A 57,671-nucleotide genomic window follows, 5' to 3' on the forward strand; every position below is an offset into this window, starting at 1 on the left:
GCATTCGACCGCTTCCTGGTCGCGCTCGGCTATCCGTTCTGGGAAGAGAGCGGCAATCCGGCGTACCACCTGTTCCTGTCGTAACCTCGATCACACGGACCCATTCATGAATCCCGAACACTCCCCGCTCGGCAAGACGACCGTCTACTCGAACCAGTATGACGCATCGCTGCTGTTCCCGATCCCTCGCGCCGGCTCGCGCGAGCAGATCGGCATAGGCGCGTCGCTGCCGTTCTTCGGCACCGATATTTGGAACGCCTACGAGCTTTCGTGGCTCAATGCGCGCGGCAAGCCGCAAGTCGCGATCGCGACGTTCTACGTGCCCGCTGAATCGCCGAATATCGTCGAATCGAAGTCGTTCAAGCTGTATCTCGGCTCGTTCGCGCAGACGGCGTTCGAATCGATCGAAGCGGTACGCGACACGATCAAGCGCGACGTATCGGCCGTGTGCGGCGCGAACGTCGGCGTGCAGCTCGCGGCACCCGCCGATTTTCGCAAGCTCAGCCTCGACGAACTCGACGGGCTGTCGCTCGATCGGCTCGACCTCGAGGCGGACGTCTACCATCCCGATGCGTCGCTGCTCGCCGCGTCGCACGACGAAGCGCCTGTCGAGGAAACGCTGGTCTCCGATTTGCTGAAATCGAACTGCCCGGTCACCGGCCAGCCCGACTGGGGCAGCGTGCAGATTCGCTACGTCGGCGCGCCGATCGATCACGCCGGGCTGTTGCGCTACATCATCTCGTATCGCGATCACACCGGCTTTCACGAGCAATGCGTCGAGCGGATCTTCATCGACATCCTGAACGCGTGCAAGCCGGTCAAGCTTGCGGTCTACGCGCGCTACACGCGGCGCGGCGGGCTCGACATCAATCCGTTCCGCACCAACTACAATCAGCCGATGCCCGACAACGCGCGCACCGCGCGGCAGTGAAGCGCGCGGCGGACAACGCCGGGTGCCTCGGGCCAGCGCCGCCGGATATCCGGCCCGACCCTGTTTCGCGCCGCGCGGCATCAGGGAGCGCGGAGGACGATTCGACGGCGGCTTGACGGCGGCTCGACAGCAGTTTGATGGCAATTTGACCGCAATAACTCGGGCCGCCGAAGCCCTTTCGCCGGCAAACGCGCGCCTTCGGCGCACATGAAAACGGGGCCGCAAGGGCCCCGTTCGACTATCGCGGCACGCGCCGCAGCGGCAACAATTACTTTGCCGGCGCCTTGTACGCGATGCAATCGACCTCGACCTTGCAGTCGATCACCATGCTCGACTGCACACATGCGCGCGCGGGCGGATGCGCGCCAAAATACGACACGAACACCTTGTTGAACGACGCGAAGTCCCGCGCGTCGTCGAGCCATACGCCGCAGCGCACGACGTGCTCGAGCCCGTAGCCGGCCTCGTCCAGGATCGCGATCACGTTCTCGATCGCCTGCTTCGACTGCGTGACGATCCCGCCCTCGACGACCTCGCCGTTCACCATCGGCGTCTGGCCGGACACGTACAGCCACCCGTCGTCGGTCTGCACCGCGCGCGCGAACGGCATCACCTGACCGCCCGTGCCCTTGGCCTCACCCACGCCATATCGCTTCATCGTTTCACTCCTTTACTTCGTTTGCTCGTTTGCCGAATCCACGCCGCCGGCGCGATGCCGGCGGCACCCAATCGTCGCTCGCGAAACCGGCGCGCGGACGCCCGCCGCGCCAGCCGGTCTCGCATGCGCGCGTTGCGCGCCTGCTCAGAACGCGTCGGCCGGCGTCGCCGCGCGGCGCTCGCCGCGCGCGACGAAGCGCCCCGCGCGCTCGCCCGTGGGCGCGCCGTCGCGATACGACAGCACGCCGTTCACCCATACCGCGTCGATGCCCTGCGCCGGCTGTTGCGGACGCTCGAACGTCGCCGCATCGCGCACCCGCGCTGGATCGAACAGAACGAGATCCGCGTGATAGCCGACGCGCACCTCGCCGCGCCCGTCGAGCCCGAAACGCCGCGCCGACAGCGACGTCATCTTGCGCACCGCCTCTTCGAGCGGTAGCAGCCCCTCGTCGCGCGCATAGTGGCCGAGCACGCGCGCAAACGCGCCCCAAAGCCGCGGATGCGGCAGCGGGTCGTTCGGCAGGCCGTCCGAGCCGATCATCGTCGCCGGATGCGACAGGATTCGGCGCACGTCGTCCTCCGCCATGTTGTGATAGACCGCGCCGGCCGGCATCAGCCGGCGCGCCGCGTCCTGTTCGCTCACGCCCCAATCGGCGGCGATCGTCTTCAGCAGCTTGCCCGCCATTTCCGGGTGCGGCTCGGACCACGTGACCGTGATGTCGATATCGCCCGTCACCTGCTTGAGCGCGAGCGTCGTCGAGCTGCGGCTGTACGGATAGCAGTCGCAGCCGACGGGTTGCAGCCGCCGCGCGCGCTCGAGCGACGCGAGCACTTCGCCGCTGCGTCCCCAGTTCGACGGCCCCGCGCACTTCAGGTGCGAGATCACGACGGGCACGCGCGCGTGGCGGCCGATCCGGTACGCCTCGTCCATCGCATCGAGAATCGCGTCGAACTCGGTGCGCATGTGCGTCGTATAAACCGCGCCGGCCTGCGCGAGCGGCTCGGCGAGCGCCATCACCTCCTCCGTCGGCGCGGCGAACGCGGACCCATACGCGAGCCCCGAACTCAAGCCGAGCGCGCCATGCGCGAGCGCTTCCTCAAGCTGCGCGCGCATCGCGGCGATCTCGGCATCGTTCGCCGCGCGATCGAGCCGGTCCATCTGGTTGTTGCGCAGCGCGGTATGGCCGACCAGCGCCGCGACGTTGACGGCCGGCCGCGCGGCATTCACCGCGTCGACATACGCGGCGAACGTCGGATAGCGAAACGCCGCGCGCGCGCCGAGCAGGTTCATCGGATCGGGCGGCTCGCCTTTGAGCGCCACCGGCGACGCACTGATCCCGCAGTTGCCGACGATCACCGTCGTCACGCCCTGCGAGATCTTCGGCAGCATCTGCGGCGCGTCGATCACGTTCGTATCGTCGTGCGTGTGCACGTCGATGAAGCCGGGCGCGAGCGCGCGGCCGCCGGCTTCGATCACGTCTTGCGCGAGCCAGTTCGTCAGATTGCCGATCGCGACGATCTTGGCATCGCGGATCGCGACGTCGCGCGCCACCGGCGGCGCGCCGCTGCCGTCGTAGAGCATCGCGCCGACGATCAGCGTGTCGGCGGCTTCGGGGTGCGAGTGCATGTCGCTGTCTCCTTCACGTCAGGTCCTTCAATCTCCGAGCGGCTGGCGCTCGCCGCCGCCGCGATGCACGTCGAGCGCATGCTTGACCCGCCGCAGCATCTCGCGGCTGCCGTCGCCGAGCTGGAGCGCGACCTCGGTGACGAGCACGTCGAGCGCCATCATCATCGCGTAGCGCGAAGCCGACGGTTTGAAAATGAAATCGGTTTCGAATGCAACGACCGGGATCAGATGATCGGCAAGCTGCGCGAGCGGCGACGCGGGCGCGGTGAGCGCGACGAGCACGGCGCCGTATTGCTTGGCAAGCGCGCAGCTGTCGTTGAGCTCGGGCACGCGCCCGGTGACCGACAGCGCGACGACGACGCAATCAGGCGCGACGGTGCTCGCAACCATGCGTTGCAGCAACGCATCCTGATAGCTGGCAACCGGCAAGCCAAAGCGCACGAGCCGAAAGCGCAGTTCGTCGGCGAGCGCGGTCGAGCCGCCGCCCTGCACGTACACGTAGATCATCCGCGCTCCGGCGAGCGCCGCGGCCGGTGCGTCGAACGACATCTGCGACAGCAGCTGGTGGTTCTGCTCGAGCGTGGCCTGCACGTCGTCGAACACGCGCTCGGCAGGCGTCGGATGGTGCCCATCGGCGCCCGCGGACGGCGCCAGAAAGCGCTGGCCGACGGCCGCTGCCTGCGCGAGCCGCAGCTTCAGCTCGCGCACGTCGCGACAGCCGACCGCCTTCGCAAAGCGCGTGACGGTCGCCACACTCACACCCGCCTGCGCGGCAAGCGCGCCGATGCTCGCGTGCGCGGCGCGGGCTAGATCGTCGAGTATCCACGCGGCGACCTTACGCTCGGCGTCACGCAGCTCAGGCGCGCGCTCGGCGATCCTGGCGACGACATCGAAAGCGGAGGGTTCGGGGGACGAATGCATGGGGCGTGCTCGACCGGCGGCGGCCGGCTGATGGGATCGCTAGCGGCTGATCCAGGGTGGATCAGCACATGTTAATAAATAACATTTTCGAACGGATGCTACTTTCTGTACTATCGTCAAGTCAACTTTACGCCGATATATAAGCATGATGGAGTGAGATAAAATGAAAGTTACAAACTATCAACAAGCGGCAATCGATCCGACCGGCAAGGGTCTGGGCAACGTGCCGGGCACGAGCGTGCCGCTCGCCGATGCTGGCCGCCTCGAATGGAATCTGCTCGACGAGGACGTCAGTTTGCCCGCCGCGGTGCTGTACGCAGAGCGCATCGAGCACAACCTGAAGTGGATGCAGGCGTTCGTCGCAGAATATGGCGTGAAGCTCGCACCGCACGGCAAGACGACGATGGCGCCGCAACTATTTCGCCGCCAGCTCGAAACGGGCGCGTGGGGCATCACGCTTGCGACCGCGCATCAAGTGCGTGCGGCGTACCGCGGCGGCGTGCGGCGCGTGCTGCTCGCCAACCAGCTTGTCGGCAAACGCAACATGGCGATGATCGCCGAACTGCTGAGCGATCCCGATTTCGAATTCTTCTGCCTCGTCGATTCGGCCGATGGCGCCGAGCAGCTCGGCCGCTTCTTCGACGCCGCGAACAAGCCGCTCAACGTGCTGCTCGAATTGGGCGTGCCGGGCGGGCGTACCGGCGTGCGTGACGATGCGCAGCGCGACGCGGTGCTCGCGGCGCTCGAGCGTTATCCGCGCGTGCTGAAGCTCGCCGGAATCGAGTTATACGAAGGCGTGCTGAAGCAAGAGCGCGACGTGCGCGCGTTCCTCCAGCGCGCGCTCGCGCTTACCCGCGAACTGGCGGCGGCCGGCCGTATCCGGCGCACGCCGGCGATTCTGTCCGGCGCGGGCTCGGCGTGGTACGACGTCGTAGCCGACGAGTTCGCGCACGCGCGCGAGACCATCGATATCGTGTTGCGCCCCGGCTGTTATCTGACGCACGACGTCGGCATCTACAAGAAAGCGCAAGCGGACATTCTCGCGCGCAACCCCATCGCGCGGGAAATGGGGGCGGGGTTGCTGCCCGCGCTGCATTTGTGGGCATACGTGCAATCGATTCCGGAGCCCGAATGCGCGATCGTCGCACTCGGCAAGCGCGATGCCGCGTTCGACGCCGGGCTGCCCGAGCCCGCGCGCCATTTCCGGCCCGGCTCGGTGGCAGGCTCGCAGGCCGGCGCGATGCCGCACGAGATTGCCGCCAGCGAAGGCTGGGCGGTCACGGCGATGATGGATCAGCATGCCTACCTGAAAATTCCCGCAGGCGCAGACCTGAAGGTCGGCGACATGATCGCGTTCGACATCTCGCATCCGTGCCTCACGTTCGACAAATGGCGGCAACTGCTCGTGGCCGATGAAAAGTACCGGGTGACCGAAGTGATCGAGACGTATTTCTGAGCGTGCGCCAATGGCTGGCGGCGGGCGAAACGGCTGACGCCGCGTTCACGGGCGATGTACGGGCGATGGCCTGTCACGGCTGCTTCGCCCACGCGTCATTCGCGCCGCGAAGCGGCGGAGTAAACTGCTTTTTGCCCCGCATCCGCGCGTGCCGGCCGGGCGGGCGCCCACGCTTGACGGCGGTTTCGGCCTGCGTGCTTTGCATGCGGCGGAAAGCCGGCGCCAGCGCCCACGGCCCAGACAATCACGTCATGACCCCGGAGTAAGCGTTGAAGCACGCGCTCCCATCGACACTGGAGATCATCATGGCAGCCAAGAAAATTCTGTTCCTGACGGGCGATTTCGCCGAAGACTACGAAACGATGGTGCCGTTCCAGGCACTCCTGGCGGTCGGCCATCAGGTCGACGCCGTATGCCCCGGCAAACGGGCAGGCGACAAAGTGAAGACGGCGATCCACGATTTCGAGGGCGATCAGACCTATACCGAAAAGCCCGGCCACCAGTTCACGCTGAACGCGGCGTTCGACGACGTCGATCCGGCACGCTATGACGCGCTCGCGATCGCAGGCGGGCGCGCCCCCGAATATCTGCGTCTCGATCCGAAAGTGATCTCGCTCGTGCGCGCATTCGCCGATGAACACAAACCGATCGCGGCCATCTGCCATGCCGCGCAATTGCTGGCCGCGGCCGACGTGATTCGCGGCAAGCGGATCGCCGCGTATCCGGCATGCGCACCCGAAGTGCGTCTCGCCGGAGGCGAATATGCGGACATTCCCGTCGACGCCGCCGTCACCGACGCACCGTTCGTCACCGCGCCCGCGTGGCCCGCGCATCCGGCATGGCTCGCGCAGTTCCTTGCGCTGCTTGGCACGCGGATCGAGCTTTGACGAAGCCGCGCGGGCACAGGCACGGCGGCGCGCCATGCCGCTGCGCCGCCGCACGCATGGCCGCCGGGCAAAGCCGACGCGGCTGCCATCGAGCCGAATCGGCCGTCGGCCACGGCCAACCGGGCCCGCCGGCCAGACCTGCGCCGCCACGCCGGCAATGCAACCCGCTCGGCGCCGCTTGGCCGGCGTGCCCGCTCAGCCCTCCCCGGCGGCCCCGTCAGCTTTCGCCGGCGCAACCCGCGCGACATCGGCGACGCGCGCCTCGAGCAATGCGAGTGCGCTGGACAGCGCGCCCAGCACATCGTCCGGCAGCGCGGCCATCGTGTCGTGCAGGAATGCATTGCGGCGCGGCAGGCATTCGTCGAAGGCCTGCCGCCCGGCCGCCGTCAGCTTCACGTTCGTCACGCGGTTGTCGCGCGGATCGGCATCGCGCTCGATCCAGCCGAGCGTCTCGAGTGTCTTCAACTGACGCGTGAGCGCGCCCGGATCGACGCGCAGCAATTCGACGAGCCGCTTCTGCGACGACACGCCGTCGTTCGCGTCCAACGCGACCATGATGCGCCAACGCGGCAGCGGCTGCCCCACATGAGTCTCGAATGCGGCCATGAACGTCCGATAAGTCCGTCCGAATTGCTGCAAAATCGCGATGCGGTCCTGTTCTTCCATGCGCTAGCTTCGACTCCGGCGGCAAACAACGAAAAGATCAAACGATCGACCCAGCGCGCGCTCACTCGGCGGCAACCGCGGGCTCGAGCGTGCGGCGCAGCTCAAGAGGCGGAACGCGGCGGCTTTGCCACACCGCGAACAGCGCGACGGCCGCGCCCACGCCGATGCCCAGATGAATCGCGCCGACGAGCGCGTCGCGTGCCGCGTCGATCATGAATTCGCCATGATGCCCGGCGCGCGCTAACTCGTCCACGACTCGCGCCTGCGCCGCGCGATCAATCAGCACATGCGGATCGGCGAGCCGGGCCTGCCACGGCAGCGCGCCGTCGGCGGTGAGCGCGGCGCGCACGCCGCGCCCGTAGAACGCGTTGACGAGCGCGCCCGTCAACGCGGCGCCGCCCATGCCGCCCACCATCCGCAGCGATTGAAGCAGCGCCGTCGCGATGCCCACGTGCGCCCGCCCCGCCGCCTGCTGCGCGAACACGGTCAGGTTGGGCAGCACGAAGCCCAGCCCCACGCCGCCTACAACCATCCATGCCATCAGCATCCACGCTGGGGTACGGTGCGTCGACGCGACGATGCCCGCGCACGCGAGCGCGAACAGCAGAAAACCGGCATGCAGCATCGCGTTCGGACGGCGGATCCGCGTAACGACCCGGCCGTTCATGATGCTGCCGATGGTGATGAACACGACAAGCGGCGTGATCACGATGCCCGCCTGCTGCGGCGACATCCCGAAGCCGCCCTGGAAAAGCAGCGGCGCGTAGAAGATCAACGAGAACATCGCGAAACCGCCGAGCAGCGACAGAATAAAGAGCGTCGACAGCGCGCGGTTCGCGAACATCTCGAGCGGCAGGATCGGCTGCGCGGCGCGCTTTTCCCAGCGCCAGAGCGCCACGCCGCCTGCGAGCGCGACGACGAGCATCGGCCAGCCGCCGGCCCCGTATTTCGGCAGCCATTCGACGAATAGCTGCACCGCGCCGAGCGTCACGGCGATCAGAAGCGCACCGGGCCAATCGAGCCGTATCTTGCCATGCTCGGCGTGCCGCAGATGCGGCAGATATCGCCAAACGAAAAAAAACGACAGCAGGCCGACGGGCAGATTCACGTAGAACACCGAGCGCCAGCCGTAATGCTGGGTCAGCACGCCGCCCAGCGACGGGCCGACCGCGTTTGCGATACCGAACGCCGCGCTCATCATCACCTGCCAGCGCAGCCGCACGACCGAATCGGGAAAGAGATCGGGAATGCACGCGAACACCGTGCCGACCAGCATCCCGCCACCAATGCCTTGCAGCGCGCGCGCGAGCACGAGCGCGATCATCGTCTGCGCGGTCCCGCATAGCACCGACGCACCGGTAAACACCACGATCGACGCGATCACGAACGGCTTACGCCCGAAATAATCGCCGAGCCGCCCGAAGATCGGCACGGTGATCACCGATGCGAGCAGATACGACGTCGCAACCCACGCGTACAGATCGAAGCCGTGCAGTTCCCCGACGATCGTCGGCAGCGCGGTGCCGACCACGGTTTGGTCGAGCGCGACGAGCATCGTGACGAACGAGATGCCGAGCATCGCGAGCAGCGATTCGCGAAACGGCAGAACTTGCCCGCTCGAATGGCGGGCTGCGATATCGACGGCCATTTTTTGCTCACGCAATATTTGATACATCAATTATTTGAACAGTCTATCACGCATCGAGTAATCTAGCCGGCACTCTCCTCCCAGGCTGCGCGCATCGCAAAGGATTCAGATGGAACCGCTCAACCCCGTTGCCGAGCCGACGTTGTCGGCCGAAGATCTCGATACGCTGCGGCGCGCGAAGATCGCGCTCGAAAGCCCGCCGCTGACGGTCAAGTTGACGAGCATTGTCGGCGCGCCGGTCGAGAAGATGATCGCGAAGCTGCCCGGTTTCGCGTCCGACAAAATCAACGACGCCACCCAGCTCGCACTGCGCAAGTGTCTGCACATCGCGCTGCGCACGCTCGGCAAATCGGGCGGCGTTGCCGGCGCGCACGAAATGCCGAACAAGCCCAGCAACCTGCTGCACAAGCTCGCCGTCGCGACCACGGGCGCGGCGGGCGGCGCGTTCGGCCTGTTCGCGCTGCCCGTCGAGCTGCCGGTTACGGCGACGCTGATGTTCCGCTCGATCTGCGATATCGCGCGCAGCGAAGGCGAGGATCTGTCGAGCGCCGAAGCGCAACTGCAATGTCTCGCCGTGCTTGGGATGGGCGGCGGGTTCGGCCGTGCGCGCGGCAGCGCGGACGGCAGCTTGCCGCCCCAGCCGGGCGGCGCTGCCGACGAGGACGCCGATATCGGCTACTTCATGCTGCGCGGCGCACTCGCGCAGGCGGTGTCGAAAGCATCGTCGGAGATCGCGTCGAAGGGCTTCACGATACATGGCTCGACGGCGCTCTTCCGGCTGGTGCAAGCGATCGCCTCTCGTTTTTCGGTGCAGGTGACCGAGCAGATTGCGGCGAAATCGATCCCGGCGATCGGCGCGGTGCTCGGCGCCACCGTCAACACGCTATTCATCGACCATTTCCAGCAGGCCGCGCACGGCCACTTCGCGGTGCGCCGGCTCGAACGCAAGTACGGGCAAGCGGCCGTCAAGGCCGCTTATCAGGCCATCGATATGTCGGCCGCGCGCTGAGCCGCCGGGCGCTCGAGCGCGATGCGCCGCACGAATACGGCCGCGCGCTTGAGCGCGCGCGCCGCCTCGGGCACGAACGGCACGTAGATCTGCCAGACGTGCGGCATCTGCGGCCATATTTCGAATTCGACTGGCACGCCCGCCGCGCGCGCACGGTCGGCCACGCGACGCGCATCGTCGAGCAGCACCTCGGTGCTGCCCACCTGGATGAAAAGCGGCGGCAGTCCGCGCAGATCCGCGTATACCGGCGACGCGTAAGGATGATCGCCGGGCGTGCTGCCGAGATAAAGGCGCGCCGCGCGGCCGAGCGCGATGCCGGCGAATACCGGATCGATGCCGTCGTGCGTGCGCAGCGTATCGCCCGTCGCGGCGAGATCCGTCCACGGCGAGAACAGTACCGCGCCCGCCGGCAAAGGCTCGCCGGCGTCGCGCAGTGCCACGAGCGTGGCAAGCGCGAGTCCGCCGCCCGCCGAATCGCCGCCGAATACGATCGACTCGGGCGGCGTGCCCGTCGCGACGAGATGCCGATAGGCGGCGAGCGCGTCGTCGAGCGCGGCCGGAAACGGATGTTCGGGCGCGAGCCGGTAATCGAGCGAGAACGAACGCACGTCCGCGTATTTGGTCAACGCGAAGACAAGCGGACGGTGCGTTTGCGGCGAGCAAAAGTAATAGCCGCCGCCGTGAAAATACAGCAGCGTCAGGCTTTGAGGTGCGCGGCCGGCGGACGAATCGGCACGCTCGAGCCATTCGCCGCGCAGCGGCGCGTCAGCCGGGCCGTAGCGCTCGCGCAGCCGCCAGCCGGCGGGCAGGCGGTGCGGCACGCGCGTGCGCAGCCCAGATAAGCGCCTCGCACGCGCGGGATCGATCACCGGACGCAGCGTCTCGGGACGGAAATGCCGGCGCAGCAGCCAGCACGCCACCATGTTTTGCCAACTCATCGGACGCACTCCGAACCGGAAAAGCACGACGATACTACGTATGACCCGGCGCGCGCTCACCGCCCGCCCATGCAGCCCTTCGCTCCGAGCGTCGCCGAGCGGCAGGCGCGGGCGCCGGCTCCCCGCACTCGCCGCCGGACTCAGTTCACCGGCCGGACCTGGCCGCGAATCTCTCCGGCTGGATGGGCCTGCGTATGAATGTTGAAGTACCACTTGCCCGCCATCAGGTCACCCACCTGCGCGTCGGTCAACGCCTTTTCGCCATTGATGGGGCTCGCGAGCGCGTCCTTCGGAATCGGCACCTGAATGGCCGCATTTTGTCCCACGGGCGCGGGACCGTGGAAATGCGCGGCTGTCGCGGGCCCGGTCAGATTGCGGTATTCGACCGTCCAACGCAGCGTATGCGTGGCCGTGTCATAGGCCGCATCCAGCCGGCCGGAACCCTTGCTCGTCGTCGGCGGCACTTCGCTCGACGGCTGTAGATCCGCGACGAGCGTCACCGTTTCGGCGCGTGCGACGCCGGCCGCGAGCACGCATGCGAGCACACCGACCCCAATCCTGCGCGATGTCAGCATGAAACCTCCTTGCGGTTGTCGGCCACGCCGTGACGCCACGCGCGGCGCGCGGCGCGGATTCAAACCCCGATCATAGTCGATCCCGCGCGCGGCCACGCCGCCGCCATGCTGTTGCGCAAGCGGCGATGAGAAGCGAAAGATAAAAAGATAATTGCAAGAACCCAGCAGAATACGCATCGGCGCTTTCGCTATACTGCGTACTTGTAGAACGAGTTGCTTGCTTGGTAGTTTGCGTTCTTCCGTTCGGCTGGCATCTTCCGCCATTGATCAGCGCGACCCGTAACCCTCGGGCCGCGCTTTTTTTTTATGAACCGGCTTCGTGGCTGCTTGGCGCGGGGTTCCGGCACGTCACGACCGCGCTTGGCACGACGCGCTTTCGCGATTGCTTCCGCGATCGACAACGTTCGAGGCTGCACCGCTTGCCCGCCCAATAACGCGCCGTCCGGTCTGCTCCGCGTCGGCGCGCCGGCGCCGCAATGCCGGCCGGCCCGTTATCGTCCGAATTGGCGCAGCACGTTGACCAACTGCGTCGCCGCAATGTCCCAACGGAATTGGGCCGAGTGCTTCCGCCCCTTTTCACGCAACTCGCCGCGCAGTGCTGCGTCCCCCATCAACTGCGCGATCTTCGCGGCGATGTCGGCTGCATCGTGTGCGTCGCAATACAGCGCCGCATCGCCGCACGCTTCGGGCAGCGACGCCTCGCGCGACGCAATCACCGGGCACCCACAGTACATCGCCTCGACAGGCGGCAGCCCCCACCCTTCGTATAGCGAAGGAAACACGAAGCAGCCGGCATGTTCGTAGAGCGCCTTCAGTTCGCCGTCGCTCACATAGCCTGCCCAAATGATATTGCGAGCGTTTTGCCCGCCACCCAGCGCCGATGCACCGAAAATCTTGACGTTCGAGCCGCCCGCGATCACGAACCTCAGCTCGGGATGGCTGCGCTCGAGCTGCGAAATCGCCTCGAGCGTGCGAGCAAGGTTCTTGCCCGGCGCCAGCGAGCCGACGATCAGCACGTAACCGTCGTAAGCAAGCCCCAGCCGCTCGAGCACCGATGCATCGCTGGCGATCCGGTCGAAGTGATCGATGCCGGATACGACCGTCGATACCTTATACGGAGAAACGCCAAGACGGGCCACGATGCGCTCTTTCGAGAAATGCGACACCGTCACGATATGCCGGACGTTTTGCTTGAGCACCCAGAACGCAAAGCGATACCAAAGCTGGAATGCACGCGAATAACCCTGCGGAAAATCGAACACCGCGACGTCGTGAATCATCAGCACCTGGTTACGCTTGAACAGCGGGCCAATGTTGCAGAGGCTCAACAGCGTCTGCCCGCGCGTCGCGAACGGCAGCGCGAGCTGCTCCCAGAGCACGCCGCGCAGACGAGGCACGACGCGGCGCGCGATGGCGGGCGGCAGCGCATCGCTCGCATGATCGCGCGGCACGACGAGCGTCGGATTGCGCTCGCCGCGAAACAGACGGGCAATCGCCGATGTGTACTCATGTGCGACGCGCTGCACGCCAGTCAGCCGCTGCGAAGTGAACTTACCGTTGATCGCCACGGGCGACGGCAGCGCGGGCCCTGCCGCGCGCTCGCCGCCGGCTGCCGCACGGCGGGCGGCATCGGGCACCGCCCTCGCGGCAAACGACATGCCTGGCGCGGTTATATTGGATTCCTTATCATTACGCGGCGTGCGCAGCGACGGCTTATATGTGGGAGACGAATTCATGGCGGCAGGATGTCACGACACCTGGTTGACGGGCGCGCATGCTGCGCGTCGAGCGCGCGCAACTGCGCGCTATATGCGTTCCAGTGTCGCCGTTCCGATGCGCACGGTCGGTGCGCTGCTTCGCACAAACCGCGGCGCGCCAACCTTCGTGCGCGCCGCGTATCGGTGCCTCAACGGTTGCGGGCAATCGACCAGAGCATGAACATCGATTGAGCCGTCGGCATGATTTCCGTCAGCACGCGGTTGAAGCGGGAGACGGGCGCCGTGCCGACGTAGACGACGTCGAGCGGCTTCATGTCGAACTGCGTGGCAAGCATCATCGAATCCACTTGCGTCATGTCCAGGCGCAGCACTTCAGGCTTGTTGAATGCGGGCGCATAGCTGACCTTCTTCAAGCCCTCCTGCACCGTACCTTGCGTGCCGTCCAACTGCGCAAGCGGCGGATTCGGATGACGGATCACCAGCACTTGCCGCGGGTTCGCGTTCATCGTGTCGATGCTGCCAGCGGCCGCGAGCGCGTCGGCCAGCGACAGACGCCCTTGATTCATGAACACGGTCTGCGGCTTCGGCACTTCGCCGAACACGAACACGCGATTCTGCGTGTGGTCCGGCACATGGACGATGTCGCCCGGCTGCAGCGCGATGTTCTGCCGCAAATCGCCGCGATTCAAGATATTGTTCACGTCGATCGTCATCACGCGATTGCCGCGCGTGACGAGCACGCGCTGCAGATCGGCGTCGGGGTTGCCGCCGCCCGCGCGATTGATCGCGTCAACGACGCGCAACGCCGAACCCGTCAACGACAGTTGTCCCGGATTCTTCACGTCGCCCGTCACCTGGATGCGCTGGCTGCGGAACTGCATCACGCGCACGTCGACCTGAGGATTCTTGATCTGCGAGCCGAGCCGGCGCGTGAGCAGCGCGGCGATCTGCTGGGTGCTCATTCCGTCAACGCGCACACGGCCGAGCGTCGGGAAGAAGATGGTGCCGTTCGCGGCAACACGCTGGCCGGACGTATCGACTTCGCCCTGGCCGTTGGTGCCCAACGCGCTGATCTGCTGCGGCAGCACGCCGCCCAATCCGCCCGATGCCTGCAACGTGCCCATATCGACGAGCGGCGACATGTCGTTGCCCGAAGTGCCGCTCGCGCCGCGCGTCAGCTCGGGGTGATCGTAGACGTAAATGCCGAGTACGTCGTCGGGCCCGACGCGGTAGTCGGCCGATTCGGCCGGCAGCGCTCGCGTGGACAAGCTTGCTTGCTTGGTGACCGCATCGGCTTCGTCGGCCTGTTTGAGCGCGTAGATCAGCTGGGGGGTGATCAGCTTGACGTCGTAGACCGTCGTATCGGTCGGTGCGCCGAGATCGTCATGCATGCGCTTCGAATCGAGCGACGGTCCCGGCGCAAATGCGCAGCCCGACAAGGCTGCCGCTGCGATGGCGGCCGCCCACGTTAGGCGTTTCTTCAACATCTTGTAGTACTCCTTGTAGCGTGTGAAACGGGATCGCGGCGGCGCTCAGAATGCGTTACGTCCGACGAATCCCTTGACCAGCGTAATCATGATGATCTTGATATCGAACCAGAACGTCCAGTTTTGCACGTAGAACAGATCGAACTTCACGCGCGCGGCCATCTTCTCGACCTTGCGCGTCTCGCCGCGGTAGCCGTTTACCTGCGCCCAGCCGGTGATGCCGGGACGCACGCGGTAGCGCAGCATGTAGCCGTCGACAAGCTCCTTGTAAATATCGTCGTGTTCGAGCGCGTGCGGGCGCGGCCCGACGATCGACATCTGGCCGAACAGCACGTTGAAGAACTGCGGCAGCTCGTCGAGCGACGTGCGGCGCAGGAACGCGCCAACCTTCGTGATCCGCGTGTCGTTGCGCGAGGCCTGACGCACGACGCCCGTTTCCTCAGTATGCACACGCATCGAGCGGAACTTCAAGATTTCGAATTCGCGGCCGTCGACGCCCTTGCGTTTCTGGCGGAACAGCACCGGCCCGGGCGACGACAGCTTCACGGCAAGCGCGAGCACGCCGAGCACCGGCAGCAGCGGAATCAGCACGGCGGCAGCGAACAGGCGGTCGAACACGAGCTTCGGCCACAATTGCGGGACCGACAGCGGGCTCGTCGCCAGATTGATCGCCGGCAAACCGGCCACCTGAGTGACAGAACGGTTGAATGCCGTGAGCCCGCGAACATCGGGCAGGAAGCGCAGATTCACGAAATCGTGACGGAATTCGCGAACGATCCGCTGAATCTGCCGCTCATGCGACAGCGGCAACGCAAGCCAGATCTCGTCGATCGCGCCCGCGCGCACGCGGCGTTTAAGCTCGCGCAGATCCGAGACAACGGGCAAGCCGCCCACCTGCGGCTGCGCGGCGGCAGCGCGCTCGCTGCTTTCGTCGAACAAACACACGGGCTCGTAGCTGTGCGACGGCGACGCACGCAATTGTTCGAGCACGGCGCGGCCGTAGATCTCCGAGCCGACGATCGCGACCGCGCGCCGCTTGCTGCCCGAGCGGCGCATCCGCGCGGCGATGCCGTGAATCGCGGCGCGGCCGATCAACAGCACCGCGCCGGACGCGACGATCGTGCGGCCGAGCCACGCAAACGACACGTCGGCGTCGCGGTGCAGCAACAGCGTAAATATCGCTCCGATCACGCTGACGCCCAACCAGCCAAGCAGCGCGCGGGAATGCGAGGTCCGCTCGCGCATGCTGTCGTAGACGCCCAGCGCCGAGAAAATGATCAGCGTCAGCGCGCACAGAAGTGCGACAACCGCGCGCTGCATGTCGGAAACGTCGAGAATCCCGTGTCCATACAGCATTTGTGCCAGCAGTGCGCCTGCCGCCACCAGCACAACGTCCAGCAATCTGTTCAAAAATCCCCACATCGCCGTATCTCCGCTTTCCTTCGTCAATCGCTTGCCTTTGTATGGGTTGTGCGCATCAGGCGGCCGAGCGGGCCATCTCCGGGTAGCCGGCGACGCGTAGCGGACGGCCTTCGGCCGGAATCGCGCGATCCGCGTCCTGCTTGGCGTCGGCCACCAGCCGATTGAATTCGGCGCGGATCATGCCGTAGCACTCGCACGCATGCGCTTCGAGACCTTGCCGGTCGAGCACGGTAATGTGGCCGCGGCGCTGACGAATCAGACCCGCTTCCTGCAGCTTGCCGGCTGCCTCCGTGATGCCTTCGCGGCGCACGCCGAGCATGTTCGCGATCGTTTGCTGCGTGACTGCAAGCTCATCGCCTTCGACACGGTCGTGCGCGAGCAGCAGCCAGCGGCTCAGTTGCTCGCTCACCGAGTGATGGCGGTTGCAAAGCGCGCTGCGTGCGATTTGCGCCATCGCCACGCGCCAGTAGCGCAACATCAGTTGGAAGGTGTCGACCGAACGGTCGAATTCACGCCGGAACACCTGGGTCGGCACACGGTACGCATAGCCGCCGCTGCGCACCTCAATGCGGCCCACCGTCGCGCCGCAACCGTAATCGGCCAGCGACGACACGCCCACCGCCCCTTCACTGCCCACGGCGGCCACCTCGACCATCGCGCCATCCTCCATCAGGTACAGCACCGACATCATCGAAGTGGTCGGGAAGTACAAATGACGCATCGGCTCGTCGGTTTCGCAGAGCAATTGGGCACTCTTGATCTTCACGAGTTCGAGATGCGGCGCGAGCGCACGCAGGCTGTCGTCGGTTAGCGAGCCCAGCAGGGCGTTGGCGTAGAAACCATTTGTCTGATGAAGCATGTTCTGTGTCCTGGTTCGTCGGCGCCGATCGCGTATCACGGCGCGGGATTCCGCTCTGTCAAGACACGTTCACCGCGAGAATCAAACATCCTCGTAATCGTGTCGGCGGCCTTTGGTCGTCCTCATGCACAAAGCATTTGCCCTCTGTGCGGGGCGCACCGACTCTCTAGCGATTACCGTGCCAGTTGCCGCAAACCTTTAATGCATAAAGAGTCTGCTCGCACGCCGCCACGCCAGGCATTTCCCAAATACCAAAACCGTCTCATTCCCGGACACTTTGATACAGCTTGCGCGACACCCTACGTCACATCTAACACTTTCGGAATATCTTAGGGTCATTCCGCACCGAGCCTTTTTCTCGTCAAACCCAATACCATATAGACATTAACAGTTGTCGATGAAATTGTATGATCATAGTGAAATCGAGAAACGGCAGAGTGTATTCACATTCTTAAAACTGTCTCATGAATGAGTCATCCGGCACATTTGACGCTTTGTGACATATCGCACATTTCTACTATAAGTCATTGATTTTTAATCATTTAACATAGATTCAAAAACCTCACCAGACCATTCTATTACCAATCGGTAAAATTTGACGAACACTTAAATCGAGCAAACCATTACTTCTCAAGCGGAACCAATTTCACCGCTTTCATTAAAATTATTTAACGTTTTACATCACCCTTAATTTAATTTTGAATATATTTATTAATACGCTTCGAACGTCAAAGTTTGTGAGATGGGCGACAAAGACGATTCATCAAAATAGTTACGTGATAACCTTAAATCCAGGTTTTCAATGTAAAGCCGAATTGACAAATTAATAACCGGACTTGCTTAATCGTGCCAGTTCGGTTGCGCGTGGCGCTCGGCGACAGCGCGCGCCGTTGCTCCGGATCGTGAATCCGGTAAGGAAGCTTCCCGTGACACACCGCGAATTCAAAGAGCCGCTCGCCCGATCCGGCGGCGTCATGATCGAACTGCCGCACCGCACCGACGCGAACCGTTTCATCTCGTCGCTCGATGCGGCCGAGCGCGCCGCGCTCGCAAGCCACATGCAGCTCGTGCACGTCAAGTCCGGCCAGGTGCTGTGCGAGCCGGGCAAGCCGCTCGAGCACGTCTACCTGCCGGTCACGACCGTCATCTCGATTCAGTATGCGTCGTCCGATGGGATGACGCTTGAAATCGCAGAGATCGGTAACGAAGGCATCGTGAGTCCGCAACTCGTCGGCAGCGACAGTGCGATTCCGTGCCGCGTGCTCACCTGCCGCGACGGCTTCGCCTATCGCCTGAGCCCGCGTGTGTTGTCGAACCTACTGGAGGAATCGGCACAGGTTCGTCAAACGGTGTTTCGCTATACATATTTGCTGATGACGCAAGCCAAGCAGATTTCGTTCTGCAGCCGGCACCACGTATTGAAGAATCAGCTTTGCCGCTGGTTCCTGCTCGCATACGATCGTTCGCGCAGCGTCGAGATCCAGGTCACTCACAGCATGCTCGCGCAGATGCTCGGCGTGCGCCGCGAGACGGTGACCGATGCGGCGGGCGAAATCCAGAAGATGGGGCTCATCCGCCAATACCGCAGCTCGATCATTCTCGCCGATCTGCCGGGCCTCGAAGCACAGTCGTGCGGATGCCACGCGATCATTCGCGATGAAATGAAAAAGATCTTGTCGGCTCCAGCCGGCACGGCAACCGAACTGCGCAGCTGAAACTGAACGCGCGCCGGACTTTTATCTCGGCGCGCGTGTTTCGGGTATCGGCATCATGCATTTGATGCAACGGTTTGTCCCGCAATTGAGACACAACCTTTCTGTTCTATTTAGTCGGTTAGGTTCCGAACAGAACCTGCGCACCTCCAATGGTCTACTTTAACTAGTCATACGCCGAGCGGGACGCCATTCGCGTCACCGTCGGGACGGGGATTTTCATGCAAGCCGGAGCCAATAGATGAAAAACGAAGAATTAAGAACAATCATCAAGGACGTCGCACACCTTGAGACGTCGATCGATCACATCGCCGATAGCGATGATCTGTATGAAGCAGGCCTGTCGTCGCTGAACACGATTCAGTTGATGCTCGCGATCGAAAAGCATTTCAACATCGAAATTGCCGACGAGATGCTGAACCGCCAGTTGTTTCAAAGCATCGACTCGCTTGCGAGCGCGATCACGCAATTGAAGCGTGCTGCGCATTCAGCATGAAGCGCTTCGATGCCGAAACCGGCAACGTGCGCGCTACCGTAGTCGGCTCCTTGCTCGTGGATAATCAAGCGTTGAACGAGGCTGCGCGCCGCGTTGCGCAAGTCGCCGCACGTTTCGCCGATGCAGTGGATCGCGATGCGCGCTTTCCCACCGAAGCCATCGATGCGATGCGCGAAGAACATCTGCTCGGCGCGCTCGTCCCAGTCGAGCTCGGTGGCCGCGGTGCGTCGCTCGCCGCTGTCGCCGGCGCCTGCCAAATCATCGGGCAGGCATGCTCGTCGGCCGGGATGATCTATGCGATGCATCAAACCCAAGTGGCCAGCATCATCGATCATGCGCTGTCCAGCGATTGGCATCGCAACTTCGCAGCGCAGCTCGCACAGCGCGAATGGCTGCTCGCGTCGGCCACGTCCGAAGAGGAAGTGGGCGGCAATCTGCGCAACAGCCGTTGCGCGGTCGAGGCCAACGACAATACGTTCACGCTGTCAAAGCTTGCGCCGACGATCTCGTATGGTGCGCACGCCGATGCGATCCTGGTGACCGCGCGGCGCGATAAGGACGCACCGGCCGCCGAGCAGGTGCTGGTCACGCTGCCCAAGGAAAACGTGACGCTCACGCGGCGCAGCGGCTGGGATACGTTCGGCATGCGCGGCACCTGCAGCGAAGGTTTCGCGCTCGACGCGCGCGGCCGGTGCGAACAGATTCTGCCCGTGCCGTTCGCGCAGATCGCCGAGCGCAGCATGGTGCCGACGTCGCACATCCTCTGGTCGGCCGTGTGGACCGGCATCGCGACCGACGCCTTTCTGCGCGCGCACCAGTTCTTCCGCGCGCAGATGCAAAAGCAGGGCGGCGCACTGCCGCCGTCCGGCCGCCGGATCGCCGAAGCGCTCGCGCTGCTGCAATCGATGCAAGCTCGCATCGAAGCCGCGTTGCGCACGTATGGCCAGGGTGCGGCGCGCACATGGTCCGCATCGATGGCTCAGGCAGCGGAGATCAACACGCTGAAGACCTACGTGTCAACCACCGCGCTCGAAGTCGTCAAGCACGCGATGATGATTTGCGGCATGGCTTCGTACAAAAACGGCACGCCTTATACGCTCGGTCGGCACATCCGCGATTTGCACTCCGCGCCGCTGATGATCAGCAACGACCGCATCGAAGCGAATACGGCCAACCTGCTGCTTGCGTTGCGCTCCGCAACGCTGGAGAGAGAGATTTGAACAATCTGACCATTCCGTCGGGGCGCACGGTTGACTCAGCGCAAGCACCCCTCGATCGCAGCGGCGAAAACGCGCTTCGCGACGCGCTCGTCGAAGCGGGGCTCTTGATACCAACCGGCATTCAGGGGCTTTTCGGCCGCAGCGAGCGCTTCGAGCGCGTCGTCGAAGCACTCGATGCCTACATCACGCGCGAAGGCGCGGATCAGCAAGCGGAAGTGCTGCGCTTTCCGCCCGCGATGAGCCGCCCCGAATTCGAGCGCAGCGAGTATCTGAAGAGCTTCCCGCAACTCGCCGGCACCGTGCATAGCTTCTGCGGCGGCGAGCGTGAACATCAGCGCGTGCTGCAATGCCTCGATCGCGGCGAAGACTGGACCGAAGACCAAAAACCGACCTACGTCGTGATGACGCCGGCCGCCTGCTATCCAGTCTACCCTGTGATCGCACAACGTGGCGCACTGCCTGACGACGGCCGGATCGTCGACGCATTCTCGTATTGCTTCCGTCACGAGCCGTCGCTCGACCCCACGCGCATGCAGTTGTTCCGGATGCGCGAATATATCCGCATCGGCACGCCCGAGCAGATTCTCGCGTTCCGCCAAAATTGGATCGAACGCGGCACGCGGATGATCGACGCGCTGCAATTGCCCAACAGTATCGATCTCGCGAACGATCCGTTCTTCGGCCGCGGCGGCAAGATCGTCGCGAGCAGCCAGCGTGAACAGAACCTGAAGTTCGAATTGCTGGTTCCGATCGAATACGACGAACGCCTGACCGCATGCCTGAGCTTCAACTACCACATGGACCACTTCGGTCTGCTGTGGGGAATCAAGACGGCCGATGCCGCTGTCGCGCACACGGGTTGCGTCGGCTTCGGCCTCGAGCGTTTGACGCTCGGACTGTTCCGGCATCATGGTTTTGATCTCGACGCGTGGCCGCAAGCGGTGCGCGACGTGCTGTGGAGGCAATGATGAGCGCGATTCTGATCGATTCGCCCACTGTCAGCAACGCTCCGCTCGAGCGGATCTTCGCCGATCTGCGTCATCGCGCGCACCACTACCGGCCGCACGCGCTGCACGGGCCGCAAATGGTCTGGAAGCAGACCAACTGCTATGTCGACATGTGGATCGAGGTACTCAGCTGGTGGGGCTTCAATCCGTATGCAGCCCTGCCGTTTACGATCGCGCTCGACTTCGAAGGCGACCAATTCACGTTCTTCAAGTTTCCGCACGATGATCTCGAGAAGCTGTACGGGATCGTCGTGCAGGAGCACGCGATTTTCGAATCCGTCGACGTGCACACCGAGAACCAGGTCGCGCGCGGCCACCTCATGATGGTCGAGGTCGACGCGTGGTATCTGCCGGACACGCGCGGCACCAGCTATCACGCGCAGCACACGAAGACGACGATCGGCATCGACGCGATCGACCGCGAGCAACGCCGCGTCGGCTATTTCCACAATAGCGGCTACTACATCGCCGAAGGCGACGATTACGACGGCCTGTTCGGCACGCATTCGCCGATGCAACTGATGCCGTATGCCGAATGCGCGAAGCGTCAGTTCCAGGCACTCGACGAGCGCGACCTGTGCGACGCATCGCTCGCGCTGCTCTCGCGTCACCTGAAGCGGCGGCCCAAGGCAAATCCGATCACGGCGTTCCGTCATCAGCTCGCGCGCGACTCGAAAGCGCTCGCATCGCGTTCGTTCTCGTACTTCCATGCGTACTCGTTCAACACGTTGCGACAGCTCGGCGCCAATTTCGAGCTGTTCGGCCGCTATCTGCGCTGGCTCGAGGCAAGCGGCTGCCACGGCGAGTTCGACAAGCTCGTCGCGTCGTGCGATGCGATTGCCTCCGAAGCGATGGTGCTGGAGTTCCGCCTTGCCCGCGCCAGCGCCAAAGGCGTGGAAGAGCGCGGCGAAAGCAGCCTTGACGTAATCGAGTACGCATATACGTCGCTGCTCGACGGCGTCGAGCAAATCACGCCGGCCGGTCAAACCGAGTCCAACGCGCGGTTCGGCAAGCTGTACACGCCGGCGAGATCTACGTCGATCAGCAGATGAAACACGAGGCGGACCGCGGCACGCCTGGCGTTGCCTGGATGCTGGCGGCCACGCCAGCAGGAGCGCTCGCCCAGCCGGGCGAGCTCCCCGAAACCGGCTGGTGCGACGCGCCCGTGCCTGGCACCGTCGCACAAGCGCTCGCCGCCGCGCACCGCTTCGACCCCGCACACCCGTATCCGCTGGGTGACAACGACTACTGGTACCGGACGACGCTCGCAGGCACTGGCCGGCGCATCGTGCGTTTTCACGGGCTCGCGACAATCGCCGAGGTCTGGCTCGACGACACGCTGCTGTTCTGCTCAGACAATATGTACGTGTCGCACGACGTCGAGCTGACACTTGCCGGCGAACACCGGCTGTCGATCTGCTTTCGCTCGCTCGACCGGCATCTTGCCGCCCATCCGTTGCGGGGCCGCGCGCGCTGGCGCACGCGCCTCGTCGATACGCCCGCGCTGCGCGGCGTGCGCACGACCTTCCTCGGCCGGATGCCGGGCTGGTTTCCGTCGATCGAGCCGATCGGCCCGTGGCGCGACATCGAGATCCTCGAGCCGGACGGCGCGCCGGTGATCACGCATCATGCGCTGCGTGCCACGCTCGACGGCCGCGACGGCGTGCTCGACGCGACGATCGGGCTCGCCGCGCCGCTGGCTGGCGGCCCCAACCTACGGCTTGTCTGCGGCGCGCACTCGGCGCCGTTCACGCCGACGGACGCCGGCACACTGCGCGCGACGCTCAGGATTACCGACGTCGAGCCGTGGTGGCCGCATACGCACGGCGAGCCGGCGCTGTACGACATCGCCGTCGCGATCGGCGACACGGCGACGCTCCCGCTCGGCAGCACGGGCTTTCGCGCGATCACGCTCGAGCGCGGCGACGACGGCGCGGGCTTTGCGCTGTCGATCAACGGCACGCCGATCCATGCGCGCGGCGCGTGCTGGACGAGCCTCGATCCGCTGCGCCTGCACGCCGATGCGCCCGCCTACCGCCGTGCGCTGACGCTCGCGCGCGACGCAGGCTTCAACATGATCCGCGTCGGCGGCACGATGACCTACGAAGCCGATGCGTTCTACGCGCTGTGCGACGAGTTGGGCATCCTCGTCTGGCAGGATTTCATGTTGGCGAACTTCGACTATCCGTCGGCCGATACGCGTTTTATCGAATCGCTCACCCGCGAGGCAACGCAGTTTCTCGACAGGCACGCGGCACGGCCATCGATCGCCGTGCTGTGCGGCGGCAGCGAGATCGCGCAACAAGCGGCGATGGTCGGGCTCGCGCCCGACGAGCGCCGCCTGCCCATCGCCGATCATCTGCTCGCCGAGCTTTGCGCGCGCCATCGCCCGGACGCAATCTACGTGCCCGGTTCGCCGCACGGCGGCGTGCTGCCGTTCGCGCCGCGTGAGGGCATCACGCACTATTACGGCGTCGGCGCGTACCTGCGCCCGCCCGAGGACGCGCGCCGCGCGAACGTGCGCTTCGCGAGCGAATGTCTTGCATTCGCCAACGTGCCATGCGATGCAACGCTTGCCGCAATCGGCTCGCCCGCGCCGCACGAGCCGCGCTGGAAACGCGCCGTGCCGCGCGACCCCGGCGCGTCGTGGGATTTCGACGACGTGCGCGACCACTATCTGCGCACGCTGTACGGCGTGGATCCCGCGCGGCTGCGCACCGTCGATCTGGCCCGCTATCTGACGCTGTCTCGCGCGGTGGTCGCCGATCTGATCGGCGAGACGCTCGCCGAATGGCGGCGCGCCGGCTCGTCATGCACAGGCGCGCTCGTCTGGCAATTCCAGGACGTGATGCCCGGCGCCGGCTGGGGCCTCGTCGACACATACGGCCGGCCGAAATCGGCCTGGCACGCATTCAAGCGCGCCTCGCAGCCGCGGCAGATTCTGCTGACCGACGAAGGGCTCAACGGCCTCGACGTGCACGTGCTCAACGATGCGCCGTCGCCGCTCGACGCGCGCATCGAACTGCTCGCGCTGCGCAATGGTAAGACGCCTATCGTGCGCGCCCACTGGACGTTGCGTGTCGACGCGCATGCCGGCACGAGCCTGAACTCGGCCGAAATGCTGGGCCGCTTTTTCGATTTCACCTATGCGTACCGCTTCGGCCCGCGCGAACACGACGTCACGATCGCGTCGTTGTATGCGCTCGACGGCACGCTGTTGTCACAGGTGTTTCATTTCCCCGAGCGTACCGCGCCCAGCGTGTTCGAGCGCGGCGACATCGGTCTCGACGCGCGCGTCGCTCATCGTGACGGCCGCTGGCAGCTCGACGTGCACACGCACGGCTTTGCGCGCTATGTGCATGTGTGCGCGCCTGGACTGCTGCCCGCCGATGACTGGTTCCATCTTGCGCCGGGTGCCACCGCGCGGATCGAACTCGACGCCGATCCGCTCTCGCCCGCTGCGCCAAGCCTCGATTTCGCTTCCCAAGCCGGCCATGCCAACCCGCCGTTGATCGAAGTACATGCCTTGAACTCCAACAAAATCGTTCGCCCAAGGATAGAAAATTGAAACCGGTTCGATTTGATCATTGCTTAGGATGGCTTCACGAGGGGCGCACGCAGCGCGGTGTCGTCCTCTGCGAAGCGCTCGGCCACGAAGCGATGTGGACCCACAAGGTTATCCGCGCACTGGCCGAGCGCCTTGCCGCGGACGGCATGTGGGTACTGCGCTTTCACTATCCGTGCGCGGGCGACTCGGCGGGCGACGATCTGGCGTCGGGGCGCCTGCAAGCAAGCGTGGCGAGCGTACAGCGCGCGGTGGCAGTGCTGCGCGAGCATGCGCCGGTCGATGACGTGACGCTCGTCGGCGTGCGCGCGGGCGCCGCGTTCGCGATGCTCGCGCTCACGGGCGACGATGCGCCGGCCGTCGACACGTTCGTTGCGCTCGCGCCCGTCGTGCGCGGACGGGCTTATTTGCGCGAGTTGTCGATGGTGCAGAAGCGCTGGCTCGATACGACGCCGCCCGCGATCCGCGAGCAGCATCATGAAGAGCCCTGGCTCAATATCCTCGGCCACCGCTATCCGGCCGACCTGGTCGCGGCGCTCAAGACCGTCGACCTGGGCGATGCGGTCGCCCGGATGAGCGCGCCGCCACGCGCCGCGCTGCTCGTCGATACCGACTACGGCGACAGCGCCACGCTCGGCGATGCGCTGACAGCGCGGGGCGTGCCGACCGACATCGAACCGTTTCCCGATTGGCCGACCGTGCTGCAAGAAGGCGTGCGCTCGCGCCTGCCGCACACGGTGCTCGATTCGGTCGCGCGCTGGATCGGCCGCAACGGCGGCCGCGCCATCCAGGAAATCGGACAACCGATCGCGCGTCGCGCCGAACATACGTTCGATACCGACGCGCCCGTTCGCTTCGCGTTCAACGGCATCACGGAGACGCTCGTTCGCGTCGGCGAAAAGCAACTCGTCGGCACGTTGTGCGAGCCGGCGACGCCCGCGCGCGCCAGCGCGCCGTGCGTGTTGATCTCGAACACGTCGGCCAACCCGCGCAGCGCGGACGGCCGCATCGGTGTGCGCCTCGCGCGCGCGCTCGCGCAACAGGGCATCGCGTCGTTGCGCATCGATGTCGAAGGCATCGGCGACAGCGGCGCGCACGCGCCAGACGATCAGTCAAAAGTAGTGTTCTCGGATCAGGCGGTCTCGGACGTCACGATGTCCGCCGACTGGCTGGCCGCGCGCTGCGGCCGGCAGGTGGTTGCATTCGGCGTATGCTCCGGCGCTTACTTGTCGATACACGCGGCCGCGCAAGCGCCATCGGTCAGTGGTGTGATCGCGATCAACCTGCCGCGTTTCATCTGGCCGCGCGGGCTGACGGTACTCGAAGCACGCAAGCAACAGACGAACTCCACGCGCGGCTACCTCGCTTCGTTGCGCGACTGGAGCAAATGGCGCCGGCTGCTGCGCGAGGGACGCGATCTTCGCCCGGTGCTGAGTGCGCTGCAACGCCATCTGACGGCGCGCGTGAAAGCGCCGGCCGCTCAGATCGCCGAACGTTTTGGCTGGCAGCCCAAGCGCGGTACGCCGCGCGCGCTGATGAACACGCTCGCCGAGCGCAACGTGCGCTCGATGCTCGTATACGGAGAATTCGATCCGGGCGTCGACGAACTGACCCGCAGCTTCGGCTCGCTGCGCAGCGCGTTCAAAGGCTCGCCGCTGGTTCAAGTCGAGACGATTCGCCTGCTCGATCATTCGGTTTACGGAACCTATGCGGCCGATACCGTTATCTCGATCTGCGTCGATACATTGATCGGCTGGGGCGGTAAAACGCCGGGGCCGCAATTGCACGCGCGCCGCAGCGGCAGGCTGCAAAATGAAACACCGCAACACGCGGCCGATGCAGCGGCCACCTCCTGACGCAATGGCCAAGCGCGGGATTTGACGGGGAGTGGGATTTGACGACGGCGCGCACGGCCGGCTTGTCCGCACCGCTGCGCGCAGCGCGCGTCAGCTCGAGGACGCGACGGCGCTGCGCGGCCGCTCGATGCCGTAAGCTTCCATCCATCGATAGAGAGTCGCACGCGAAATGCCAAGCTCGCGCGCGGTGCCGGCAAGACGCCCGCGATTGCGCAGCAACGCAAGCTCGATCACTTCGCGTTCGATCGATTTGCGAATCGCCGCAACCGATAGCGGCGCCACCTCGATGCAATGATCGAGTTCCAGATCATGCGCGGTAATGAGCCGCCCTTCCGCCATCACGAGCGCACGGCGCACCCGGTTGATCAGTTCGCGCACATTGCCTGGCCAATCGTGCTTGTACAGCGCGGATACCGCGTCGGTTGAAAACCCGCGCACGCGGTGCCGGGCATCCGCGCGAAAACGCTCGAGCATGTGGCGCGCGAGCAGCTCGATGTCCTTGCCTCGCGCGCGCAGCGGCGGCTGCTCGACTCGCAGCACGCACAGCCGGTGGTACAAGTCCGGACGAAAACGGCCTTCGTTCATTGCACCTCGCAAATCGACGTGCGTTGCCGACACGATGCGCACGTCGACCGGCACCGGATCGCTGCCGCCCAGCCGATGAATCGTGCGCTCCTGCAAAAATCGCAGCAAACTCGCCTGGCTTTCGAGCGGCAGATCGCCAATTTCGTCGAGCAACAGCGTGCCGCCGTTTGCCGCCTCGACGTGACCGACCTTGCGCGTGCTCGCGCCGGTGAACGCACCGCGCTCGTAGCCAAACAATTCGGACTGCAATAGGTGCGGGGGGATCGCACCACAATTGACCGCAACGAACGGCCCGGCGCGACGCGCCGAATGCTGATGGATCGCGGCCGCCGTCAGTTCCTTGCCGGTGCCCGTCTCGCCCGACACCAGCACGGGCGCGTCGGTGCGCGCGATCCGGCGCACCGCATCGAACAATTGCAACATCGCATCGCACGTGCCCACCATGCCTTGATCGGCGGACGCGATCGGCGCCGTGCTGGGCGCGAACAGACACTCCATCCCATACGCATGGCCAACCGCATCCGCAATACGCTGATGCGACGCCGGCAGCGTAATGTAGTCGAAGCAATAGTCCCGCAGCAGCGTGCGCACGTCAGGCAACGCGGCCTGATGCGACTCGACGAGCGCCACCCATGCAACATTGCGCACCGACGAGCAAACGGCCGCGACCTCGACCATCTCGTCGATCGACACCGCGCTCAAATCGAGAATGCCGCCCGTGACTTCGCCAGCCGTCGTGCGGACTTGATTCGCGCTCGTGACCACGCTCACCTGCCAGTCACGGCGCGAGAGTTCCTTGCGCAGCAGCGTCGAAGGCTGATGCGTCCAGTAAATCAGCGGACGTTGTCGGAGAGATCTCGTGGAGAGACCCCCGATGATCGCGCTAGCCGTCATTGGTGCCTCCGATAATGAGCAATCTTATGGTCCCATAAACCCGATCATTGGCGCTATATGCCGGCAGCCCTGCGCGGGGATGGCCGTGCGCGCTGCGGCCAGCGCCGCGCATCGCATCTGCCTGCATGCGCCCGTTCGGGTCGTACGGGAGCGTACCTCGGATGTCTCGGTGATCTCTGTATGAAGTGCGATTTAGCAAAGGAAGCCGCGACGGGGCATACCAGCCGCGCTTTTCGCGTGCGCCCCGCCAGGCAAGCGGCGGCAGCGTCGAGCTTGTCAATCGGTAGCCGCGAAACGCGTTGGATAGCCCCGTCACCGGGCCCGCTAAACTCGTTCGGGCAGCCTGCGCGCCACACCACTGCGCAAGCTTCGGCACCTCGCTTTCAAGGTAACTTTAAAGCGTCATACTGATAAAACCGAATGTCGAAGTTACTCTACCATTCACGCCCATTTGCGTTTGAATTCAAACGTTAATTTGACCATCGTTGACCATTGAACAGGTGTTTGCACGAGCCCAAGTTAAGCATTTTCCGAGTTATTCGGACATTGGTGTGATGCCGAACCGTAATGTTTGTGTATGGATGAAGCATGGGGTTCGAGCGAGACTCGCGGCACGCAGAGTCGAGTTATCTAGACAAGATGGTTATCTCATCGGGCGACCATCACGCCCCCGCGTCGGCACGCACGTCGAGCCAGCCTCGGCTCCATTCCGCCACCTTGGGCGCGACGTGCGAAATCCAGGCACTGACCGGCACGCTACGCCCATAGGACAACACCGCGATAATACATGCCACAGCAGCGAATGCAGCGGTGGAACGCGTCACGCCGGCCGTGGATTCACTCATCCATGACGCGCGCAGGCCCGCGGATTGCGACGCCCGACGCTCGGCGGAAGTAGGCTCGTCGAGCTCGCGCTCATCGGCACGGCGCATGCGCGATACCGTGAATACGGCGGCGCTTGCGCCTACCATCCAGCCGGACAAAATTTCCGACCACGAATGAAAACCGAGCACGACCCGCGACACACCGATTGAAAACGCAAAGGCAAACCCGGCTACGATCGCAAATCGCATGCCCATTTTCCCGCGCGCGCAGACGAGCGCAACGAGTGGATAAACCGACGCGCTGAGCATCGTATGCCCGCTGATGCCGGTGAATCGCCATGCAGCAATGCCGATTCCCCATCCCGAATAGACAAATTTCGTCAGAGCAACCAGCCCGACCCCGCCCGCAAAACTCAATGCCCAGTACAACGCGGCGCGGCGGTATCCAATCGCCGCAAACCAAGCGAGCACTGCCACCGCAAGCGGCCCGGTGATGAACGGATCGCCGAAAAGGGTCAGTAAAAAAAATACGTGCATTGCACGAAAGGAGACAAACGTGCGCGCTCAAGTGCGCGCAAACGTTTCGTGCGTGGCAGCATCGTTTTCCGGCGCAGGTACGGTGGCAGCCTCACCGGCTGCATCGTTCGTCGCATGTTGCACGGCAAGCCTGCCGGCTTGCTCGGCAGCGCCAAGCGCCGCACCTGCGCCCGGCGCCACGCTCAACTCCGCCTGCAACGCAGCGTAGCCTTCGAGCGCGAAACGCGAAAACGCATCGCGAAAGTGCTGCGCACCGAAGCGCTGCGCATTCTCGCGGCAGGCGCGCGAATCGAACGTGCCGGCCGGCATTGCATCGAACCGATCGAGTGCGTCGATCAACGATTCGCACGTTTGCTCCGCATAGAACAGCCCCGTCGGCGCCGCCCCCGTCGCACGCACCGATTCACACACGCCGCCCTTGCCGTATGCAATCACCGGCGTACCACACGCCTGAGCCTCGACTGGCGAGATGCCGAAATCCTCTTCGGCCGCGAACACGAATGCCTTCGCGCGCTGCAAATGATCGTGCAGCACGTCGAACGGCTGATAGCCGAGCAACGTGACGTTCGGGCCTGCGAGCGCGCGAATCTTGTCGGCTTCCGGTCCGTCGCCGATTACGACGAGCTTTCGCGAAGGGGTGCGCGAAAACGCCTCGACGATCAAATCGATGCGCTTGTACGGCACGAGACGCGATGCGGTCAGATAGAAATCGTCTTTCTTATCGCACAGCGCGAGATGATCGACGTCCACCGGCGGATAGATGACGGTGGCATCGCGCCGATAGGTTTTGCGAATGCGTCGCGCAACGAAACGCGAATTCGCGGCGATCAAATCGACACCGTTCGCGGAACGCGCATCCCAGTTGCGAATGTAATGCAGCAATGCGCGCGCGAGCCCCGATTTCAAACCACGTGCGAGCCCCGCTTCGTTCAGATACTGATGTTGCAGATCCCATGCATAGCGCACTGGCGAATGCACATAGCTCACATGCAATTGATCCGGCCCGTTCAACACGCCTTTTGCGACCGCATACGAACTCGATATGATCAAGTCGTAACCGGATAAATCGAATTGCTCAATGGCGAGTGGGAAAAGCGGCAAATAGTTGCGATAACGCTTGCGCGCGAAAGGCAGTTTCTGAATAAACGACGTGTGCACCGGACGCCCGCGCAAGCACGCACGATCCTCCAAGAAATCGACGAGGCTGTAGATATCGGCTTGCGGAAAGCAGTCGATCATTTGCGCGAGCACGCGCTCCGCACCGCCATGCACCACCAGCCAGTCGTGAACGATTGCGACCTTCACGCAGGGAATCCTTTTTGATATTCGCGCAGACATGCCGGATGGAGCGGCAATTACGCCGGATTACGCGTGTCGTGCGCGAAATGACGACACGAGGCCATTCAAGATGAGCTGCATTATCGAAACACACCCGGACACCCTCTGTACGGCATCGCACCATAACGCCGGATTTGACATGTGCTGACATCCTTTGAACGGCGCTTTTCGCTTGTCACGAGCACGGTACGCTCGCGAACAGAACAGCAAGGTGTCCGCTCGTATCGTGGCGACCATGAATCACTCTCGAATTCATCCGGCGCTATCGGATTCATTCGTTTAAGCGATTAACGAAATTTAACGAAATTATCGCGCGACGCCCGCGCCATAAAGCAACGAGGAACCTAATCATGGACTGGACATGCAGCGAATTCAGGCATCTGAATTCGAATGAGCTTTACATGATCCTGCGCGCACGCAACGCGGTCCTGGTCGTTGAAGAAGCGCACTCGCATCTCGATATAGATGGTAAGGACACCTCTGCGATCCATGTTTTCGCAATCGATAAAAGCGGCGAGCAAGCTTCGATTGCCGCCTATGCGCGCCTTCTGCCAGGCGACGAAATCGATCCCGAAACGACGATCGACAAGATCCTGACGAGCACCGCGCATCGCGACAACAACACCATCGACGCGCTGATCGAACACGCGCTCGCTGCCGCGTATGCACGCTGGCCCGATGCGCCCGTGCGTGTTCAGGCACCCGTTCATCACGAAGCGTTCTACAACCGTTTCGGCTTCCGCAAGGTCGACGGTCCGTTCCTCGAGCATGGCGTGCCGTACATGGGCTTGCAACGCGCGGCACAACGCCCGTCCAACACGATACGCAATCTGCTCGACCTCGTCGGCGCGACGGCCTCCGATGCGTCGCGAGCCGATGACGAAACCGAAACCAAAGGCGAGCGTTATGCATTCGCCTCCCGACTTTCCGCCGATTCCGGGGCGAACCGATGACTGAACAAACCACGACTCAATCCTCCGCCAGCGCGTCGCACGACACGCTGCCTCACATCCTGCCCGTCATTCTCGCCGGCGGTTCCGGCACGCGCCTCTGGCCGCTGTCACGCGAACATCATCCGAAGCAGCTCATCGACCTGATCGCCGACGAATCGCCGCTGTCCGCCACCGCCCGCCGGTTGAGCGGCATCGCGAGCGCCAAGCTCGCCGATACGCTGCTGCTCGTGTGCGGCGAACAGCATCGCTTCACGAGCGCCGCGCAAGTTCGCGCGCGCGGCCTGAAAACGCGCATCGTGCTCGAGCCGAGCGCGCGCAATACGGCGCCCGCACTCACACTTGCCGCGCTCGCCGCGCTCGAACATCACGGCGACCCCGTGCTCGCGGCAATGCCCGCCGATCACGCGGTCTCCGATACGCGCGCGTTCCAGGAAGCGATCGCGCAAGCCGCGCGCTACGCGCAAGACGGCGCGATCGTCACGCTCGGCGTGCTGCCGCGCCGCGCGGAAACCGGCTACGGCTATATCAAGGTCGGCGCGCCGCTCGCGGATTCGCAGGGCGTCGAAGGTGGACACGCGATCGACAGCTTTGTCGAGAAACCGCATCAGGAACTCGCGCAGCAATATCTGCAATCCGGCGATTATTGGTGGAATAGCGGCATTTTCGTTGTGCGTGCGTCCACGTGGCTCACCGCGATCCGCGCGCTGCGGCCGAAGATTTACGAAGCGTGCGAAGCCGCGTGGAAGAACGGCGTGACCGAAGGTGAGTTCGTCAAGATCGATGCGGCCGCATTCGATGCGTGCCCGTCCGATTCAATCGACTACGCGGTAATGGAGCGGCTGTCCGGCTCGCACGAACTCGGCATTCCGGGCGTGATCGTGCCGCTCACGGCAGGCTGGTCCGACGTCGGCTCGTGGGACGCAATCTGGGAACTGATGCCCAAGGACGAGGCCGGCAACGTCGCGCGCGGCGAAGTTCTGTTCGAAGGCACCGAAGACAGCTTCGCACGCTCCGAAGGCCGCCTCGTTGCGTGCGTCGGGCTCAAGGACGTGGTGGTCGTCGAGACGCCGGACGCCGTGCTCGTCGCGAACAAACATCGCGTACAGGACGTGAAGACCGTGGTGGCGCGGCTGAAGTCTGGACAAAGCGAGCAGGTGCGCGATCACCGCAAGGTGCAGCGCCCGTGGGGCTACTACGATTCGATCGACCGTGGCGAACGCTTTCAGGTCAAGCGCATCGTCGTCGATCCGGGCAAGCAATTGTCGCTGCAGATGCACTATCATCGTGCAGAGCACTGGATTGTCGTGAGCGGCACCGCAAAGGTCACGCGCGGCGAGAAAACCTTTTTGCTGAGCGAGAACGAATCGACGTATATCGAAGTCGGCGAGGTTCACCGGCTTGAAAATCCGGGCAAGGTTCCCCTCGAGATCATCGAAGTCCAGTCAGGCAATTATCTCGGCGAGGACGACATTGTTCGCTTCGACGATCGCTACGGCCGCGCCGGCGCGCAACAGCCGCCCGTTCCGACCGAATCCGCCCGGCCCGCCGAATCCGCGCGCGCGCCCGATGCCCAATGAATGAACGCGCGGCTCGCCGCGCCTTTCGTATGAAAGTACTCGTCATCAATGATTTCGCCCGCAAGGGCGGCGCAGAAGAGGTGTATCGGACCTCGGTCGACGTGTTGCGCGCGCAACCCGGCGTGGAAGTCGCGACCTTCGACGAACACGCGTTCGACAGCGCCTCGGGCGGCACGTCTCGCGCGTGGAACGCGGCGGCCGCGCGCGCGCTCGCAGCGGTGATCGAGCGCGAGGCGCCGCAGCGCATCCTCGTGCACAACTATCACAACCTGCTGTCGCCTTCGATCGTGCCCGTTCTCGCGCGCTACAAGCGGCGCTCCGGTTGCCGCGTGTTTCTCACGTGCCACGATTACCACCTGGTTTTCTACAATCCGAATCTTCTGACCTATCCGGGCGGCCGCCCGACGCCGCTGCCGCTCGCCACGCTCGCGCGCGGCGCGCGGTTCTTCGAGCGTTCGAGCCCGCGCGGCGCGCTGCACGACGCGATCAAGAAGTTGCACTGGCACGCGGTCGACGCGCTCGTGAATCCGGCCGACGTGTTCGACCTGCTGCTCTGCCCGAGCCCGTACATGCGCGACGCGCTCGCGCAGCGCGGCCTGACACGCACCGCGCTGCTGCACAATCCGGTCAGCACCGCGCTGATGCCGCAGGAGCCCAAGTGCGTCGCGCGCGAGAAACTCGATCTCGCGTTCGTCGGCCGTATCGACCCCGAAAAAGGGCTCGACGAATTCCTCGCGCTCGCGCGCGACACGCATTTCGACCAGATCGCGAGCGTGACCGTCTACGGAGACGGCAGCCAACGCGCGGCGCTCGAACAAAAGTATGCAGACCTGATCGCCGCCAAGCAGCTTCGTTTCGCCGGCCGGCTCGATCACGCGCAACTCTTCGTCGCCCTGCGCGGGCATGACGCGCTGTTGCTGCCGTCAGTCTGGGCCGAGAATGCGCCGCTCGTGATCGTCGAAGCCGCGATGATCGGGCTGCCGGTGCTCGTTCATGACGTCGGCAGCTTGTCGAGTTTCGGTAACGAAATCGGCAGCAAGTTCCGCTACACTGGCAACGCCGCGAGCCTCGCGGCCGCGCTCGGCGCGCTGCGCGCGCATCTGCGCGAGCCGCAGCGCCGCTACGACTGGTCGCATTACACTCGACAGCACTACGCCGAACGTCTCGCCGCGTTGCTGCAGCTAAGCGCCGACAAAGCACGGGAACTAGCACCGCAATGCGACTGATCGTTCCGTTTCATCCCGTCGCGCACGCTACGAGCGTGCGTGATCCGATGTCGCCTCGGCGCGACGTGAAAGGCTAGCATGACGACTGTCCGCAAGAATTTTCTGCTGCTGATGACGCTGCAGATTTCGACCTATGTCGTGCCGCTCGTCACGCTGCCGCTGCTCACACGCGTGCTCGGGCCTGATGGATACGGACAATTGTCGTTCGTGCTGGCCGTGATCACGTATTTCATCAACTTCACGAACTACAGCTTCGATCTGACCGCAACGCCGCGCGTCGCGCTCGCGCGCGACGACATCAAGGAACGCTCGAAGATCTTCTGGGCGACCTTCGCCGCGCAAGCCGCGATCACCGTCGCCGGCTTTGCCATCCTGCTCGCGCTGACGTTCGTGATCGCACGCTTCGCGCTCGATCGCACACTGCTCATCATCGGCTTCGGAATGACGCTCGGCGCGGCACTCACGCCGGGCTGGTACTTCCAAGGCATTCAGAAACTGCGCATTTACAGCACGACGCTCTTCATCTGCCGCGCGCTCAGCGTGCCCGCGATGTTCCTGCTCGTGCGCTCGCCCGCCGACCTGATCGCGGCCGTCGCGGTCAACGCGGCCGTCCCGCTTATCTGCGGCGTGCTTGTGTTCGGCTATCTGATCGTCAAGCGCGAAGTGGTGCCCGCGCGCATTGGCCTGTCCGACATCGTCGCATCGCTCAAAGGCGGCTGGCAGGTGTTTCTCGCATCGACGTCGATTGCGTTCTACGCGTCGACGAACACCGTGCTGCTCGGCTTCGTGTCGGGCAACGTCGCGGCCGGGTACTTCGCCGCCGGCGACAAGCTGATCCGCTCGGCGATCAGCCTGCTGCAGCCGCTGAAGGCAGCCGCGTATCCGCACGTCAGCTACCTGATGCATCATGCGCGCGAAGATGCGATGTCGTTCCTGCGCAAGCTGCTCGTCGTGCAAGGCGCGATGGTGCTCACGATCTCGCTGTCGATCTTCGCGCTCGCACCGCTCGCCGTGCACATCCTGTACGGCCCGACCTACGAGCCCACCATTGGCGTGCTGCGCTGCATGGCGTTCATTCCGTTCATGGCCGGCATGACCGATCTGTTCGGCGTGCAGACTATGCTGCCGCTCGGCATGAAAAGCGCGTTCAGCCGCATTTTGATTTCATCCGGCATCCTGAATGTCGCGCTACTGCCGCTGCTTGCGAAATTCTTCGCCGAGCAAGGCGCGGCCGCCGCGGTACTGATCGCGGAAACGTCGGTCGCGGCCGCACTCGCGTACGTGCTGTACCGGCGCCGCGTGTCGCTGTTTGCCCGCCCCGCGACGCGGCCCGCCGCTGACTGACGGCACAGCCCCAACGGCTGCACCCTCCCCTTCTCCTGCGGCTGCCCGCGCCCCGCGTTACGGCCGCACCGATTCGCACCACGGCATTGGCCGCCCGATGTAATAGCCCTGCGCATAATCGACGCCCAACGCGGTAAGCTTTTGCAGCGTCGCCTCGCTATCCACGTATTCGGCAACCGTCTTGCAGTTCATCGCATGACCGATATCGTTGATCGAGGCAACGATATCCAGGCTTGCGGCATCGCTCGCGATATTGGCCACGAAGCTGCCGTCGATCTTCAAATACTCCACCGGCAATTGCTTCAAATAGCTGAGCGACGCGACACCCGCGCCGAAATCGTCGAGCGCGAACCGGCATCCGATCGCCTTGAGCTCGTTCATGAAATGCAGCGCATCAGGCAGGTTGGCGATGGCAGCCGTCTCGGTGATCTCGAAGCAGATCAATTCCGGTGAAACGCCAGTGCGCACGAACTGCTCGCACACGTAGTCGAGAAAGCGCTCGTCGCCGATCGACATGCCGGACAAGTTGATTGCATACTCGGAGAAACGCCGCTGGGTCGTGCGGGCAAGCCTGTCGAGCGCGGCGCGCACGACCCAGCGGTCGATGTCCGTCACCAGCCCGTAGCGCTCCGCCGCGCGAATGAAGCGGCCGGGCGACGCAACGTCGCCATGCTCGCCGAGTGAGCCCATCCGCAGCAACAGTTCCGCACGTCTCGCACGCCGCGGCCCGGCGTCGATATGCTCGGCCGTGTCGACAATCGGCTGTACGTACAGGCAAAAATCGTCGTATTCGAGCGCATGCCTGACCCGCGTGCACCACGACACGTCGCTCACGTGATGCGCAAGCTCGCGATCGAGCGGATCAGCGCGTTGCACGCGGTTGCGCCCGCGCGCCTTCGCGACGTCGCACGCGATGCCCGCCAGCCGCACCGCTTCCTCGACGCGTCGCGCGCGCCCGGTCGCATCGATCAGCGCCACACCGACGCTGACGGTAACCGAAAACGGCTGCCCTTCCCAGACGAAGACAAAACCGTCGATGCTGGCGCGCAAATGCTCGGCCGCGCCGTTCGCGGCGGCCTCGTCGCGCGCGGCCAGCAGCACGCAAAACTCGTCGCCGCCAAGCCGCGCGACGATGTCGCCGGGCGCCGCGCGCGCGACGAGCCGTGCCGCGATCGTGGCCAGCATCGCATCGCCCGCCGCATAGCCACACGTATCGTTGATGATCCGGAAGCGGTCGAGATCGAGAAACAGCAAGGCGGTCGAGCCACGTTGCTCGTCGGCAAGCGCGGCGTCGACATGGCGCTCGAATTCCGCGCGATTCGGCAATCCGGTAAGCGGATCATGCAATGCCTGCCAGGCAAACCGTTGCACGAACTCGCGCTCCTTCACGAAGCGCTTGAGCACCCGCACGCGGCCAAACCGATTTGCGTCGTTATGCGAACCGTCTCGTGAGCCGATTGCCACGGAGGGCATATTCGGCATGTTCGGCGCGGCCGGTTCGCGCGCCGCCGTCGCGCCCGGCTCGTCGCCTCGCCACCGCCCGTCGCCACGGGAAGCGCGAATCGCCTCAGCTTGCCGCACGGCTGCGTTCGGAGCAGCCGGCCGCGGCCCCGCGACGGCCGGTCTGTTGCGATAGCTCGCCGGCGCAAACACGCCGGCCGGGCGTTTCATTGCCGGATTCTGCCAACGCACGCACGCGAGCCGCTCGGCAATGGTCTTGGCGCCGCCGCCGCCGAACGCGCGCTCGGCTTTATCGATAAAAACCGCGAGCCGCCTGACCCGCAACGCGGACAAGCGCACCAGCGCCAATGAGCCGATTGCGGCCAGCGCGAGCGCAATCAATGCCCCTTCTCGAAACGTGGAGTAAATCATGTCCCAATACGATTGCGTCGATAAAGCAACGTCCATCCCGCCGGCCGGCTGCTCAAGCATCGAATCCACCGCCTGTACCGCCCCCTCGACGGACGAGCCGCACGCCGCGCCGTCTACCCAGACAGCCGGCACCATGGCCGCAGAGACGGTATTCGCCGAGCGCGCGTCGGCATCGGCGTCGGTGTCGACCGGCGCGGCCGCATGCGCGACGCACGTCGCGCCTTGCGCACGCGGCGCATGCTCGCCTGGCAGCAGCACGGTGCCGAGCAGGACCGTCGCGGCCGCCGCCAAGACGCTCGCGCCAGCAAGGCCGATACGTAGCACGCTCAGACCATCGGATAATCGGCTAGGGAGGCTGACCATCGGGATGCTCCCGAAAAAGGTAAATCGCCGGAAATTCGGCAATGCATTCGATTAACCGGCAATTCGATATTCGGATATCAATTGAATATCGATTCGCACTCACTGAAGTTTATGCGATCATCCACGACAACCGGAATCGGGTATGTGTGGTGGATGACGCAATCGTTTCCTGACAAATGCACGAATTCCGGCAGCGCCGCTCCCCAAGCGGCACTACAGCCCACGTATCATTGAGTGCGAGCGCACTTATGCAATCATCAGTCCATACTGCAAATCAATAATCGGTTAAAAATAAAAATCCCCGGCGTCAATAATCAAGCTTTATTTATTAATATCGTTAATTTCGATCGATTGATTCTCGACGCTTGTAGCCTCACCAACATATGGATATTCGCGATCAAATCCGTCATATTGACGCCCGAACGGCCTCATTGCCTGCGATCGCATCGGGCGTAATAAAAAATCCGCTCTCACCTGCGCCGGCGTTATAGGAACAACAGCGCGCGGTTCAGCTCGGCCTCGTCACGCGCGCGCGCGCGCCAACGCTCGCGCACCGGCACCGAATACAGCCGCGCCGCGCCAAAGCGCGGCCAGAAGTGGCAAAGGCCGGGCGCGATCACCTGCACCACCGACAAGCCGATGTCGGGCCGCGTCTTGTCGACGGCGAGCGTATCGATACCCGCGGCCGACAAACGCGCGACGCACTCGTTGACACCTTGCTTCAAGTCGAAGCCCGCGCCGTGTGCCCGCGCAAACGCTGGCGCGAGCACAAGCGGCTGTGCGGAATCGGGAAACAAGAACGCGTCGGTCGCCAGCTTGCCGGCATCCCACGGCGCAGGCGCCGACGCGCCGACGTCGAGCAACTGATTCACCTCGGTCAGCGCCCGCTGCAACGCGATGCCGCCATCGAGGTGGCAGCCGAAGCCGATCGAGAAGCGGCCCGTCGCTTCCTCACGCGCGAGCGCCGCGAACACGGGAATGCGCAGGTCATGCGTGAGGTCCAGCGCCCACAAGCGCCAGCCCAGCGACGCATACTCGGCGACGAGCGCATCGAAATACGGATCGGCAAAACTCGCGATATCGACACCCGGCCGGCGCAGTTCGTTGTACCACCAGATCGCCACCGCATCGCGCTCGACCAATTCGAAGAGCCCCTGCAGAATTGCCTCCTCGATGCATACGCCAGCCGCGCAGCCGTTCGGATTATGGATGCAATAGGCAGTGCCGCTCGACGCAGGCGTCTCCGCATAGCAATAGCTAAGCGGCACCAGCCGGCGCGCGCCGGTCGCAAGCGACCACGCGGGCGTCCAGTCGATCACGCTGTCCGGCGTGAAGCGTTCGGGAATCTGCTTGCGCGGATCGTCGGTGGTTTGGTTTTGCTGCTCGCGTTGTTCGAACTGGCGCTCGCTGAATTGCTGCAACGCATTGACGTCTATCGGAGCGCAGCCTGGCGGCGCATGCGCGGCGAGTTCGGCGAGGCTGCCGCGTATCACCGCTTCGTCCCCCTGATAAACGCCGCTGAAGCGTTCGAGCGCTTCGGCCAGCGCACTCGCACGCGCCTGCGCATCGCTTGCGCCCTTGCCGGAGCTGAGCTTGTCGAAGCGATTCTCGCGCGGCGCCGCCTGGCGCGGACAAACCAGATAGCCCGCAACATAGACATGCCGGTTCCCGGCATTGCGTCCCGGCATCGGATGCAGATAGACGACCGGTCCGCTGACGGGCGAAATCAGGTGCTTATAGCGCTCGAAAAACTCGGTGGCGGTCAACGTGCGATAGCCGCCTTCACGCGGCGCGGCCGTATCGACCGAGGCGAGCGTGATCGGCCGCTCGGCCTGCTCGCGCATCCACGCCGGGTTGGCGCAATTCGGACACTGCGCGCGCCTGAGCACGCGATGCGCGACGCACGCGAGCGTGTCGACGCGCAGCGACACGATCCGCGCGGCCGCTGCCCGGCGGCGCTCGGCGCTCACCGCGAACTGCTCGACGGCCGACGCGACGAGCGCGGCCACGACAGCCGCGCTCGCCCGGCTGCGCACGGGCGGCGGGCGCACGGCATCGTGGCCGTGAAGACGCGCGAGCAACGTCTCGACTGGCCGGTTCAGCGACGTCCAGTAACGCACACATTCGATACAGGGCCGATCGTCCACGGTATCGGCCGCCGCGCCGGCCGGCACCGACAGCGGGCCGATCAACGGCCCGAGCAGCGGTTCGACGCGATCGGGCACGACGATGAACAACGCACCGCCGCGCCCCGCCGCACGTTCGGCGGCCGCGGCAAGTTCGGGGCGGTCGTAACCGTCGGTCAACACGACGACAAGCGGCGCATGCGGCGTCACGCTTATGCCGGCCGCGGCCAATGCGTCGAGTTGAACCGCCGGGTCCACGCCGAACGCCTCGACGCTTACCGCGAGCCGCGATGCGATGCCGGCCGCAGTCGCACCGTCGACGCCCGTGCGCTCGAAGAAACCCGCCGCGATATCGCGTTCACCCGGCGCGTCGGCGCTCACATAACCGCGCCGCACCAAATGATCGAGCGCCGCCAGCAACTGCCAATCGGAAAACCGCCCGGCGAGCGCCGCAAACGTTTGCGCAATCGACAGACCGTCGTGCACGCATGCGGCCAGTGCAGGAAACACGGCGCCCGGCAGCGCCGCGCGCCGAAACTCATCGACGACATACAGCACGTCGGGGCCGGCGTCGAGCACGAGCAAATGCGGCTTGAAGCGCAGCACGCGCGAGAAATCATCGAACATGGTCGCTCCACAGGTAAAGCCGCCATCAAAACAAACGGCGCAGCCCGAAACACAGGCTGCGCCATCTCATTGCATACATCCAGTCAGCAGCAGGAGAACAGATAGGCGGGGCCCGAATCGTTATACGCGGCAAGCGCGATCGCCTGCTCGGCAAGCTCGGGCCGCTTCGGCACGCCGAACGTGATCGCGTTGCGCGGCAAATTCCAGCGCTGCGCTTGCACATCCCATCCGCATTCCGGTCCGGCCTCGGTAATCTTCAAATCGACGATCCACGGGCAGCGGTAATTGAGGTAACGCTCGATCGCGTCTTGAGGATTCTCGAGCAACGCCGCCTTGAACACGGGGTCCCGCCACGATAGCGCGATCGCGCGAAGATAGACCTCTTGAAACTCAAGCAACGAATACTGGGTAGGAACTGCGTTGTCCAATGCCATATTGATTCTCCCGAATCAGCGTCCGAACGGCGTGAGATTTCTGCTGTTATATGCGGCCAGCGCGACAGCCTCCTGATCTTGAGGCGGCGCGGGCGGCAACACGAGTTCAAGCACGTTGTTCTTGATGCATGTCCAGCCGGCTGTCGTCTCGGGCGTCCAGGTCGCGGTTTCGGCCACCGCCTTCAGGTCCACCGCCAGAGGAAAGCGGTAATCGAATTTATCGTGCAATGCCTTAACCGGGTCGGCCAATAGCTGGTCGAGATAATCGTTGTCGTTCCAGGCCACGGCAATCGCTCTGATAACAGCCGCGCGGAACTCCAAAAATTGCTCGTATGTAGGTAAGTTAGCACTATGGTCCATCATATGCTCTCGAGGTTGAATAACGTTCTAGCTGGAACTCGCGCAGTTGGCGCTGCGCTTTCTTCATGATCCGGTGCATTCCCTGCTGCGTTGCGATCGCCTCAACCTGGGCACAAAGCGCATCGACGACGTCGTTCGGGCGGCGCTCGTGAGCCTCGTGCAAGCAACTCGCCTTCTTCAACAGCAGCTCCGCCACGTAGAAGCGCTCTCCCGTCACGTCGGCAAGCGCCAGGCACGCATCGAGCGTCTCGATGGCCGCGCCCCAGTTGCCGCGCGCCGCATCGATATCGGCAACGACCGATTCGTAATAAGTCAGGCCGAGCCGGCACCCCGCCGCGTACAGCGCGGCAACGTTCGCGGCCGCCGCGTCGCGATCGCCGTCGCACCATGCTTGAACGACCGCCGCATAACTTTCGACCGCGCTCATTCCATAGCGCCGCGCCAGGCTCAGCAGCACATCCAGCGTATCGCGCGCACCATCGCGCTCGCCGACGGTCTGCTGCATCCGCGACAAATACATCAGCGTCACGCCGATCGTCGGTAAATGATCGGTGCAGGTCGCCAGTTCAACCGCCTCGCGCGCGACCGAAAGCGTGCGCTCGACATTGTCATCGATGTCGAGCAATACGCTCGCCTGCGCCGACAAAGCCCACGCCCGCGTGTCGAGCCCGAGCACGTAACGATGGTCGGCGTCGCGCCACGGATCGTATGCGGTGATCGCCCTATTGAGCGCTTCGAGCGCTTGTGACGCGTAGCCGTCGATCCATAAACCGATGCCGCGCAATGCGTCGGCGGCAACGACGAGATCCGCGCGCGCCGACGAGCGGGCCAGCTCCGACAACCGGTCGGTGGTTTCGCGCACCGCCGCGGCATCGCGCGCGACATGCGAGTAGAGCGCGATGGTGCCCAACGCGCTCGCCGCGGCTTGCGGATCGGAAAGCGCGGCCACGCGCGCGAGCACGCGGTCCGTGTGCTCGCGCACGCGCGGGTCGCCCCAGCCGTCGCGCGCCATTTGCGCATGCGCGAGGATCAAGTCGGTCTCGACCGCGTCCTTGTCGAGATCCGGATAGTCGCAATGCAGCAGCCAGCCACGCACCGCCCCCGCATAGCGAAGCGCGTCGTCGTGAAGCGAGCGTTCGAGCGAACGCCGCGCCGCGTCGATGCCGTGCGGCACGGCATCCGTATACGCATGCGCGCTCGCGAAGTGATTGGCGATGACCGCCGAGCGCGCGGCAACGTCGCCGCTCGCGGGGCGCGCGAGCAAGGCCCGCGCAACGCGGCCATGGTTCGCGCGACGCACCGCGGCCGGCATCGATTCATACGCGGCTTCGCGCAGCAGCGCGTGACGAAACACATAAGTCGCGCCGCCCAGCCGGTGCTGCGCATACAACACCCTGCCCTCCAGCAGGCGCCGCAGACGATCGTCGAGCGCGGCGCCCTCGTGCGGCGATGCAGCCGCGAGCAGCCGCGCATCGACTTCCAGCCCGATCGTCGCGGCAAGCTGCGCCGTGTCGAGCGTGTCGTCCGCGCGTTCGAGCGTGCGCTCGAGCGTCTCGCGCAAGCTGCCCGGAAACGGCCAGCGCGCCGCGTCCGACAGATCCAGCAAATCGCCGTGCGCGTTTTGCGCGCCGCCGGACAAGAGCGCACGCACCGTTTCCTCGACATACAGCGGCACGCCGCCCGTGCGTTTCGCGAGAAAATCGAGCGCGGCGTGATCGGCGTGAACGCCAGGCATCAGCGATGCGATCAAGCTGCGTGTGGCCGCGGCCGGCAAGCGCCGCAGCATCAGCCGCTCGGTATTGTTGCGCCAGCGCTCCAGTTGCTCCGGCCGCGACGTCAACACGATACACATCGATGCGCAGACCGGATGACGCGAAAGCACGTCGAGAAAATCGCCCGTCACGCTGTCGACCCACTGCACGTCCTCGACTATCACAAGCACGGGGCCGCCCGCACCGAGTGACGCGAGAAGTTGGCACAGCACATCGAACAGCGCCTGCTGCTGCGCACCCGACCAATGCAATTGATCCACCGCCCCCGGCAGCCCGAGCCACGCGGCGAGCATCGCGCGCGCGGCCGCACGGTCGCCGTCGAACGCGTCGAGCATGCGCTCAAGCGCGTCCGCACCGCCGGTATCGAGCTGCCAGTGCGCGCGCACGAACCGCAGGATCGGAAAGAGCGCATGGTTCGTCTGCTCCGGCAGGCAAACGCACACGGCGCAGGCGCCGCCCTGCGCGCGCACCGTTTCGCGCAACGCGTGCACAAGCCTCGATTTGCCGATGCCAGGCTCGCCAACCACAAGGGTCGCGCGCCGCTCACCGGCGGCATGTTTGTCGCCGTTTGCCGCGTCGCGCCACGCGCGCGCGAGCGCCGCCTGCTCACGCTCGCGGCCGACGATCGGCACTGCATCGCCGAGCTCGAGCGACTCGAACGGCCCGCGCTCGTAACGCTCGCCGAGCAGTTCATGCACCGGCTGGGCCGTCGCGCCGGGCGCCGCGAAGACGTGCGCCGTCAACGCCGCGTCGACATGACGCTCGAGCGCATGCGCCGCCTCGCCGCTCAACAGGATGCGGCCCGGCTGCGCGATGCGCTGCAAGCCGATGGTCGCGCGCGCCATCGCGCCGCCCGATGCGCCGCTCGCCGATGCAAGCGCCGCGCCCACATGGATCGCCCCCGCGATTTCGATGCGCCATGCGCCAACCGCCTGTTCCGCCTGCCGCGTCATTTCGAGCGCCGCACGACACGCACGCTGCGCGGGCCGGTCGATGCTCTGCGGATAGCCGAAGTAGAACAGCAGCGTGTCGCCAAGCGTGCCCGCCGCATAGCCGCCATAGCGGATCGCAATGTCCGAGCAGCGCGTGAGCCATTGCGCGTGAGTCGTGTCGAGCGCTTCCTCGAGCGCGGCCGCATCGTCCATATCGTGGCCGACATTCGCGGCAAGCGCGACGCGGCAGCACAGCGCGGTGATCTGCCGCCGCCCGAGCGGCGCGTCTGCGGCTGCGGGCCGACCCGGTTCACGGTGCGCGAGACCCGCCTGCCCGGCGCTCGCGCGCCGGCCGTAGCGCAGGCCGCCGACCAGTGCCGGGAAATGGATCGCGCGAAACCGGCTGGCAAGCGCCTGCGCGGAAGCCGCGCGCTGCCGCGGATCCTTGTTCAATGCATCGCGCAACACATCTCCGAGCGGGTGCGCGGCAATCGCGGGCGGCAACGCGACATCGACGGGGCTCAGGTGCTGGTACAAGACATCCGCGACGCTCGCGCCCTGCATCACCGGATGCCCGGTCAAGCACTCGATCACCATCAGCCCCCACGCGTAGAAATCGCTCTTCGCGGTCGGGGGCTCGCCGCGAAGCTGCTCGGGCGCGCAATATTGCGGCGAGCCGAGCACTTCGGTCGCCGCGGTCAGCGTCAGTTCGTCGGCGGCGCGCGCATCGGGCAGCAGCGCACCTATGCCGAAATCGAGAATTTTCGCGCATGGCTCGCCGTCGATCATCGTCACCATCACGTTCTGCGGCTTCAAATCGCGATGCACGACGCCATTGCCGTGTGCATGCGCGAGCCCGTCCAGCACTTGCGCCATCAGTACACCCGTCGTCTCGGCCTGCAACGCGCCGTCGGCCGACAACAACGCGCGCAGCGTGCGGCCCGCGACATGCTCGAACACCGCGAACAACCGGCCGTCGGCAGTCTCCCCGCTGTCGAGCAGCGCGACGACGTTCGGATGCGACAGCCGCGCGCACAATTCGAGTTCACGGCGAAAGCGGGCGCGCTCGCGCCCGGTGCGCGACGCGTCATCGCGCAACAGCTTGATCGCGACGCGCCGCGCCGTATCGAGCCGGATCGCCTCGTAGACGCATCCCGCACCGCCCTCGCCGAGTACCGCGCCTAAACGATAGCGATGCATGCCCTGCAGTTCCGCGCCTTCGTCCGGAAACGGTCGCGGATCGCGCAGGCAAATACTTTTGCGTCCAGCCAAAACCGACTTTCCCATGAAACGCCGCTCAGCTCGAAACGATGGAATAAAGGGAAGCTGGCGAGCTGTCGATGGTGGCCGGCTTGGCCGGCGCGTCGAAAGGGTCGGCCAAACATGGCGACTGGCACTCGAGCCGGTCACCGCGCATGACGCGAAACGCCAGCGCACCAAAGCGCACGCCGCCGCGGCGACGCTCGACGAGTTCAGGCGAACCGGCGGACAGAAGCGGCATGAATTGCGAACGGGCGCGATGGATCTGCACATTGACGTGCGATTCGTCGAGTCCGAGCATTCGCGCGAGCGTATCAAGCTCGATCCAGCCTTGCGATGCGGTGTCGTATCCCGCCCGCGCGTCCGAGAACCGCGCCCGCGCGAGCGTCACGAGGCAATAGTGGTGCGCACGCGCGCCCAGATCGATCGCGCCGCCGCGCGTATGCAGCGTCGCGCTCACGTGTTCCTCGTCGCGGCTCACGACGAAATCGACCCGTTGCGGCAACGCAACGGCCTGCGCCGCGCGCGGCAGCGCGCCCGTTTCGTTCCAGTGCGCAAGCACCAGTTGCCAAGCGAAATCACCGCAAATCACGGTGTCGCCGTCGCGCAACACGCGCGGCGGCGCCGTGTCGTCGCACAGCCAGTCGCCGTGCACCGAGCGCGACACAGTGACCATCGTACCCGGCAGCGCGTGCACGCGCTCAAGCCTGATCGGCGGTGCGGGCGGATGCAGCGGCCAGAGCATGTCGACAGGCTCGCCCAACTGATGAATGCGCCAGCGCACCGAGCCGGCGCTGCCGAGCTGGATCAGATCGCCCTCGCGCAACACCACCCGCTCGCCCGCGCCGACAAGCGCGCCCGATACGAATGTGCCGTTGCGGCTATGGTCGTGCAGTTCCCACTGCCCCGCGGCCCAGCAGATACTCGCATGGACGCGCGACACATAGGAATCGTTAAGCACCGTGTCGCAGCGCAACGGATCGCGCCCTAACACGTGATGCGCGCGCAGCAGACAAAACTGCCCTGACAAACCATTTTCAAGCAACGCCATTTCGACGGCCCATAGAAAAACGCACGACGTTCCGCCGGCCCAGCAGAGGAAGGTCGTGCTGTTTATGTGAACGATTGACGGTCAAATGTTGAATTCTGTTAAATCATAGGCAAGTGTGAGAGGGTCGACAAGACTGTGGACGATGTGATCGCGTTTGCCGGCCAAATCGTTCGGATTTGTTTCGCCGGCACAGCGTTGCCCCGAAATGAAGACGCGAACCGGACGAAATCACGAACAAATCACCGCCCCGGCCCACTTTCCGTCAGCAAATAGAAAGCCGGTGGCTTGCGTAATCAAATGTAATGGATTTCATCGAAGCGCCGCCGTAACGTTCGTGATGTCGGAAACGACACGGGCCGGCAACAAAGAAGTGAGTTCTTGCATGTAGACGTGCGGGAAGTCGCGAGTAGAGACCAACCAACCATGAGTTCGGAAATCAGCCAGCTTCACCGGGTACTCGTACCCGTCGCGAATGCAAAGGCGATTTATGCGGCCTTCGGTTCTCGCATGCCAGGTTTTTTCCGGATCATCGCGAAGGGGCACGCACCGTTGCATGTCGGGCATATCCGGCTTGCGCCCGAACTCCATTTCATGGATGGCGTCGTTCTCAAGGTGATGGGCACCGCCAAACGTCCATCACCGTCTGTCAGACACTATACGACGCCGGTTTATTCATTCGAGAGCCGATATCACAAGGAGATTTTCATTCGTGGCGCGAACGGCATCATTCCTGTCCCAGTCGATCTGCTCCGCGACGATACGGCGGACACCGATGTCGACGCGCTCTACGTGGATTAGCCGATGAGCACCGTTCATCCGCTGCACTCGACCGCCATGCGGTCGTCGCAAAAAATGGGCGCGAACCCGGATCTGCTCGCGCATATCCGAGCCAACCAGCTCGACAAGGATATTTTCAGCGCGTCCCGGCACTCGGTCGCGGTCGGTCCGGTGACGCTGGAATTCCGCGTGAGTGCGAACCCGGTTTCCGCGACCGTGGAGCTTTACATCGCGAATCGGTTGATTGGCGGCGGTACGTTGAATCACGCGCATCCGAGCGCGAAATTCGGCGGTGCGGTAGACAAGCTGAAGTCCGAAGCCGATCTCACGCTCGACATACCGGGCAAGAAGCTGGATTTCAGATTCACTGTTTGTGCGCCGGTTGTCGGCTGCACAAGCAGGAGCGGTACGCTTGGCCTATGACCCGTTTCACGAGGGCCGAAAGACTGCGCCCGGCCGCCGCCATGTTGCGGCGGCCGGAAACGCAGCATCAATGACAAACGGGCATCGGTCACGTGCCAAGATCGTGCGCTGTCGATTCGAAACGGCGCCCGGGGAGTAACGCATCACTCGTCCGGAATAAGGAGAAATTCGGTAGTTACTTGCTGTCGTTGCCGTCATCGGTTAACTGCGTTTGCCCGCTCGGGCATATACAGGAGATCGAAAGCGCGGCAAACGAGGAACCCGGGATTCGTGGGGAATCGCCGGGTTTTGTTTTTTATCGCACTCCAGACCGCAACGGGACTACACTGATCACCTGGAAAGCTGGAGCCCGCCATGATTCCTCCTGCCTCAGAAAGCACCTTCCGCGGATTGCCGTTGACGCCGGAACAGGACGCGGAAGTCAGGCATTACATCAAGATTCGAATGCAGCGCGGCCTGCCTTGGGATACGCCTGAGCTCAAAGCGATGCTGCGCGACATGATGATGCCGCCCGAGGACGACTCCGGCGCGTCGGAGGACGTTCTAGCCGACGAAACGAGAATGGCCGCTGAACGCGCGATGTTCTCGATCGACGACGCGATGGATCCGATTGAGGCAAGCGAGGAATGGCGCGCGGCGCTGGAAGCCGAAAACATGAAGGGACTGGGGCTGCGCGGGTAATTCGGCGCGCCCAAGCCAGACAGGCGCCTTTGGCGCATAGCTGCTTCCTGCAAAGGTCCGCCATCTCGCTACGATGCTTTCCACCCGGCTTGCAATAGGGCTGCGCCCCTTCTTCCGCCAGCCCGGGCGACGTTCGTTCGTGTCGAACTCTTCGCATTCGCCATACCGTGAATCGAACGGCATCGCGTCGAAAGCAGCCCGCGCGTGTTGAACGGGTTGCGCACTCGTAACCGCCCGAAATCCGAGCCAAGGTCGCCGCGTTGGCTCGGTCGGCCTCGCCGTCGTTTCAAGGAAGCGCGCCGCCTGAAGCATGGCGGCCGCACGCACGTTTCCGAGCCACCCGCAACCGATCTCGATCGGCTTCCCTATTTGATTTGAAATCAAATATCTTTGTCTTGCAGCGGCATTTATTTCATCTCCCCCCACCGCCAGAATGGCCGACAGCGCGATCCCTCCCAGGAATAAACAATGAACAAAATCCCCGCTTTCGGCCTCGGCACATTCCGCCTGCAAGGGCAAGTTGTCATCGATTCGGTCAGTACCGGCCTCGAACTCGGCTATCGCGCGATCGATACCGCGCAGATTTACGGTAACGAAGCCGAAGTAGGCAGCGCGATCGCCGCTTCCGGCGTGCGCCGCGACGAACTGTTCGTGACCACGAAAATTTGGGTCGACCACTATGCGAAAGACAAGCTCGCGCCGAGCCTCGAGCAGAGTCTCGCGAAACTGCGCACCGACTACGTCGATCTGACGCTGATCCACTGGCCCGCGCCCGGCAACGGCGTGGCGCTCGAGGAATTCATGACCGCGCTCGCCGACGCAAAAGCAAAGGGCCTGACGCGGCAAATCGGCATCTCGAACTTCAACATCGAACTGACGCGGCAGGCGATCGCCGTGGTTGGCAAGGATGCGATCGCAACCAACCAGATCGAACTGAGCCCGTATCTGCAGAACCGCACGCTCGTCGAGTTCCTGCGGCGTGAAGGTATCCATGTCACGTCGTATATGACGCTCGCTTATGGCAAGGTGCTCGGCGATCCCACTATCGGCGCGATCGCGCGGCGGCACCACGCCACGCCAGCCCAGGTCGCGCTCGCATGGGCGCTGCAACTCGGCTACTCGGTCATTCCGTCGTCCACGAAGCGCGAGAACCTCGCAAGCAATCTGCTCGCCCAGACGCTGCGCCTGAGCGACGACGACATCGCCCAGATCGCCGCGCTCGAACGCAACGGCCGCGAAGTCGATCCGGCCGGCCTCGCGGCGCAATGGGACTGAGCGCGCCGGCATTTTTGTCGCCCTGCCCGCCGTTCGGACCGCCGCCTCGATAGGCCGCTCGCGATGACCCGGCGCCCGCGTTTCGGCCGTGTCGACCCAGCGCATTAACGCTAACGAAAATCAATCGTGAAGCGCGTATGCAAAGAAAAACCCCGCCCAAAGGCGGGGCTGATCTTTACAGCGTTAGGTTACGAGACCTCAGAACGGAATATCGTCGTCCATCTCGTCGAACCCGCCGCCGGCCGGCGCGCTCGGCCGGCTGGCACTGCCGCTGCCGCGCGCAGCCGAGGCGCCGCCGCCAGCAGGGCGAGCGCCGCCGCGTTCGGCATCGCGGCCGCCACCGTAACCGCCGCCATAGCCGCCGTCATCGCCACCGCCGCCGCCCGAGCCGCCACGGCCGCCAAGCATTTGCATCTGGTCGGCAACGATCTCGGTCGAGTAGCGGTCCTGCCCGTCCTGCCCCTGCCATTTGCGCGTGCGAATCCGCCCCTCGATATAAACCGACGAGCCCTTCTTCAGATATTCGCTGACGATCTCGGCAAGCCGTCCGAAGAACGCCACGCGGTGCCATTCGGTCATTTCCTTGAATTCGCCGGACGCCTTGTCCTTGTAGCGATCGGTCGTCGCAAGGCGGATGTTCGCGACCGCATCGCCGCTCGGCAGGTAACGCACTTCGGGATCGGCGCCGAGATTGCCGACGAGAATGACCTTGTTGACGGATGCCATGTGTTTCTCCAGTTGATTCGATGCCAAACAGCGCGGCAAAGCCGTTTGCGGCGGCGGCGTGAGGCCGCATGCCCGGCTCCGGCCTCACGCCGCCGCGCGGCTTCGCCCGGCGCTCGCGTGTCAGGCCTTGCGCGGCGGCTGTTTCATGCGGGCCGCGATTATAAGCCACACGGCCACGAGGGCCGAGCATGCGAAGAAAACGGTGTTCGCCCCCCCGCTCTTCAGCAAGAAGCCGCCCAAACCACCGCCGAGCGCGAGCCCGATCGATTGCGTCGTGTTGTACACGCCCGTGGCCGCGCCCTTGCGCGAGCCCGGCGCCAACTTCGACACAAGCGACGGCTGCGACGCCTCGAGGATATTGAAACCGACGAAATAAACCAACAGAATCGCCGCGACAATCAGAATCGTATGCGTTGCGAAGCCCAGCAACAATTGGCCGATCAGGATAGCCGCAATTGCGCCGAGCAGCACGGGCTTCATCTTGCCCCGTTTCTCAGCGACGATGATCGCGGGCACCATCATCACGAACGCAAGCCCCATCACCGGCAAATAGACCTTCCAGTGCGACGCGACAGGCAGCCCGCCATCGACGAGCAGCCGCGGCACGACGAGGAACAACGCGGTCTGCGTCGCATGCAGCACGAGCACGCCGAAATTCAGGCGCAGCAGTTCCACGTTGTGCAGCACCTCGGCGAACGGCGCGGGCACGTGAGCGGGCCGCGGCGCGTCCGGCACGATCCACAGCACGACGCCAATCGCGACGACCGACAGCGCGCCGACGATCGCGAACAGGCCGCTCATCCCGACCCACTGGAACACGATCGGCGCGCCGACGATCGCAACCGCGAACGACACGCCAATCGAGCCGCCGACCATCGCCATCGCCTTCGTCCGGTTACGCTCCGACGTCAGATCGGCGATGAACGCAAGCACCGCCGACGACACCGCGCCCATTCCCTGCACGATCCGGCCGACGATGATCCACGTGATGTCGTGAGCGAACGCCGCGATGAAGCTGCCGAGCGCGAACACGAACAAGCCGGCGGCGATCACCGGCTTGCGCCCGAACTTGTCCGACGCCCAGCCGTAGAAGATGTACAGAAGCGATTGCGTGACGCCATACGCGCCGAGTGCGATGCCCACGAGCAGCACGTTGTCGCCGCCCGGGATCGTCTTCGCGTAGACGGAGAACACCGGCATGATCATGAAAAGCCCAAGCATGCGCAGCGCGAAGATGGCCGCGAGCGATGTGGTCGCGCGCAATTCGGGCGCGCTCATGCGGGTGGATGCGACGGAATGATTGGACATCGGGCTTGAATTCGAATGCTCGGCGCAGCGTGGCGGCGCGAGCGCTCCCTGCTGACGGCTCTTGCAATGCTTCGGAGCCTGGAACGACGGTCCCGAAAAGTCGTTATAGTAGCAGGTTTGGTCCCCTCCTCTTCCGCCGGGTTCATGGAACATATCCGTATCCGTGGGGCGCGCACCCACAACCTGAAGAACGTCAATCTCGACCTTCCGCGGCACAAGCTGATCGTGATCACCGGCCTGTCCGGGTCCGGCAAATCGTCGCTCGCATTCGACACGCTCTATGCGGAAGGCCAGCGGCGCTACGTCGAAAGCCTGTCCGCATACGCGCGGCAGTTCCTTCAGTTGATGGAGAAGCCCGATGTCGATCTGATCGAGGGTTTGTCGCCGGCGATCTCGATCGAGCAAAAGGCCACGTCGCACAATCCGCGCTCGACGGTTGGCACCGTCACCGAAATCCACGACTATCTGCGGCTGTTGTACGCACGCGTCGGCACGCCGTATTGCCCGGACCACGAAATCCCGCTCGAGGCCCAAAGCGTGTCGCAGATGGTCGACGCGGCGCTCGCGCTGCCTGAGGACACCAAGCTGATGATCCTCGCGCCCGTCGTCACGAACCGCAAGGGCGAGCACGCCGAATTGTTCGAGGAAATGCAGGCGCAGGGCTTCGTGCGCTTTCGCGTGCGCTCGGGCGGCGGCGCGGCGAACGAGGGTGTCGCGAGGATCTACGACGTCGATTCGCTGCCGAAGCTCAAGAAGAACGACAAGCATACGGTCGACGTCGTCGTCGATCGGCTGAAGGTGCGCGCGGACATGAAGCAGCGCCTCGCCGAATCGTTCGAGACCGCGCTGCGCCTGGCCGACGGCCGCGCGATCGCGCTCGAAATGGATACCGACCGCGAGCATCTGTTCAGCTCGAAGTTCGCGTGCCCGGTCTGCTCGTATTCGCTGCAGGAACTCGAGCCGCGCCTGTTCTCGTTCAACAACCCGATGGGCGCGTGCCCGGAATGCGACGGTCTCGGCCAGATCACGTTCTTCGATCCGAAGCGGGTGGTCGCGCATCCGTCGCTGTCGCTCGCGGCGGGCGCGGTGAAGGGCTGGGACCGGCGCAATCAGTTCTACTTCCAAATGCTGCAAAGCCTCGCGGCATTCTATGATTTCGACATCGACACGGCGTTCGAGGATCTTCCCGAAAAAATCAGGAAGATCCTGCTGTTCGGCTCCGGCAAGCAAACGATTCCGTTCTCCTATATCAACGAGCGCGGCCGCACGACGATCCGCGAGCACGTGTTCGAGGGAATCATTCCGAACCTCGAGCGCCGCTACCGCGAGACCGATTCGGCTGCGGTGCGCGAGGAGCTTGCGAAATATCAGAACAACCAGCCGTGCCCGTCGTGCGACGGCACGCGGCTGCGCCGCGAGGCGCGCTACGTGCGAATCGGCGCGGGCGACTACGCGCGCGGGATCTACGAAATCAGCGGCTGGCCGTTGCGCGACGCGCTCGGCTATTTCGCCGGCCTGACGCTCGACGGCGCGAAGCGCGAGATCGCCGACAAAGTGATCAAGGAGATCGTCGCGCGCCTCACGTTCCTGAACAACGTCGGCCTCGATTATCTGTCGCTCGAGCGCAGCGCCGAGACGCTGTCGGGCGGCGAGGCGCAGCGCATCCGGCTCGCGTCGCAAATCGGCTCGGGCTTGACGGGCGTGATGTATGTGCTCGACGAACCGTCGATCGGCCTGCACCAGCGCGACAACGATCGCCTGATCGGAACGCTCAAGCATCTGCGCGATCTCGGCAATTCGGTGATCGTCGTCGAACACGACGAGGACATGATCCGCACCGCCGATTACGTGGTCGACATGGGCCCGGGCGCGGGCGAACATGGCGGCGTGGTGGTTGCCGAAGGCACGCCGAAGCAGGTGCAGAATAACGGCGAATCGCTGACGGGCCTGTACCTGTCCGGCAAAAAGACGATCGAGTACCCGGACGAGCGGATCGCGCCGAACGCCGAACGGATGCTGCGGATCGTCGACGCGCACGGCAACAATCTGAAGCATGTGAACCTCGAACTGCCGGTCGGGCTCTTGACCTGCATCACCGGCGTGTCCGGCTCGGGCAAGTCGACGCTCATCAACGACACGCTGTACCACGCGGTCGCGCGTCATCTGTACGGCTCGTCGGCGGAACCGGCGCCGCACGAGTCGATCGAAGGGCTCGAGCACTTCGACAAGGTGATCAACGTCGATCAATCGCCGATCGGCCGCACACCGCGCTCGAATCCGGCCACCTATACCGGCGTGTTCACACCGATTCGCGAACTGTTCGCCGGCGTGCCGACGTCGAAGGAGCGCGGCTACGATCCGGGCCGCTTCTCGTTCAACGTGAAGGGCGGGCGCTGCGAATCATGCCAGGGCGACGGCGTGCTGAAAGTGGAGATGCACTTCCTGCCGGACGTCTACGTGCCGTGCGACGTGTGCCACGGCAAGCGCTATAACCGCGAGACGCTCGAAGTCCAGTACAAGGGCAAGAACATCAGCGAAGTGCTCGACATGACAGTCGAGCATGCTTACGAGTTCTTCAACGCGGTGCCGGTGGTCGCGCGCAAGCTGAAGACGCTGCTCGACGTGGGTCTGGGCTACATCCGGCTCGGCCAATCGGCAACGACGCTGTCGGGCGGCGAGGCGCAGCGCGTGAAGCTGTCGCTGGAGCTGTCGAAGCGCGACACGGGCCGCACGCTGTACATCCTGGACGAGCCGACGACCGGCCTGCACTTTCACGACATCGCGCTGCTGCTCGAAGTGATCCACCGTCTGCGCGACCAGGGCAACACGGTGGTCATCATCGAGCACAACCTCGACGTGATCAAGACGGCCGACTGGGTCATCGATCTTGGCCCGGAAGGCGGCGCGGGCGGTGGCCAGATCATCGCGCAGGGCACGCCCGAGCAGGTGTCGAAGACGAAGGCGAGCTTCACCGGCAAGTATCTGGCCCCGCTTCTGAAGCGCGGCAAATAACCCGGCCGGGCGCAAGCGGCAAGCCCGCGGGTTTGCCGCTGCCGGTCATTTGCGCGCGCGGTGCTTGCGGGCCCGCCGCGCGACGGCCCACCCCGCGCCCGCGGCACAATGTCCGGCGCTCGACGTGCACGGGCAACGGGCTGCCGCCCGCAAGCGCAACGCGCGATTTTTCCTTACAACATCCTAATATTCCGGCCAACAATCGTTGCTATACTGCGCGGCGATGCCTAGCCATTGTCCGCCGCGCGCTTGCGGCCTCAAACGTGCGGGATGGCGGTCTAGATACAGGGAAAGTCATGGAGAAGCAATCTGAGCCGACGCGCGAGCCGCAGTCGCGGGAACCGCACCTGCGCAGCGTCCGGCTAACGAGCGATTTCAGCCTGCCGAAGCTTTCGGCGATCGAGATCGGCAGCTACCTCCTCGCCGTCGTCGCGCTCTGGCTCATCCTGTCCCTGAAGCTGCTCGGCGGCCTCTTGGCCGGTCTGCTCGTCTATCAGCTCGTCCACATGATCGCGCCCGCGATCGAACGCCACATGTCGAGCCAGCGCGCGCGCTGGCTCGCGGTCGTGCTGCTGTCGGCCGTGATCGTCGGCGGCCTCGCCGGCCTGACGATCGCCGTTATAGAGCATTTTGAGCACGCGGTCCCGAATGCGCAGAATCTGCTCGGCCAGCTCATGCAGATCGTCGATCAGGCGCGTGCGCGCACTCCCGCATGGATCTCGAACCTACTGCCCGTCGATGCCGATCAGATGCGCGCGAAGGCCACGCTGCTGATGAACAAGCACATGGATCAGCTCCAGCAAGGCGGCAAGAACGTCGCGCGCGGCTTCGGCCATGTGCTGTTCGGAATGATCATCGGCGCGATGATCGCGATCGGCGTCGATCGCCACAAGCCGCGCCAGCCGCTGTCCACCGCGCTCATCACGCGCATCTCGCGCTTTTCCGACGCGTTCCGCCGGATCGTGTTCGCGCAGATCAAGATCTCCGCGCTCAACGCGTTCTTCACGAGCCTGTACCTGCTCGTCGCGCTGCCGATGTTCCACCAGCGGCTGCCGCTATCCAAGACGCTCGTGCTCGTCACGTTCATCGTCGGCCTGCTGCCCGTGGTCGGCAACCTGATCTCGAACACGCTGATCGTTGCGGTGTCGCTGTCGGTCAGCATGAGCACCGCGGTCGCCTCGCTTGCGTTCCTCGTCATCATTCACAAGCTCGAATATTTTCTGAACGCGCGGATCATCGGCGGCCAGATCGAGTCGCGCGCGTGGGAGCTATTGCTGGCGATGCTCGTGATGGAAGCGGCGTTTGGCGTGCCGGGCGTGATCGCCGCACCGATTTTCTATGCATACGTCAAGCGCGAGTTGCTCTATCTGCGGCTCATCTGAGCGCTCGGCCGACGTCTCGCCGAGTGCGCCAAGAAAAAAGGCCGCGTCGAACGCGGCCTTTTTTCTTTTCTCGCCTTGCACTGCCGCAGGCGCGCGATGCGCGGGCTCGCGGGGCGGCCGGCCTTGAAATCCGCCGTGCCGGCTCAGCGAAACACCACCGTCTTCGTGCCGTTCAGCACGATCCGATGCTCGACGTGCCACTTCACCGCGCGCGCGAGCGTCACGCATTCGACGTCGCGCCCGACCGCCGTCAGTTCGTCCGGCGTCATGCTGTGATCGACGCGCTCGACCTCCTGCTCGATGATCGGCCCCTCGTCGAGATCGGTCGTCACGTAATGCGCGGTCGCGCCGATCAGCTTCACGCCGCGATCGAACGCCTGGTAATACGGCTTCGCGCCTTTGAAGCTCGGCAGAAACGAATGATGAATGTTGATCGCGCGCCCCGCCAGCCGCTCGCACATCGCCGGCGACAGGATCTGCATGTAGCGCGCGAGTACGACGAGATCGGCCGAATGCTCGCCGATCACCTCGAGCACGCGCGCCTCCTGCGCGGCCTTCGCGTCGGCCGGCGCGCCCGCGGCTAGCGGGAAGTGGTGGAACGGAATGTCGTAGCTCGCGGCAAGCTGATAGAAATCCTTGTGGTTCGACACGATCGCCGAGATCTCGATCGGCAACTGGCCGGTCCGGTAACGGAACAGCAGATCGTTCAGGCAATGACCGATCTTCGACACGAGGATCACGACGCGCGGCTTCACCGAGGCGTCATGCAGTTCCCAACGCATGTCGAACTGCGCGGCGAGCGGCGCGAATTCGGCGCGCAGCGCGTCGAGCGCGGCGGCGGCGCTGCCCCCATCGGCCTGATCGAAATGCACGCGCATGAAGAACTCGCCGGTATGGCTGTCGCCGAACTGCGCGGAATCGAGAATATTGCTGCCGCGCTCGAACAGGAAACCCGAGACCGCGTGGACGATGCCGTGCCGATCCGGGCACGACAGTTTCAGGATAAAGCTGTGATCGGTCGACATGACCGCGACTCCCATTTCTCTAATCTTCTGATCAAACCGATTCGCACCGCGCGGCTCAACCGAACGCCAGCGGCGGCGGCACGAACAGCGCGTCGAGCCCGGGCGCGGCTTCGGGCGAAATCGCACGATGACGCACTAGGCTGTCAAGCATCGCGACGCTCGCATCGACGGTTGCCGCGCCCGCGCGCAGCCAGCCGACGATCTCGTCGACGCCCGCGAGCAGATGCTCGGCCACTTCGCCGTCCTGATTGCACGGCGAGAAATCGCGTGGCAGCGGCAAATCGTAGATGAATACCTGCTCGGCCTCCGTGCCCTCCGGCAGCGAGCACA

General features: G+C 64.4%; 45 protein-coding genes and 1 pseudogene (1 of these 46 running past the window's edge). 22 read left to right on the plus strand and 24 right to left on the minus strand.

Going from position 1 to position 57,671, the window contains the following annotated elements; all coding sequences use genetic code 11:
- Positions 1 to 84: pseudogene (locus tag WS68_RS25685) on the plus strand (threonine dehydratase); the annotation flags it as partial.
- Positions 85 to 106: 22 nt separating this feature from the next.
- Positions 107 to 931: an NADPH-dependent 7-cyano-7-deazaguanine reductase QueF gene (gene queF / locus WS68_RS04245; RefSeq protein WP_059517880.1), complete on the plus strand. Its 825-nt coding sequence runs from the start codon at positions 107 to 109 to the stop codon at positions 929 to 931.
- Positions 932 to 1,199: 268 nt separating this feature from the next.
- On the opposite strand, the gene WS68_RS04250 is transcribed toward queF, so the two are convergent.
- From WS68_RS04250 to WS68_RS04260, 3 genes are all read right to left on the minus strand, one after another.
- Complete coding sequence (locus WS68_RS04250; protein WP_059569612.1) at positions 1,200 to 1,589, minus strand: RidA family protein; 390 nt, start codon at positions 1,587 to 1,589, stop codon at positions 1,200 to 1,202.
- 144 nt (positions 1,590 to 1,733) lie between these two features.
- Entirely contained in the window at positions 1,734 to 3,215 is a 1,482-nt protein-coding gene (locus WS68_RS04255; protein WP_059569613.1) for an N-acyl-D-amino-acid deacylase family protein, read from the minus strand.
- A 27-nt stretch (positions 3,216 to 3,242) separates the two neighbouring features.
- Positions 3,243 to 4,136 carry a MurR/RpiR family transcriptional regulator gene (locus WS68_RS04260; protein ID WP_059569614.1) on the minus strand — a complete coding sequence of 298 codons (894 nt, stop codon included), beginning with the start codon at positions 4,134 to 4,136 and terminating at the stop codon, positions 3,243 to 3,245.
- 163 nt (positions 4,137 to 4,299) lie between these two features.
- Between WS68_RS04260 and WS68_RS04265 the strand changes: the two genes are divergently transcribed.
- A complete protein-coding gene (locus tag WS68_RS04265; RefSeq protein WP_059569615.1) occupies positions 4,300 to 5,592 on the plus strand; it encodes an amino acid deaminase in 1,293 nt (430 codons plus the stop codon).
- Positions 5,593 to 5,897: 305 nt separating this feature from the next.
- Complete coding sequence (locus tag WS68_RS04270; RefSeq protein WP_059569616.1) at positions 5,898 to 6,479, plus strand: DJ-1/PfpI family protein; 582 nt, start codon at positions 5,898 to 5,900, stop codon at positions 6,477 to 6,479.
- 195 nt (positions 6,480 to 6,674) lie between these two features.
- Here the strand turns inward: WS68_RS04270 and WS68_RS04275 are convergent, their stop codons facing one another.
- Positions 6,675 to 7,145: a MarR family winged helix-turn-helix transcriptional regulator gene (locus WS68_RS04275; RefSeq protein WP_059569617.1), complete on the minus strand. Its 471-nt coding sequence runs from the start codon at positions 7,143 to 7,145 to the stop codon at positions 6,675 to 6,677.
- A 61-nt stretch (positions 7,146 to 7,206) separates the two neighbouring features.
- Positions 7,207 to 8,793, minus strand: a complete 1,587-nt coding sequence (locus tag WS68_RS04280; protein WP_059569618.1) for an MFS transporter — start codon at positions 8,791 to 8,793, stop codon at positions 7,207 to 7,209.
- A 109-nt stretch (positions 8,794 to 8,902) separates the two neighbouring features.
- On the opposite strand from WS68_RS04280, the gene WS68_RS04285 reads away from it, so the two are divergent.
- Positions 8,903 to 9,802, plus strand: coding sequence for an EcsC family protein (locus WS68_RS04285; protein ID WP_059569619.1), 900 nt, complete (start codon positions 8,903 to 8,905; stop codon positions 9,800 to 9,802).
- On the opposite strand, the gene WS68_RS04290 is transcribed toward WS68_RS04285, so the two are convergent.
- From WS68_RS04290 to WS68_RS04315, 6 genes are all read right to left on the minus strand, one after another.
- Positions 9,772 to 10,740 (minus strand): alpha/beta hydrolase, encoded by a 969-nt coding sequence (locus WS68_RS04290; RefSeq protein WP_059569620.1) that lies wholly within the window; start codon positions 10,738 to 10,740, stop codon positions 9,772 to 9,774. The genes WS68_RS04285 and WS68_RS04290 overlap by 31 nt on opposite strands.
- Positions 10,741 to 10,880: 140 nt before the next feature.
- Positions 10,881 to 11,315 carry a CHRD domain-containing protein gene (locus WS68_RS04295; protein WP_059569701.1) on the minus strand — a complete coding sequence of 145 codons (435 nt, stop codon included), beginning with the start codon at positions 11,313 to 11,315 and terminating at the stop codon, positions 10,881 to 10,883.
- A 491-nt stretch (positions 11,316 to 11,806) separates the two neighbouring features.
- Entirely contained in the window at positions 11,807 to 12,973 is a 1,167-nt protein-coding gene (locus WS68_RS04300) for a glycosyltransferase family 4 protein (RefSeq protein WP_442857145.1), read from the minus strand.
- Positions 12,974 to 13,221: 248 nt separating this feature from the next.
- Entirely contained in the window at positions 13,222 to 14,517 is a 1,296-nt protein-coding gene (locus WS68_RS04305) for a polysaccharide biosynthesis/export family protein (protein ID WP_059569702.1), read from the minus strand.
- A 48-nt stretch (positions 14,518 to 14,565) separates the two neighbouring features.
- Complete coding sequence (locus WS68_RS04310; RefSeq protein ID WP_059569622.1) at positions 14,566 to 15,942, minus strand: undecaprenyl-phosphate glucose phosphotransferase; 1,377 nt, start codon at positions 15,940 to 15,942, stop codon at positions 14,566 to 14,568.
- Positions 15,943 to 15,997: 55 nt separating this feature from the next.
- The gene (locus WS68_RS04315) at positions 15,998 to 16,801 is read right to left on the minus strand and encodes a Crp/Fnr family transcriptional regulator (RefSeq protein WP_059569623.1); all 804 of its coding nucleotides are present in this window, start codon (positions 16,799 to 16,801) and stop codon (positions 15,998 to 16,000) included.
- 926 nt (positions 16,802 to 17,727) lie between these two features.
- Here WS68_RS04315 and WS68_RS04320 point away from each other — a divergent pair.
- The 7 genes from WS68_RS04320 (at position 17,728) to WS68_RS04350 (ending at position 26,657) form a co-directional block, all read left to right on the plus strand.
- Positions 17,728 to 18,516, plus strand: coding sequence for a Crp/Fnr family transcriptional regulator (locus WS68_RS04320; protein ID WP_059569624.1), 789 nt, complete (start codon positions 17,728 to 17,730; stop codon positions 18,514 to 18,516).
- A gap of 238 nt (positions 18,517 to 18,754) precedes the next feature.
- Positions 18,755 to 19,009 carry an acyl carrier protein gene (locus WS68_RS04325; RefSeq protein WP_059569625.1) on the plus strand — a complete coding sequence of 85 codons (255 nt, stop codon included), beginning with the start codon at positions 18,755 to 18,757 and terminating at the stop codon, positions 19,007 to 19,009.
- A complete protein-coding gene (locus WS68_RS04330) occupies positions 19,006 to 20,229 on the plus strand; it encodes an acyl-CoA dehydrogenase family protein (RefSeq protein ID WP_059569626.1) in 1,224 nt (407 codons plus the stop codon). The genes WS68_RS04325 and WS68_RS04330 overlap by 4 nt, the downstream gene beginning before the upstream one ends.
- A complete protein-coding gene (locus WS68_RS04335) occupies positions 20,226 to 21,197 on the plus strand; it encodes an amino acid--[acyl-carrier-protein] ligase (RefSeq protein ID WP_059569627.1) in 972 nt (323 codons plus the stop codon). Before WS68_RS04330 ends, WS68_RS04335 begins: the two co-directional genes overlap by 4 nt.
- A complete protein-coding gene (locus WS68_RS04340; protein WP_059569703.1) occupies positions 21,197 to 22,288 on the plus strand; it encodes a DUF1839 family protein in 1,092 nt (363 codons plus the stop codon). Before WS68_RS04335 ends, WS68_RS04340 begins: the two co-directional genes overlap by 1 nt.
- A complete protein-coding gene (locus WS68_RS04345; protein ID WP_059569628.1) occupies positions 22,285 to 24,804 on the plus strand; it encodes a glycoside hydrolase family 2 protein in 2,520 nt (839 codons plus the stop codon). The genes WS68_RS04340 and WS68_RS04345 overlap by 4 nt, the downstream gene beginning before the upstream one ends.
- Entirely contained in the window at positions 24,801 to 26,657 is a 1,857-nt protein-coding gene (locus tag WS68_RS04350; protein WP_059569629.1) for a serine aminopeptidase domain-containing protein, read from the plus strand. The genes WS68_RS04345 and WS68_RS04350 overlap by 4 nt, the downstream gene beginning before the upstream one ends.
- 90 nt (positions 26,658 to 26,747) lie before the next feature.
- Here WS68_RS04350 and WS68_RS04355 read toward each other — a convergent pair whose 3' ends face one another.
- From WS68_RS04355 to WS68_RS04365, 3 genes are all read right to left on the minus strand, one after another.
- The gene (locus WS68_RS04355; RefSeq protein WP_059569630.1) at positions 26,748 to 28,136 is read right to left on the minus strand and encodes a sigma-54 dependent transcriptional regulator; all 1,389 of its coding nucleotides are present in this window, start codon (positions 28,134 to 28,136) and stop codon (positions 26,748 to 26,750) included.
- A gap of 662 nt (positions 28,137 to 28,798) precedes the next feature.
- Positions 28,799 to 29,497, minus strand: coding sequence for a phosphatase PAP2 family protein (locus WS68_RS04360; RefSeq protein WP_059569631.1), 699 nt, complete (start codon positions 29,495 to 29,497; stop codon positions 28,799 to 28,801).
- 27 nt (positions 29,498 to 29,524) lie between these two features.
- Positions 29,525 to 30,802, minus strand: coding sequence for a glycosyltransferase family 4 protein (locus WS68_RS04365; RefSeq protein ID WP_059569632.1), 1,278 nt, complete (start codon positions 30,800 to 30,802; stop codon positions 29,525 to 29,527).
- A gap of 383 nt (positions 30,803 to 31,185) precedes the next feature.
- Here WS68_RS04365 and WS68_RS04370 point away from each other — a divergent pair, with 383 nt between their 5' ends.
- The 4 genes from WS68_RS04370 (at position 31,186) to WS68_RS04385 (ending at position 35,935) form a co-directional block, all read left to right on the plus strand.
- A complete protein-coding gene (locus tag WS68_RS04370; protein WP_059569633.1) occupies positions 31,186 to 31,788 on the plus strand; it encodes a GNAT family N-acetyltransferase in 603 nt (200 codons plus the stop codon).
- Positions 31,785 to 33,365, plus strand: coding sequence for a mannose-1-phosphate guanylyltransferase/mannose-6-phosphate isomerase (locus WS68_RS04375; protein WP_059569634.1), 1,581 nt, complete (start codon positions 31,785 to 31,787; stop codon positions 33,363 to 33,365). Before WS68_RS04370 ends, WS68_RS04375 begins: the two co-directional genes overlap by 4 nt.
- Positions 33,366 to 33,394: 29 nt before the next feature.
- Complete coding sequence (locus WS68_RS04380) at positions 33,395 to 34,591, plus strand: glycosyltransferase family 4 protein (RefSeq protein ID WP_059569635.1); 1,197 nt, start codon at positions 33,395 to 33,397, stop codon at positions 34,589 to 34,591.
- A 78-nt stretch (positions 34,592 to 34,669) separates the two neighbouring features.
- The gene (locus WS68_RS04385; RefSeq protein ID WP_059569636.1) at positions 34,670 to 35,935 is read left to right on the plus strand and encodes a flippase; all 1,266 of its coding nucleotides are present in this window, start codon (positions 34,670 to 34,672) and stop codon (positions 35,933 to 35,935) included.
- A 57-nt stretch (positions 35,936 to 35,992) separates the two neighbouring features.
- On the opposite strand, the gene WS68_RS04390 is transcribed toward WS68_RS04385, so the two are convergent.
- The 6 genes from WS68_RS04390 to WS68_RS04415 form a co-directional block, all read right to left on the minus strand.
- Positions 35,993 to 38,170, minus strand: a complete 2,178-nt coding sequence (locus WS68_RS04390; protein WP_059569637.1) for a putative bifunctional diguanylate cyclase/phosphodiesterase — start codon at positions 38,168 to 38,170, stop codon at positions 35,993 to 35,995.
- 485 nt (positions 38,171 to 38,655) lie between these two features.
- Complete coding sequence (locus WS68_RS04395; protein ID WP_059569638.1) at positions 38,656 to 40,923, minus strand: TOMM precursor leader peptide-binding protein; 2,268 nt, start codon at positions 40,921 to 40,923, stop codon at positions 38,656 to 38,658.
- A gap of 83 nt (positions 40,924 to 41,006) precedes the next feature.
- Complete coding sequence (locus tag WS68_RS04400) at positions 41,007 to 41,357, minus strand: BMA_0021/BMA_0022 family TOMM bacteriocin (RefSeq protein WP_059569639.1); 351 nt, start codon at positions 41,355 to 41,357, stop codon at positions 41,007 to 41,009.
- Positions 41,358 to 41,372: 15 nt separating this feature from the next.
- Positions 41,373 to 41,720 (minus strand): BMA_0021/BMA_0022 family TOMM bacteriocin, encoded by a 348-nt coding sequence (locus WS68_RS04405; RefSeq protein WP_059569640.1) that lies wholly within the window; start codon positions 41,718 to 41,720, stop codon positions 41,373 to 41,375.
- On the minus strand, positions 41,707 to 45,708 hold the full coding sequence (locus tag WS68_RS04410; protein ID WP_059569641.1) for a TOMM system kinase/cyclase fusion protein: 4,002 nt from the start codon (positions 45,706 to 45,708) through the stop codon (positions 41,707 to 41,709). Before WS68_RS04410 ends, WS68_RS04405 begins: the two co-directional genes overlap by 14 nt.
- Before the next feature lie 10 nt (positions 45,709 to 45,718).
- Positions 45,719 to 46,732, minus strand: a complete 1,014-nt coding sequence (locus tag WS68_RS04415) for an FHA domain-containing protein (protein ID WP_059569642.1) — start codon at positions 46,730 to 46,732, stop codon at positions 45,719 to 45,721.
- A 378-nt stretch (positions 46,733 to 47,110) separates the two neighbouring features.
- Between WS68_RS04415 and WS68_RS04420 the strand changes: the two genes are divergently transcribed.
- The 4 genes from WS68_RS04420 to dkgB all read left to right on the plus strand — a co-directional run bounded on the left by WS68_RS04420 (position 47,111) and on the right by dkgB (position 49,888).
- Entirely contained in the window at positions 47,111 to 47,530 is a 420-nt protein-coding gene (locus tag WS68_RS04420; protein ID WP_231752943.1) for a hypothetical protein, read from the plus strand.
- A gap of 3 nt (positions 47,531 to 47,533) precedes the next feature.
- On the plus strand, positions 47,534 to 47,932 hold the full coding sequence (locus WS68_RS04425) for a hypothetical protein (RefSeq protein ID WP_059569644.1): 399 nt from the start codon (positions 47,534 to 47,536) through the stop codon (positions 47,930 to 47,932).
- 354 nt (positions 47,933 to 48,286) lie between these two features.
- Positions 48,287 to 48,613, plus strand: a complete 327-nt coding sequence (locus tag WS68_RS04430; RefSeq protein WP_059569645.1) for a hypothetical protein — start codon at positions 48,287 to 48,289, stop codon at positions 48,611 to 48,613.
- Between the two features lie 468 nt (positions 48,614 to 49,081).
- Complete coding sequence (gene dkgB, locus WS68_RS04435) at positions 49,082 to 49,888, plus strand: 2,5-didehydrogluconate reductase DkgB (RefSeq protein WP_059569646.1); 807 nt, start codon at positions 49,082 to 49,084, stop codon at positions 49,886 to 49,888.
- Between the two features lie 198 nt (positions 49,889 to 50,086).
- Here the strand turns inward: dkgB and WS68_RS04440 are convergent, their stop codons facing one another.
- Positions 50,087 to 50,614: a single-stranded DNA-binding protein gene (locus WS68_RS04440; RefSeq protein WP_059569647.1), complete on the minus strand. Its 528-nt coding sequence runs from the start codon at positions 50,612 to 50,614 to the stop codon at positions 50,087 to 50,089.
- Between the two features lie 120 nt (positions 50,615 to 50,734).
- On the minus strand, positions 50,735 to 51,922 hold the full coding sequence (locus WS68_RS04445) for an MFS transporter (RefSeq protein ID WP_059569648.1): 1,188 nt from the start codon (positions 51,920 to 51,922) through the stop codon (positions 50,735 to 50,737).
- A gap of 144 nt (positions 51,923 to 52,066) precedes the next feature.
- Here WS68_RS04445 and uvrA point away from each other — a divergent pair, with 144 nt between their 5' ends.
- Positions 52,067 to 54,934 (plus strand): excinuclease ABC subunit UvrA, encoded by a 2,868-nt coding sequence (gene uvrA / locus WS68_RS04450; protein WP_059569649.1) that lies wholly within the window; start codon positions 52,067 to 52,069, stop codon positions 54,932 to 54,934.
- Positions 54,935 to 55,230: 296 nt separating this feature from the next.
- The gene (locus WS68_RS04455; RefSeq protein ID WP_059569650.1) at positions 55,231 to 56,316 is read left to right on the plus strand and encodes an AI-2E family transporter; all 1,086 of its coding nucleotides are present in this window, start codon (positions 55,231 to 55,233) and stop codon (positions 56,314 to 56,316) included.
- 143 nt (positions 56,317 to 56,459) lie between these two features.
- Here WS68_RS04455 and purU read toward each other — a convergent pair whose 3' ends face one another.
- A complete protein-coding gene (purU, locus tag WS68_RS04460; RefSeq protein WP_059569704.1) occupies positions 56,460 to 57,341 on the minus strand; it encodes a formyltetrahydrofolate deformylase in 882 nt (293 codons plus the stop codon).
- A 55-nt stretch (positions 57,342 to 57,396) separates the two neighbouring features.
- On the minus strand, positions 57,397 to 57,671 hold the end of the coding sequence (locus WS68_RS04465; RefSeq protein WP_059569705.1) for an NUDIX hydrolase. 583 nt of this gene lie beyond the right edge of the window; only the last 275 of its 858 coding nucleotides appear in the window; its start codon lies off the right edge, out of view — the gene reads right to left on this strand; the stop codon is at positions 57,397 to 57,399.

This window comes from Burkholderia sp. TSV86 (assembly GCF_001522865.1).
Classification (GTDB): domain Bacteria; phylum Pseudomonadota; class Gammaproteobacteria; order Burkholderiales; family Burkholderiaceae; genus Burkholderia.

Excerpts from the sequence above, each read along its gene's own strand:
- queF (WP_059517880.1), top strand. The coding sequence starts at position 107 with ATGAATCCCGAACACTCCCCGCTCGGCAAGACGACCGTCTACTCGAAC.
- WS68_RS04250 (WP_059569612.1), bottom strand. The coding sequence starts at position 1,589 with ATGAAGCGATATGGCGTGGGTGAGGCCAAGGGCACGGGCGGTCAGGTG.
- WS68_RS04255 (WP_059569613.1), bottom strand. The coding sequence starts at position 3,215 with ATGCACTCGCACCCCGAAGCCGCCGACACGCTGATCGTCGGCGCGATG.
- WS68_RS04260 (WP_059569614.1), bottom strand. The coding sequence starts at position 4,136 with ATGCATTCGTCCCCCGAACCCTCCGCTTTCGATGTCGTCGCCAGGATC.
- WS68_RS04265 (WP_059569615.1), top strand. The coding sequence starts at position 4,300 with ATGAAAGTTACAAACTATCAACAAGCGGCAATCGATCCGACCGGCAAG.
- WS68_RS04270 (WP_059569616.1), top strand. The coding sequence starts at position 5,898 with ATGGCAGCCAAGAAAATTCTGTTCCTGACGGGCGATTTCGCCGAAGAC.
- WS68_RS04275 (WP_059569617.1), bottom strand. The coding sequence starts at position 7,145 with ATGGAAGAACAGGACCGCATCGCGATTTTGCAGCAATTCGGACGGACT.
- WS68_RS04280 (WP_059569618.1), bottom strand. The coding sequence starts at position 8,793 with ATGGCCGTCGATATCGCAGCCCGCCATTCGAGCGGGCAAGTTCTGCCG.
- WS68_RS04285 (WP_059569619.1), top strand. The coding sequence starts at position 8,903 with ATGGAACCGCTCAACCCCGTTGCCGAGCCGACGTTGTCGGCCGAAGAT.
- WS68_RS04290 (WP_059569620.1), bottom strand. The coding sequence starts at position 10,740 with ATGAGTTGGCAAAACATGGTGGCGTGCTGGCTGCTGCGCCGGCATTTC.
- WS68_RS04295 (WP_059569701.1), bottom strand. The coding sequence starts at position 11,315 with ATGCTGACATCGCGCAGGATTGGGGTCGGTGTGCTCGCATGCGTGCTC.
- WS68_RS04300 (WP_442857145.1), bottom strand. The coding sequence starts at position 12,973 with ATGTCGTTTGCCGCGAGGGCGGTGCCCGATGCCGCCCGCCGTGCGGCA.
- WS68_RS04310 (WP_059569622.1), bottom strand. The coding sequence starts at position 15,942 with ATGTGGGGATTTTTGAACAGATTGCTGGACGTTGTGCTGGTGGCGGCA.
- WS68_RS04315 (WP_059569623.1), bottom strand. The coding sequence starts at position 16,801 with ATGCTTCATCAGACAAATGGTTTCTACGCCAACGCCCTGCTGGGCTCG.
- WS68_RS04325 (WP_059569625.1), top strand. The coding sequence starts at position 18,755 with ATGAAAAACGAAGAATTAAGAACAATCATCAAGGACGTCGCACACCTT.
- WS68_RS04330 (WP_059569626.1), top strand. The coding sequence starts at position 19,006 with ATGAAGCGCTTCGATGCCGAAACCGGCAACGTGCGCGCTACCGTAGTC.
- WS68_RS04340 (WP_059569703.1), top strand. The coding sequence starts at position 21,197 with ATGAGCGCGATTCTGATCGATTCGCCCACTGTCAGCAACGCTCCGCTC.
- WS68_RS04345 (WP_059569628.1), top strand. The coding sequence starts at position 22,285 with ATGAAACACGAGGCGGACCGCGGCACGCCTGGCGTTGCCTGGATGCTG.
- WS68_RS04355 (WP_059569630.1), bottom strand. The coding sequence starts at position 28,136 with ATGACGGCTAGCGCGATCATCGGGGGTCTCTCCACGAGATCTCTCCGA.
- WS68_RS04360 (WP_059569631.1), bottom strand. The coding sequence starts at position 29,497 with ATGCACGTATTTTTTTTACTGACCCTTTTCGGCGATCCGTTCATCACC.
- WS68_RS04370 (WP_059569633.1), top strand. The coding sequence starts at position 31,186 with ATGGACTGGACATGCAGCGAATTCAGGCATCTGAATTCGAATGAGCTT.
- WS68_RS04375 (WP_059569634.1), top strand. The coding sequence starts at position 31,785 with ATGACTGAACAAACCACGACTCAATCCTCCGCCAGCGCGTCGCACGAC.
- WS68_RS04380 (WP_059569635.1), top strand. The coding sequence starts at position 33,395 with ATGAAAGTACTCGTCATCAATGATTTCGCCCGCAAGGGCGGCGCAGAA.
- WS68_RS04385 (WP_059569636.1), top strand. The coding sequence starts at position 34,670 with ATGACGACTGTCCGCAAGAATTTTCTGCTGCTGATGACGCTGCAGATT.
- WS68_RS04390 (WP_059569637.1), bottom strand. The coding sequence starts at position 38,170 with ATGGTCAGCCTCCCTAGCCGATTATCCGATGGTCTGAGCGTGCTACGT.
- WS68_RS04395 (WP_059569638.1), bottom strand. The coding sequence starts at position 40,923 with ATGTTCGATGATTTCTCGCGCGTGCTGCGCTTCAAGCCGCATTTGCTC.
- WS68_RS04400 (WP_059569639.1), bottom strand. The coding sequence starts at position 41,357 with ATGGCATTGGACAACGCAGTTCCTACCCAGTATTCGTTGCTTGAGTTT.
- WS68_RS04405 (WP_059569640.1), bottom strand. The coding sequence starts at position 41,720 with ATGATGGACCATAGTGCTAACTTACCTACATACGAGCAATTTTTGGAG.
- WS68_RS04410 (WP_059569641.1), bottom strand. The coding sequence starts at position 45,708 with ATGGGAAAGTCGGTTTTGGCTGGACGCAAAAGTATTTGCCTGCGCGAT.
- WS68_RS04415 (WP_059569642.1), bottom strand. The coding sequence starts at position 46,732 with ATGGCGTTGCTTGAAAATGGTTTGTCAGGGCAGTTTTGTCTGCTGCGC.
- WS68_RS04425 (WP_059569644.1), top strand. The coding sequence starts at position 47,534 with ATGAGCACCGTTCATCCGCTGCACTCGACCGCCATGCGGTCGTCGCAA.
- WS68_RS04430 (WP_059569645.1), top strand. The coding sequence starts at position 48,287 with ATGATTCCTCCTGCCTCAGAAAGCACCTTCCGCGGATTGCCGTTGACG.
- dkgB (WP_059569646.1), top strand. The coding sequence starts at position 49,082 with ATGAACAAAATCCCCGCTTTCGGCCTCGGCACATTCCGCCTGCAAGGG.
- WS68_RS04440 (WP_059569647.1), bottom strand. The coding sequence starts at position 50,614 with ATGGCATCCGTCAACAAGGTCATTCTCGTCGGCAATCTCGGCGCCGAT.
- WS68_RS04445 (WP_059569648.1), bottom strand. The coding sequence starts at position 51,922 with ATGTCCAATCATTCCGTCGCATCCACCCGCATGAGCGCGCCCGAATTG.
- uvrA (WP_059569649.1), top strand. The coding sequence starts at position 52,067 with ATGGAACATATCCGTATCCGTGGGGCGCGCACCCACAACCTGAAGAAC.
- WS68_RS04455 (WP_059569650.1), top strand. The coding sequence starts at position 55,231 with ATGGAGAAGCAATCTGAGCCGACGCGCGAGCCGCAGTCGCGGGAACCG.
- purU (WP_059569704.1), bottom strand. The coding sequence starts at position 57,341 with ATGTCGACCGATCACAGCTTTATCCTGAAACTGTCGTGCCCGGATCGG.